53 protein-coding genes, 1 pseudogene and 1 riboswitch (2 of these 55 cut by a window edge) are annotated in these 56,674 nt (G+C 63.6%); of the genes and pseudogenes, 22 read left to right on the top strand and 32 right to left on the bottom strand.

Annotated elements, in window-relative coordinates; all coding sequences use genetic code 11:
• The 3 genes from EJ070_RS22460 to EJ070_RS22450 form a co-directional block, all read left to right on the top strand.
• Positions 1-2,353, top strand: the 3' portion of a protein-coding gene (locus tag EJ070_RS22460) for an FAD-dependent oxidoreductase (protein WP_126093310.1). Its footprint begins 218 nt before the window's first position; the window shows 2,353 of its 2,571 coding nt (coding positions 219-2,571); its start codon lies beyond the left edge, outside the window; it ends in the stop codon at positions 2,351-2,353.
• Between the two features lie 81 nt (positions 2,354-2,434).
• The gene (locus tag EJ070_RS22455) at positions 2,435-3,946 is read left to right on the top strand and encodes a glycosyltransferase family 39 protein (RefSeq protein ID WP_126093309.1); all 1,512 of its coding nucleotides are present in this window, start codon (positions 2,435-2,437) and stop codon (positions 3,944-3,946) included.
• Positions 3,947-3,960: 14 nt separating this feature from the next.
• Complete coding sequence (locus EJ070_RS22450) at positions 3,961-5,307, top strand: Xaa-Pro peptidase family protein (protein ID WP_126093308.1); 1,347 nt, start codon at positions 3,961-3,963, stop codon at positions 5,305-5,307.
• A 110-nt stretch (positions 5,308-5,417) separates the two neighbouring features.
• Here the strand turns inward: EJ070_RS22450 and EJ070_RS22445 are convergent, their stop codons facing one another.
• Entirely contained in the window at positions 5,418-6,218 is an 801-nt protein-coding gene (locus EJ070_RS22445; RefSeq protein WP_126093307.1) for a PhnD/SsuA/transferrin family substrate-binding protein, read from the bottom strand.
• A gap of 77 nt (positions 6,219-6,295) precedes the next feature.
• Positions 6,296-7,306, bottom strand: a complete 1,011-nt coding sequence (locus EJ070_RS22440) for a fatty acid desaturase (RefSeq protein ID WP_126093306.1) — start codon at positions 7,304-7,306, stop codon at positions 6,296-6,298.
• A 228-nt stretch (positions 7,307-7,534) separates the two neighbouring features.
• Here EJ070_RS22440 and EJ070_RS22435 point away from each other — a divergent pair, with 228 nt between their 5' ends.
• Both EJ070_RS22435 and bmt read left to right on the top strand, forming a co-directional pair.
• Entirely contained in the window at positions 7,535-8,392 is an 858-nt protein-coding gene (locus EJ070_RS22435; protein ID WP_126093305.1) for a helix-turn-helix transcriptional regulator, read from the top strand.
• 118 nt (positions 8,393-8,510) lie between these two features.
• Positions 8,511-9,533, top strand: a complete 1,023-nt coding sequence (gene bmt / locus EJ070_RS22430) for a betaine--homocysteine S-methyltransferase (RefSeq protein WP_189350683.1) — start codon at positions 8,511-8,513, stop codon at positions 9,531-9,533.
• Positions 9,534-9,546: 13 nt separating this feature from the next.
• On the opposite strand, the gene EJ070_RS22425 is transcribed toward bmt, so the two are convergent.
• The 4 genes from EJ070_RS22425 to EJ070_RS22410 form a co-directional block, all read right to left on the bottom strand.
• Positions 9,547-9,825, bottom strand: a complete 279-nt coding sequence (locus tag EJ070_RS22425; RefSeq protein ID WP_126093303.1) for a hypothetical protein — start codon at positions 9,823-9,825, stop codon at positions 9,547-9,549.
• Positions 9,826-9,967: 142 nt separating this feature from the next.
• On the bottom strand, positions 9,968-12,100 hold the full coding sequence (locus EJ070_RS22420) for a VWA domain-containing protein (RefSeq protein WP_126093302.1): 2,133 nt from the start codon (positions 12,098-12,100) through the stop codon (positions 9,968-9,970).
• Between the two features lie 2 nt (positions 12,101-12,102).
• Positions 12,103-12,666 (bottom strand): RNA polymerase sigma factor, encoded by a 564-nt coding sequence (locus tag EJ070_RS22415; protein WP_126093301.1) that lies wholly within the window; start codon positions 12,664-12,666, stop codon positions 12,103-12,105.
• A 138-nt stretch (positions 12,667-12,804) separates the two neighbouring features.
• On the bottom strand, positions 12,805-13,536 hold the full coding sequence (locus tag EJ070_RS22410; protein WP_126093300.1) for a dienelactone hydrolase family protein: 732 nt from the start codon (positions 13,534-13,536) through the stop codon (positions 12,805-12,807).
• A gap of 48 nt (positions 13,537-13,584) precedes the next feature.
• Between EJ070_RS22410 and EJ070_RS22405 the strand changes: the two genes are divergently transcribed.
• Positions 13,585-14,019: a hypothetical protein gene (locus EJ070_RS22405; protein ID WP_126093299.1), complete on the top strand. Its 435-nt coding sequence runs from the start codon at positions 13,585-13,587 to the stop codon at positions 14,017-14,019.
• A 50-nt stretch (positions 14,020-14,069) separates the two neighbouring features.
• Here EJ070_RS22405 and EJ070_RS22400 read toward each other — a convergent pair whose 3' ends face one another.
• A complete protein-coding gene (locus tag EJ070_RS22400) occupies positions 14,070-14,756 on the bottom strand; it encodes a 4Fe-4S dicluster domain-containing protein (RefSeq protein WP_126093298.1) in 687 nt (228 codons plus the stop codon).
• 89 nt (positions 14,757-14,845) lie between these two features.
• Positions 14,846-16,420 carry a trimethylamine methyltransferase family protein gene (locus tag EJ070_RS22395; protein WP_126093297.1) on the bottom strand — a complete coding sequence of 525 codons (1,575 nt, stop codon included), beginning with the start codon at positions 16,418-16,420 and terminating at the stop codon, positions 14,846-14,848.
• Between the two features lie 272 nt (positions 16,421-16,692).
• Here EJ070_RS22395 and EJ070_RS22385 point away from each other — a divergent pair, with 272 nt between their 5' ends.
• Positions 16,693-17,391 carry a B12-binding domain-containing protein gene (locus EJ070_RS22385; RefSeq protein ID WP_040969813.1) on the top strand — a complete coding sequence of 233 codons (699 nt, stop codon included), beginning with the start codon at positions 16,693-16,695 and terminating at the stop codon, positions 17,389-17,391.
• An 87-nt stretch (positions 17,392-17,478) separates the two neighbouring features.
• On the opposite strand, the gene EJ070_RS22380 is transcribed toward EJ070_RS22385, so the two are convergent.
• Positions 17,479-17,613 (bottom strand): entericidin A/B family lipoprotein, encoded by a 135-nt coding sequence (locus EJ070_RS22380; protein ID WP_036258641.1) that lies wholly within the window; start codon positions 17,611-17,613, stop codon positions 17,479-17,481.
• Between the two features lie 51 nt (positions 17,614-17,664).
• Here EJ070_RS22380 and EJ070_RS22375 point away from each other — a divergent pair, with 51 nt between their 5' ends.
• The gene (locus EJ070_RS22375; RefSeq protein ID WP_126093296.1) at positions 17,665-18,294 is read left to right on the top strand and encodes a DUF1638 domain-containing protein; all 630 of its coding nucleotides are present in this window, start codon (positions 17,665-17,667) and stop codon (positions 18,292-18,294) included.
• Positions 18,295-18,300: 6 nt separating this feature from the next.
• Here EJ070_RS22375 and EJ070_RS22370 read toward each other — a convergent pair whose 3' ends face one another.
• Positions 18,301-19,215 carry an NAD(P)-dependent oxidoreductase gene (locus EJ070_RS22370; protein ID WP_126093295.1) on the bottom strand — a complete coding sequence of 305 codons (915 nt, stop codon included), beginning with the start codon at positions 19,213-19,215 and terminating at the stop codon, positions 18,301-18,303.
• A 121-nt stretch (positions 19,216-19,336) separates the two neighbouring features.
• On the opposite strand from EJ070_RS22370, the gene EJ070_RS22365 reads away from it, so the two are divergent.
• The 10 genes and pseudogenes from EJ070_RS22365 (at position 19,337) to EJ070_RS22320 (ending at position 28,061) form a co-directional block, all read left to right on the top strand.
• Complete coding sequence (locus EJ070_RS22365; RefSeq protein ID WP_126093294.1) at positions 19,337-19,912, top strand: DUF4893 domain-containing protein; 576 nt, start codon at positions 19,337-19,339, stop codon at positions 19,910-19,912.
• Positions 19,913-20,004: 92 nt separating this feature from the next.
• Complete coding sequence (locus EJ070_RS22360; RefSeq protein ID WP_126093293.1) at positions 20,005-20,787, top strand: formyl transferase; 783 nt, start codon at positions 20,005-20,007, stop codon at positions 20,785-20,787.
• Positions 20,788-20,843: 56 nt separating this feature from the next.
• Complete coding sequence (locus tag EJ070_RS22355) at positions 20,844-21,110, top strand: DUF1778 domain-containing protein (RefSeq protein WP_126093292.1); 267 nt, start codon at positions 20,844-20,846, stop codon at positions 21,108-21,110.
• Positions 21,111-21,284: 174 nt separating this feature from the next.
• The gene (locus EJ070_RS22350; protein ID WP_040969819.1) at positions 21,285-21,587 is read left to right on the top strand and encodes a virulence factor; all 303 of its coding nucleotides are present in this window, start codon (positions 21,285-21,287) and stop codon (positions 21,585-21,587) included.
• Positions 21,580-22,170: a methylenetetrahydrofolate reductase C-terminal domain-containing protein gene (locus tag EJ070_RS22345; RefSeq protein WP_126093291.1), complete on the top strand. Its 591-nt coding sequence runs from the start codon at positions 21,580-21,582 to the stop codon at positions 22,168-22,170. The genes EJ070_RS22350 and EJ070_RS22345 overlap by 8 nt, the downstream gene beginning before the upstream one ends.
• Complete coding sequence (locus tag EJ070_RS22340) at positions 22,167-23,258, top strand: methylenetetrahydrofolate reductase (RefSeq protein ID WP_126093290.1); 1,092 nt, start codon at positions 22,167-22,169, stop codon at positions 23,256-23,258. Before EJ070_RS22345 ends, EJ070_RS22340 begins: the two co-directional genes overlap by 4 nt.
• A gap of 80 nt (positions 23,259-23,338) precedes the next feature.
• Complete coding sequence (locus tag EJ070_RS22335) at positions 23,339-24,313, top strand: methyltetrahydrofolate cobalamin methyltransferase (RefSeq protein ID WP_126093289.1); 975 nt, start codon at positions 23,339-23,341, stop codon at positions 24,311-24,313.
• Positions 24,252-26,425: pseudogene (locus EJ070_RS22330) on the top strand (ASKHA domain-containing protein). Before EJ070_RS22335 ends, EJ070_RS22330 begins: the two are co-directional and overlap by 62 nt.
• Before the next feature lie 238 nt (positions 26,426-26,663).
• Positions 26,664-26,849 carry a hypothetical protein gene (locus tag EJ070_RS36365; RefSeq protein ID WP_127299399.1) on the top strand — a complete coding sequence of 62 codons (186 nt, stop codon included), beginning with the start codon at positions 26,664-26,666 and terminating at the stop codon, positions 26,847-26,849.
• A gap of 246 nt (positions 26,850-27,095) precedes the next feature.
• Positions 27,096-28,061 (top strand): alpha/beta hydrolase, encoded by a 966-nt coding sequence (locus EJ070_RS22320; RefSeq protein WP_126093286.1) that lies wholly within the window; start codon positions 27,096-27,098, stop codon positions 28,059-28,061.
• A gap of 1 nt (position 28,062) precedes the next feature.
• Here EJ070_RS22320 and EJ070_RS22315 read toward each other — a convergent pair whose 3' ends face one another.
• Positions 28,063-28,962, bottom strand: coding sequence for a LysR substrate-binding domain-containing protein (locus EJ070_RS22315; RefSeq protein WP_126093285.1), 900 nt, complete (start codon positions 28,960-28,962; stop codon positions 28,063-28,065).
• 220 nt (positions 28,963-29,182) lie between these two features.
• Here EJ070_RS22315 and EJ070_RS22310 point away from each other — a divergent pair, with 220 nt between their 5' ends.
• The 3 genes from EJ070_RS22310 (at position 29,183) to EJ070_RS22300 (ending at position 31,114) form a co-directional block, all read left to right on the top strand.
• Entirely contained in the window at positions 29,183-29,368 is a 186-nt protein-coding gene (locus EJ070_RS22310) for a hypothetical protein (RefSeq protein ID WP_126093284.1), read from the top strand.
• Between the two features lie 334 nt (positions 29,369-29,702).
• Positions 29,703-29,837, top strand: coding sequence for a hypothetical protein (locus EJ070_RS37475; RefSeq protein WP_095791071.1), 135 nt, complete (start codon positions 29,703-29,705; stop codon positions 29,835-29,837).
• 338 nt (positions 29,838-30,175) lie between these two features.
• Positions 30,176-31,114 carry a GlxA family transcriptional regulator gene (locus EJ070_RS22300; RefSeq protein WP_348627521.1) on the top strand — a complete coding sequence of 313 codons (939 nt, stop codon included), beginning with the start codon at positions 30,176-30,178 and terminating at the stop codon, positions 31,112-31,114.
• 5 nt (positions 31,115-31,119) lie between these two features.
• On the opposite strand, the gene EJ070_RS22295 is transcribed toward EJ070_RS22300, so the two are convergent.
• The 21 genes from EJ070_RS22295 to EJ070_RS22190 all read right to left on the bottom strand — a co-directional run bounded on the left by EJ070_RS22295 (position 31,120) and on the right by EJ070_RS22190 (position 55,292).
• Positions 31,120-31,926, bottom strand: a complete 807-nt coding sequence (locus tag EJ070_RS22295; protein WP_126093282.1) for an ABC transporter ATP-binding protein — start codon at positions 31,924-31,926, stop codon at positions 31,120-31,122.
• Positions 31,923-32,699: an ABC transporter permease gene (locus EJ070_RS22290; protein WP_189350002.1), complete on the bottom strand. Its 777-nt coding sequence runs from the start codon at positions 32,697-32,699 to the stop codon at positions 31,923-31,925. The genes EJ070_RS22295 and EJ070_RS22290 overlap by 4 nt, the downstream gene beginning before the upstream one ends.
• Before the next feature lie 169 nt (positions 32,700-32,868).
• Positions 32,869-33,819, bottom strand: coding sequence for an ABC transporter substrate-binding protein (locus EJ070_RS22285; protein WP_126093281.1), 951 nt, complete (start codon positions 33,817-33,819; stop codon positions 32,869-32,871).
• A gap of 170 nt (positions 33,820-33,989) precedes the next feature.
• Positions 33,990-34,334, bottom strand: coding sequence for a peptidase inhibitor family I36 protein (locus EJ070_RS22280; RefSeq protein WP_126093280.1), 345 nt, complete (start codon positions 34,332-34,334; stop codon positions 33,990-33,992).
• Between the two features lie 167 nt (positions 34,335-34,501).
• Positions 34,502-35,350 carry a DUF1194 domain-containing protein gene (locus tag EJ070_RS22275; RefSeq protein ID WP_126093279.1) on the bottom strand — a complete coding sequence of 283 codons (849 nt, stop codon included), beginning with the start codon at positions 35,348-35,350 and terminating at the stop codon, positions 34,502-34,504.
• Positions 35,351-35,430: 80 nt separating this feature from the next.
• Positions 35,431-36,372, bottom strand: a complete 942-nt coding sequence (locus tag EJ070_RS22270) for a phosphoribosylaminoimidazolesuccinocarboxamide synthase (protein ID WP_126093278.1) — start codon at positions 36,370-36,372, stop codon at positions 35,431-35,433.
• A gap of 238 nt (positions 36,373-36,610) precedes the next feature.
• Entirely contained in the window at positions 36,611-39,172 is a 2,562-nt protein-coding gene (locus EJ070_RS22265) for an FAD-dependent oxidoreductase (protein ID WP_126093277.1), read from the bottom strand.
• Positions 39,173-39,299: 127 nt separating this feature from the next.
• Entirely contained in the window at positions 39,300-40,097 is a 798-nt protein-coding gene (locus tag EJ070_RS22260; RefSeq protein ID WP_126093276.1) for a hydroxymethylpyrimidine/phosphomethylpyrimidine kinase, read from the bottom strand.
• On the bottom strand, positions 40,088-40,693 hold the full coding sequence (locus tag EJ070_RS22255; RefSeq protein ID WP_126093275.1) for a thiamine phosphate synthase: 606 nt from the start codon (positions 40,691-40,693) through the stop codon (positions 40,088-40,090). The genes EJ070_RS22260 and EJ070_RS22255 overlap by 10 nt, the downstream gene beginning before the upstream one ends.
• Positions 40,690-41,463 carry a thiazole synthase gene (locus EJ070_RS22250; protein ID WP_126093274.1) on the bottom strand — a complete coding sequence of 258 codons (774 nt, stop codon included), beginning with the start codon at positions 41,461-41,463 and terminating at the stop codon, positions 40,690-40,692. The genes EJ070_RS22255 and EJ070_RS22250 overlap by 4 nt, the downstream gene beginning before the upstream one ends.
• 3 nt (positions 41,464-41,466) lie before the next feature.
• On the bottom strand, positions 41,467-41,664 hold the full coding sequence (gene thiS / locus EJ070_RS22245; RefSeq protein WP_041003173.1) for a sulfur carrier protein ThiS: 198 nt from the start codon (positions 41,662-41,664) through the stop codon (positions 41,467-41,469).
• Positions 41,633-42,655, bottom strand: coding sequence for a glycine oxidase ThiO (gene thiO / locus EJ070_RS22240; RefSeq protein WP_126093273.1), 1,023 nt, complete (start codon positions 42,653-42,655; stop codon positions 41,633-41,635). The genes thiS and thiO overlap by 32 nt, the downstream gene beginning before the upstream one ends.
• A gap of 3 nt (positions 42,656-42,658) precedes the next feature.
• On the bottom strand, positions 42,659-44,503 hold the full coding sequence (thiC, locus tag EJ070_RS22235; RefSeq protein WP_126093272.1) for a phosphomethylpyrimidine synthase ThiC: 1,845 nt from the start codon (positions 44,501-44,503) through the stop codon (positions 42,659-42,661).
• A gap of 103 nt (positions 44,504-44,606) precedes the next feature.
• A riboswitch (TPP riboswitch) is annotated at positions 44,607-44,723 on the bottom strand.
• A gap of 149 nt (positions 44,724-44,872) precedes the next feature.
• Positions 44,873-46,105 (bottom strand): hypothetical protein, encoded by a 1,233-nt coding sequence (locus EJ070_RS22230; RefSeq protein WP_126093271.1) that lies wholly within the window; start codon positions 46,103-46,105, stop codon positions 44,873-44,875.
• A gap of 8 nt (positions 46,106-46,113) precedes the next feature.
• Positions 46,114-47,586, bottom strand: coding sequence for an aspartate aminotransferase family protein (locus EJ070_RS22225; protein WP_126093270.1), 1,473 nt, complete (start codon positions 47,584-47,586; stop codon positions 46,114-46,116).
• Positions 47,587-47,610: 24 nt separating this feature from the next.
• Entirely contained in the window at positions 47,611-48,618 is a 1,008-nt protein-coding gene (locus tag EJ070_RS22220) for an NAD(P)-dependent oxidoreductase (protein ID WP_126093269.1), read from the bottom strand.
• Positions 48,615-49,064 (bottom strand): EamA family transporter, encoded by a 450-nt coding sequence (locus EJ070_RS22215; RefSeq protein ID WP_126093268.1) that lies wholly within the window; start codon positions 49,062-49,064, stop codon positions 48,615-48,617. Before EJ070_RS22215 ends, EJ070_RS22220 begins: the two co-directional genes overlap by 4 nt.
• 122 nt (positions 49,065-49,186) lie before the next feature.
• A complete protein-coding gene (locus tag EJ070_RS22210) occupies positions 49,187-50,539 on the bottom strand; it encodes an FAD-binding oxidoreductase (RefSeq protein ID WP_126093267.1) in 1,353 nt (450 codons plus the stop codon).
• A 2-nt stretch (positions 50,540-50,541) separates the two neighbouring features.
• Positions 50,542-51,981 carry a UbiA family prenyltransferase gene (locus tag EJ070_RS22205; RefSeq protein ID WP_126093266.1) on the bottom strand — a complete coding sequence of 480 codons (1,440 nt, stop codon included), beginning with the start codon at positions 51,979-51,981 and terminating at the stop codon, positions 50,542-50,544.
• A gap of 198 nt (positions 51,982-52,179) precedes the next feature.
• Positions 52,180-52,443 (bottom strand): hypothetical protein, encoded by a 264-nt coding sequence (locus tag EJ070_RS22200; protein WP_126093265.1) that lies wholly within the window; start codon positions 52,441-52,443, stop codon positions 52,180-52,182.
• 362 nt (positions 52,444-52,805) lie between these two features.
• Positions 52,806-55,292, bottom strand: a complete 2,487-nt coding sequence (locus tag EJ070_RS22190; RefSeq protein WP_126093263.1) for a mechanosensitive ion channel family protein — start codon at positions 55,290-55,292, stop codon at positions 52,806-52,808.
• A gap of 205 nt (positions 55,293-55,497) precedes the next feature.
• Here EJ070_RS22190 and EJ070_RS22185 point away from each other — a divergent pair, with 205 nt between their 5' ends.
• Positions 55,498-56,674: the 5' portion of a sarcosine oxidase subunit beta gene (locus tag EJ070_RS22185; protein WP_126093262.1), read on the top strand. It continues 83 nt past the right edge of the window; 1,177 of the gene's 1,260 nt are visible here — the first part of the coding sequence; the start codon lies at positions 55,498-55,500; its stop codon lies off the right edge, out of view.

Raw genomic sequence — 56,674 nt, 5'->3', positions numbered from 1 at the left:
GATCGAGGAGCTTTCCGGCCAGTCCTGCTCGCTGCACCTCACCGGCGGCGTGATGATGGCCGATACGCCGGAGCGCATGGACTTCCTGCGGCTCGCCCATGCCAAGGGTCGCTATCTCGGCATGGACACCGAGCTGATCACGCCTTCGGAAGCGAAGGCGATGTTCCCGCTGATGGACGAGAAGAACTTCGTCGGCGCCATGTGGGATCCGGTCGAGGGCCATCTCGATCCCTCGGGCACGACGATTGCCTACTCCAAGGCGGCGAAAAAACTCGGCGCCGAGATCGTGCTGCGCAACCGCGTCGTCGAGCTGACGCAGGAAGTCGACGGCACCTGGAACGTCGTCACCGAACAGGGCACGGTCCACGCCGAGCATGTCGTCAATTGCGGCGGCCTGTGGGCGCGCGAGATCGGCCGCATGGTCGGCGTCGAGCTTCCGGTGCTGGCGATGGAGCACATGTACCTGCTTACCGAGCCGATGCCGGAGGTCGAGGAATTCAACAAGTCGACCGGCCGCGAGATGATCGGCGTGCTCGACTTCAAGGGCGAGATCTACACTCGCCAGGAGCGCAACGGCATCCTGCTCGGCACCTATGAGAAGGCCTGCAAGCCGTGGTCGCCGGTGAACACGCCCTGGGATTTCGGCCATGAATTGCTGCAGCCCGACATCGATCGTATCGCGCCGTCGCTGGAAATCGGCTTCAAGCATTTCCCCGGCATCGAGAAGGCCGGCATCAAGCAGATCATCAACGGCCCCTTCACCTTCGCGCTCGACGGCAATCCGCTGGTCGGCCCGGTGCAGGGTCTGACCAATTTCTGGTGCGCCTGCGCCGTGATGGCCGGCTTCAGCCAGGGCGGCGGCGTCGGCCTCGCTCTGTCCAACTGGATGGTGCATGGCGATCCGGGCTTCGATGTCTGGGGCATGGACGTCGCGCGCTTCGGCGAATGGGCGAGCCTGCGCTACACCAACGCCAAGGTGCGCGAGAATTACTCACGCCGCTTCTCGATCCGCTTCCCGAACGAGGAACTGCCCGCCGCTAGGCCCGCGCAGACGACGCCGCTCTACGACACCATGCTCGCCAACAACGCGGTCATGGGCGACTCATGGGGCCTGGAGACCCCGCTCTGGTTCGCGCCGAAGGGCACCGAGCCGAAGGACATCGTTTCCTTCCATCGTTCGAACGATTTCGGTCCGATCGGCGAGGAGGTGCGCGCCACGCGCGAGAAGGTCGGCGTCACCGAGATCGCCAACTTCGCCAAATACGAGGTCTCGGGGCCGGGTGCTGAGGATTTTCTCAATCGGCTGATGACCAACCGCATGCCGAAGGTAGGCCGCATCGTGCTGACCCCTATGGTCAACGAATTCGGCAAGCTGATCGGCGACTTCACCATCGCCAAGACCGGTGAGGACCGCTTCATGATCTGGGGCTCGTCGGCGGCGCAGAAATATCACATGCGCTGGTTCGAAAAGCACCTGCCGAAGGATGGGGCGGTCCGCATCCACCGCTTCGACCAGACGCTTGTCGGCCTGTCGATCGCCGGGCCGAAATCCCGCGACCTGTTGCAGAAGCTTGTCGATGTCGACGTCTCGACCAAGGCCTTCCGTTTCATGGACTTCCGCGAGATGGCGGTCGGCGGCGCGCCCTGCATGGTCAACCGCATCACCTATACCGGCGACCTCGGCTACGAGATCTGGATGGCGCCGGCCTATCAGCGCCTCGTCTATCACGCGATCAAGGAAGCCGGCGAGGAATTCGGCCTCGTCGATTTCGGCATGCGCGCGCTGCTGTCGATGCGCCTGGAGAAGAACTTTCCGACCTGGTTCCGCGAACTGCGCCCGATCTACGGTCCCTTCGAAGGCTCGATGGACCGCTTCATCAAGCTGGAGAAGAACGACTTCATCGGCCGCGAGGCTTCCGCCAAGGAGCAGGCGCAAGGGCCGAAGCTGCGCCGCGTCTCCTTCATCGTCGATGCTGCGGATGCCGACGTGATGGGCGACGAGCCGATCTGGGCCAAGGTCGGCAAGGACTACGGCACGGTGGAAAAGCCGCATGGCTATGGCGCGCCGCGCTTCGACACGACGGGCAAGGAAGTGCGCGGCTCCAAGGCCGCCGAGGGCGCTTCGGCCGTGCGCGGCATCGTAGATGGCGAGTGGCGCGTCGTCGGCTGGGTGACGTCGGGCGGCTATGCGCATTATGTGCAGAAGTCGATGGCGCAGGGCTATGTTCCGGCGGCCCTCGCGGAAGACGAAAGCGCCGGCCTGTTCGAAATCGAGATCCTCGGGCACCGCCGCCCGGCCCGCATCAATGTCGAGCCGCCCTTCGACCCGAGCGGCGAAAAGATGCGCACATAAGGGCCATTCCCGCTTTCGGATCGCGTTGGTGGCCGGCTATAACAACCGGCCACCGGCGCATCAGATGAGAAGACGACCCCTTTGCGGCAGCTAGAGAAATGGACCGACTGGCTCTGCGATGAACGAGCCGGCCCTTTCAGCGCCGCGATCGCCTTTGCGCTCATATACTGCCTTGTCCAGATCGCGGCGATGACGCTCTTGTCCCACTTCGTGGGCACCGGCGTCGGCGTCGACGACGCCGAACAGTTGATGGCGATGCAGTTCCTCACGGCCGGCTATGGCAGCTCGCAGCCACCCTTATACACTTGGCTCGGCATTCTCACCGCGTCTTTGGTCGGAACCAACATCCTCGCGCTCAAGATCGTCAAATACGCCCTGCTGGCCGGCGGATTGGCCGCCTGCTTCGCCGCGGTGCGCCGCGTCGGCTACTCGAACCGCGCCGCCGCCGCCGCCATGTTCGGCCTGCTGCTTTTTCCGCAGATCGTGTGGGAGATGCAGCATGCCCTCACCCACTCCGCCGCGATTTTTTGCTTTTCGTCGCTGCTGCTCCTGGCGGTGGTCGAGCTGCAGAAGCGGCGGTCGACAGCCGCCTATGTGCTGCTCGGCCTGGCGGCTGCTGCGGCAATGCTGTCGAAATACAATATGGTGATCTTTCTAGCCGCGCTGTTCCTTGCGGCGCTGTCGCTTCGCGAGACGCGTGAGGCGATCTTCGACCGTCGTTTCCTGATCAGCGTGGTTGTGGCCATCCTTGCCTGCCTGCCGACATTTTATTGGAGCCTCACGCATCTGGGAGACCTGCTGGCGCACGGCGAGGGTTTTGGCATCGGCGAGGGCGGCAGCGCGGCAAAGACGTTGTCTCGCGGCATCCTTGGCTTGGGTAAGGCTATTTTGAACTTCGCCGGGCTGCCGATCTCGGTCTTTGCCGTCGCGTTCTTCCTGGCGCGCAAGAAATCCGCACCATCGCCCGAGACGGCATCGTGGCCGGAAAAGCTGGTCTGGCGAGCGATTGCCTTCGCCTTGTTGATCACGCTCGTGGTGGTGCTCGCAGGAGGGATCACCCAGTTTCGCGATCGCTGGATGCTTCCCGTGTTCGTGCTTCTGCCGGCTGCCCTGGCCATGCGCCTCGACGCCATGGGGGAAAGAGGCAGAAAGACGCAAGCCACGATCGTCTTCGTCGGCGCCGTGATCGCCATCCTGGTGATGCCGGTAAGCTGGTACATGCACGTCCATGGTGGCGACAACCGCGGCAGCATCGTACGGATGGACTATGCTTCGCTCCATCGTCAGCTGACGGCCGACGGGCCGGTCGGCACAGTGGTCTCGAGCTGGTTCTGGATCGGCAATCTCCGCCTGGTCGATCCCGATCTCGTCGTGCTCGACGACGAGATCCCCGATTTCGCCAAGTCGATCCGCGAGCCTGCTATGCTTGTCCTAGCGGACGACGAAGAGCCTGCTTCGGTCATTTTCGACAGGATCACCAAGGCCGGCTATGTGATGGACACCCTCCATCGGCGTATCGTGGTGCCGCAGCTCTCCGGAGGCTTGCCACGCCAGGTGACCATAACGAGATTGCACAAGATGACGACGCAATAGCGTCGGGGAACCGCATGGACAAACTACGCTTCGGCCGCCACCGCAAGATCATGCCGTTCGAACCGGGCTCGGTCGAAGCGCTGCGCGAAGCTTCCCGCGACAAGGCTGCCGCGCTGAACCAGCACGTGCTGGGCTACGGCGCGATAGCCGAAGCCGAATGGGCGGCGGCAGGCATCGCCGCTCCCGACTTGCCGGCCATGCGGCAATACCGGCTCGAGCGTATCCGCACCGAGCTCAAGCGCCGCGGCCATGCCGGCGCACTCCTCTACGACCCGGTCAACATCCGCTACGCGACCGATTCGACCAACATGCAGCCCTGGGTCGCGCACAACCCGACCCGCCACTGTTTCGTCGCCACCGAAGGCCCGGTGGTGCTGTTCGACTATTTCTCCTGCGAGCACCTGTCCGACCATGCCGGCGTCGTCGACGAGGTGCGGCCGGCAGTGTCGTGGATGTATCTCTATAGCGGCGAGTTGACCGATCGGAAGGTCCGCCGCTGGGCCGCCGGCATCGCCGAGCTCGTTGCCGAGCACGGTGGCGGCAACCGGCGCATCGCCATCGACCACATCAATGCGGAAGGTGTCGAGGAGCTTGCCCGCCGGGGCATCACGGTCGGCAATGGCGAGGCGGTGATGGAGAATGCGCGCCTGATAAAGTCGCCTGACGAGATCCTTGCCATGCGCCGCGCCATCGTCGCCTGCGAGGCGGCGATGGGCGAGATGCAAGCGGCGCTGAAGCCGGGCATTTCCGAGAACGAGCTGTGGGCGGAACTGCATCGCGGCAACATCGCGCGCGGCGGCGAATGGATCGAGACGCGGCTTCTGTCGTCCGGCCCGCGCACCAATCCCTGGTTCCAGGAATGCTCGTCGCGCATCGTCGAGGACGGCGACCTCGTCGCCTTCGACACCGACCTCATCGGCCCTTACGGCTTCTGCGCCGACCTCTCGCGCACCTGGCTCTGCGGCAACGGCAGGCCGTCGAACGAGCAGCGCGACCTGTTCCGCATTTCCGCCGACCAGATCGCCCATAACACCGACCTGATGCGGCCGGGCATCTCCTTCCGCGATCTCGTCGAGCGTTCGGCGGTCCCGCCCGGAGACTGTTTCCCGACGCGCTACGGCGTGCTCTATCACGGCGTCGGACTGGCTGACGAATACCCGACCTTGCCGCATGCCAGCGATTGGACTGACGACACGCCCGACGGCGTGCTTGAGCCGGGCATGGTGCTGTGTGTGGAAAGCTATATCGGCCGGCTGGGCGGGCACGAAGGCGTCAAGATCGAGGATCAGATCCTGATCACCGAAACCGGCAATGAAAAGCTTTCGGCCTATCCGCTGGACGAGCGACTGCTCGGCGGTTGAGCCGTATTAAAGCATGTCTCCTGAAAGTGGCAACCGGTTTCGGGACAAAGACATGCGTAAAATCGGAAACGTAAAGCGCACAGAGCAAATCTGAAAGATCGCGACGCGCTTTAGCCGACCGAGGCGACAGCCTCGCGCATGGACGCAATGACATCCGCCGGCGTTGTGCTTGCGGTGATGAAAGGCAAGCCCTTCCGCCTTGTCGTCCAGCCGACGACCTTCACACGCCGCGCCGCCGGTTCGAAACGCTGCGCCAATGCCCAGCTCTGGCAATCGATGGCGGCGATATCGGCCCGGCCCTCGGCTACGGCGACGATCGACGACCGGTGGCCGCCGCTTTCACTGCGCGATGCGAAGATGTCGAGACTTTCGCCGATCGCCTCCAGGTCATGCGTCAGCCCCAGCAGCCCGGACATCGAATCCGGGTTGTTGAAAATGAAGCGCTTGCCGCGCATGAGATCGATGGGAATGACGGCCTTGCCATCCTCGGGCGAGGCAACCGACGGCCCGCCTTCGCCAAGCATCACCAGCGCGCTGGAATAGAGCTCGCCCTGCCCGCCCTCGAAAGCATCATAGTTAGGCTGGGCAATCACTTGCACGTGCTCGGCCAGGCCGAGTTCCATCGGCCCCCAGCAGGTCTGCCCGAAAAGCAGCGCCGGGCTCAGCCAAAGCTGGTGAAAATCGAACTCGTCCGGGGGCAATGTCGCCGGGTCGGGTGCAATCAGCTTTCCGGCGCCGTCGCGGATGCCGCCCGGCACCGGCGGCAGGTCGCGGTTGCTGCGCGCCATTATCTCCGGCGCATCGATGCCCCTCTGCCGGAAGGCATCGCGGAGCCGCATCCATTGCGCGTCGATTTCGCCACGCACCTCGGGCCAGTCATACATCGGCAAGGCCGCAACCAACTTACTCATGACGAAAAGCTTTCAAAAACAGGCGGCCCATCGGCGCCTGCGGCCCGCGGCGGAAAAGCGGTCGCGGAAACTCGCGATCACTCCTTGGGCGGCTCCGCCGGCACCGGAGCCGTTCCAAGGCCGCTCACATTGCGCGCCCTGATGCGCGGCTTGAAGGCGCGGCCGGGTTCCGGCGCGCGGCGCAGCACCGGATGCACCACCGGCTCCTTGGCCTTGAAGGCAAAGGATTTGAGCAACGCGAAATAATTCGGATAGACATAGCCGTTGTTCATCCGCAGCCATTCCTCGCGGCGATCGCGAAACATCTTCGGCAGTCTGTACCAGGCGACCGTCGGGCTCTTGTGGTGCACCAGATGCAGGTTGTTGTTAAGGAACAGGAACGACAGCGGCGACCGCTCGACGATGATCGTGCGGCCCTCCGGGTGCTCCGACCACTGATGCTCGGCATAGGTGCGGACGGAGATCAGCGACTGGCCAAGCCAAACCGGCACCAGAATGTAGAGCCAGAGCGGGATGCCGAAGCCGAACGTCACGATCGGCACCACGACGGCAACGCCGATGGCATGCAGCAGCCAGGCCCTGCGGATCACCTTGTCGCCGGCGGCCATTTGCCTGGCGTCATCGATGAAGAAGCCGATCGACGACAGCCACGGGCCGAGAATGAAGCGGCCGATCATGGTGTTGTTGAGCTTGAGCAGGAACTTCATCGCCGGCGGCAGTTCCTCATGCATCCAAAGCGCCTTGTAGTAGCTTTCCGGATCGTCCAGCGGATCGGTCAGCCGCTCGTCGGCATGATGGCGAAGATGGATCGTTTTGAAGCGGCGGAACGGCCAGACAAAGCCGATCGGAAGAAAGATGAAGGCTTCGTTGATCCTGGCGTTGCGGGTCGGGTGACCATGCGAAACTTCGTGCATGAGCGAGGATTGCAGGGCCAATATGAAGCCCAGGGCGACGAGGGCAACCAGCGGATGGGTCGGCCAGAGCAGGAAGCCGGTGGCGAGCCAGGCGCCATAGCAGAAGAGTGTGAGGAATACGGTCGGCCATTCCACGGCCGGTGTGCTGCTGCGTCTCTTGTTCATGCCAGTCATGCTATCGACCACTGCCCTCCAGTCGCCGGAACCAGTTTGATTCCTGACAACATTGTGTCAGGAGCCCGCGGTTGCATCAACGCGACAAAGCGCACAAACTGTTGCGAATGCGCATTTTTGGCTGCATATGTTATACATTGTAAACAGAATTGGGGATTCATTTACGCCTGAGCCGCGATCAGATCGGCCACGGCGCAAATTTTTCCTCCCTGGTACAGGAGCAGCATGATGGACAAGCGGGATCTGTCGACGATCTTTCGGGAACGTCTGAAATTGCTCTTGACACGCTCGGATCTGAACCAGTCGGCCTTCGCGACCGCCGTCGGCATCGACCGTTCGGCGCTCTCGCAACTGCTATCCGGGGCCTCGACCCGCCTGCCCCGTGCCGAGACGCTTCTCAACATCGCCGCAGAATTCAAGGTGTCGCTCGACTGGCTGTTGGGGCTCAGCCAGGATGAAGGCGTCACCGGCGAGATCCGCGAGAGCCTGGAGATCGAGGAGGCGCCCGACGGCTTCGACCGCACGCTGCTCGCCAAATGGCACGCCGAGGCGGCCGGGACGAAGATCCGCTATGTGCCGGCCGGCATTCCCGACCTGCTGCGCACCGAGGCGCTGGTCGAATACGAGGCCGGCATCACCAACAAGAGCCGCGAGGCGCAGGCCGGCGAAACGCAATACCGCATCGACTACACCAGGCGGCCCGAAACCGACATGGAAGTCTGCATGCCGCGCCATACGCTGGAGATATTCGCGCGCGGCCTGGGTGTCTGGGACCGTTTCCCGGAAACCGAGCGCCGCAGGCAATTGCTGCACATGGCAACCTTGCTGGATGACCTTTACCCGACCTTCCGGCTGTTCCTCTATGACGGCCGCATGCGCTATTCGATCCCCTACACGATCTTCGGACCCTATCGCGCCGCGATCTATGTCGGCGACATGTACCTGGTGCTCAATGCCACCCAGCCGGTCCGCACCTTGACCAGCCATTTCGACAACCTGATCCGCGCCGCCGACGTCAACGCGCATGAGGCGGCAAGCTTCACGCAGAAGCTGGCCGGCATGTCCTTCCCATCAGGCTCTGTCTGAACGCCGGCATTCTCGTGTGGCGCGCCAAGGCGGACACTCTCTCTGCCGCAAATTCATTGACTAGATATAAAGACTTCTTTATATCCTTATCCGAATTCCGAACATGAAAGCCAAAGCGATGACCGCGACCAATCCGATCGAAGCACTGATTGCTGAAAAGGGCGTGCTGCTGGCCGATGGCGCGACCGGCACCAATCTGTTCGCGATGGGCCTCGAGGCTGGCGAAGCGCCCGAGCTGCTCAATGAGACAGCGCCCGAAACCATCGTCAGCCTGCACCAGAATTTCGTCGATGCCGGCGCCGACATCATCCTGACCAATTCCTTCGGCGGCACCCGCCACCGGCTGAAGCTGCATCATGCGCAGGACCGTGTTTACGAGCTTAACAAGCGCGCCGCCGAGATCGCCCGTTCCGTCGCCGACAGGGCAGGCCGCAAGGTGATCGTCGCCGGCTCCGTCGGTCCGACGGGGGAGCTGCTGGTGCCGCTCGGCGCCATGACCTACGAAGATGCCGTCGATGCCTTTGCCGAGCAGATCGAAGGCCTCAAGGCCGGCGGCGCCGAAGTCGCCTGGATCGAGACCATGTCGGCGCCGGACGAGATCCGCGCCGCGGCGGAAGCCGCGATCCGCGTCGGCCTGCCCTATACCTACACCGGTTCCTTCGACACCGCCGGCCGCACCATGATGGGGCTGTTGCCGAAGGACATCCATGGCGTCGCCGACGGTCTGTCGCAGGCCCCGCTCGGCGTCGGCGCCAATTGCGGCGTCGGCGCGGCCGACATCCTGGCCTCGCTGCTCGACATGACCGAGGCGAAACCGGAGGCCACCGTGATCGTCAAGGGCAATTGCGGCATTCCGGAATTCCGCGGCAGCGAGATCCACTATTCCGGCACGCCCGAGTTGATGGCCGACTATGTCAGGCTGGCCGTCGATGCCGGCGCAAAAATCGTCGGCGGCTGCTGCGGCACCTCGTTCGCTCATCTTGCCGCCATGCGCAAGGCGCTCGACGCTCACACCAAGTCATCGCGCCCGACCGTCGAGACGATCGTCGAGCGCATCGGCCCGATGCGCAACAAGCTTGCTTCGGCCGGTTCGGCCGAGGCCGGCGAAGGCCGCCGCGAGCGGCGGCGCAGCCGCGCCTGAAAACCGCCCTGCTTCAGTCGCTGTTTTCGGCGTAGCGCGACAGCGCCGTATTGAGGTCGGTAGCGGCGCCGCCTCCGCTGTCGACACCCATCGTCATCAAGGCGCTGGACGCGCGCGGGTCGCTGATCTGCTCCAGCATCACGCGGAAGCGGTCGTTGTTCAGCGCGGAGAGCGCCGTGTTGCGGGCTGCGTCGACATCGCTTCTGATGCGCGAGGATTCCGCCGACGGGCCGGATGGTTCTCGAGCCTGGAGGTTGCCCGCCGCCGATGTGACGTTCCCGGTAATATGCAATTCCAGCCCCTCGAAGTCCTCTATCAGCTTTGACTAACAGAATCTCATTGCGACGAGGTTCCGGAAAAGCCGCGCAATTTAACGATCGGCGCGAAGGCCGGCGGGGTGTTTCTCTGCCGGCGTTCCCGATCTTCACGACACCCTATTTGTTACCCCCCAGTGACGACGCCAGGCGCACCAGCGACAGGAATTCGGCTCTGTAGCCGAACGGATCGGCGCCGCGGGCGGCGTTGGCGATCTCCAGGATCCGGTCGTAGCCGAAATTCGCCGTCTGATCCTCGTCGCGCAGCTTCTGTCCGAAGGCGGCCACCGCGACAGAGAAGCGCTGGTCGCTTCCTGCCTCGTCGAAGGACGGCACCTCATTGGCCGCGGTCACCGGCGTGGTGATCAGCTTGGAGACGTCTTCGTTCGGCAGCTTGTAGCGGATCTTGACGAAGGCATATTCGTCCGCATTGGCAATGCCGCCATTGTCGACTTTCGCCTGGCCGTAGCGGAGCGGATCGACCTGTTCCGCGCCGCTGCCCTTGGGCGTGATCTCGTAGATCGCCGTCACCGAATGGCCGGAGCCGATCTCGCCGGCATCGACGCGGTCGTTGTTGAAGTCCTCGCGCTTCAAGGCGCGCGTCTCATAGCCGACCAGGCGGTATTCCGAGACCTTGGCCGGGTTGAACTCGACCTGGATCTTGACGTCCTTGGCGATGGTGAACAGCGTCGAGGATGCGTCCTCGACCAGCACCTTCTCGGCTTCGGCCAGCGTGTCGATATAGGCGGCCGTGCCGTTGCCGTTCTGGGCGATGGTCTGCATCATCTGGTCGTTCAGATTGCCGCGTCCAAAACCGAACACTGACAGGAAGACGCCGGTCTTGCGCTCCTTCTCGATCAGCTGCTTGAGGTCGTCGTCATCGGTCTGGCCGACATTGAAGTCGCCGTCGGTGGCGAGCATCACCCGGTTGATGCCGTCCTTGACGAAGGACTGCTCGGCAAGCTTGTAGGCCTCCCGGATGCCCGCCTCGCCGGCCGTCGAGCCGCCGGGCTCGAGATTGTCGATGGCCGAAAGGATCTTCTGCTTTTCCGCCGCCTTGGTCGGCATCAGCACCGTGCCGGCATTGCCGGCATAGGTGACGATCGAGACGGTGTCGTCGGCCTTGAGCTTGCTGACCAGCAGCCGGAAGGCTGATTTGAGCAGCGGCAGCTTGTCCGGCTCGTCCATCGAGCCCGACACGTCGATCAGGAACACCAGATTGGCCTTGGGCTGCTCGGCCGGCTTCAGGTCGAAGCCCTTGATGGCGACATGCATGAGCTTGGTGTGCTCGTTCCACGGCGTCGGCATGACGGTGACGGTCGAGTTGAACGGCGTCGCGGCCGAGTCCGGCCCCTTCCAGTCATAGGGGAAGTAGTTGATCATTTCCTCGACCCGGACCGTATCGGGGTCAGGCAGAGTGCCTTCTTTCAGCGAGCGCCGCACGAAGGAATAGGAGGCGGTGTCGACGTCGATCGAGAAGGTCGAGACCGGATCCTGCGCCGTTTCGTGCACCGGATTGGTCTTGAAGGTCTCGATACGGTCGCGGTTTTCCTCCTGCGGCTGCATCTGGTCGGCCGGCATCGGCGCGGGCTGCGCCATCAGCTTGGAATCGGCGACCGCGCCGGCAGGCGCCTGTGCGGACCGCATCGCGGCCACGGGCGGTTGAGCGTTCGCGCGTCCGCCGGACGCAAGTTGGCCGCTTTCTGCCGGCGCCGGAGCGGGCAACGCGTCGGGCGCCATCTCCTGCTTGACCAGGCTGTCGACTTCCGTGGCCGGCTTCGGTGCCGCCGGCGCGATCTGCGCCTCATCCTTGAGGCGATCCTCGCTATCGGCGTCGGTCTTCTTCTCCTTGGCGGGCACGGCCGCCAGCGGTTCGTTGGTCGCCAGCCCATTGCTCGCAGGCTTCTGCGCCACCGGCTTGTCGGCCACCGTCTCGGTCACCTTACCTTCGTTGCCGCCGATGACTGGTGGCTGCTCCCTCAACATCTCAAAAGCGGCATAGCCGGCGATAGGCAGCGCAACCAGCGCGGTGATGGCCGGCGTGGCAATGAGTTTCCGTTGCATGATCTCTCTCCAGAGCATTTGTGCTCGCTCCGTGAGACGAAGACCTGCAGATGTTCCTTGGGTGGCCGTCGAAATATTTTCCATGTCGAAGGCGCGCATCGCGGCAGCCAAAGCGCGAGTTTTCGCTTCGCCGTCGGGCGCTGGCACTGCGAGGTCGCGCAGCCTTTCGAGTTCGTTGTCGTCGACCATGGTCACACTTCCCCGACTGAACGCATGAGCACCTTCAGCCGTTTCTTCGCTTCATGGATGTGCCAGGAAACCGTCGTCTCCGAGATCGCCATCACCTCGGCCGCAGCCGCGTGATTGAGGCCTTCGCCGTAGACCAGCAGCACCGCGTCGCGCTGCTTGTCCGGCAGCATCCGCACCGCCGCCCACAGCGCCTCGGCCGGGTCCTGGCCTTCCGCCGAGCCCTCTCCCGAAATCAGTGCATAAGTGCCGTAAGCCTCGGTCTTGGCGGTGTCGCGCGCCCGCTTGCGCATCATGTCGCGCGCCGCGTTCAGCGTCATGGCGTAGAGCCAGGTCGTGAAAGCGCCGCTGCCCTGATAATCGCGGATCGCCCGGCCGAGCCGCACGCAGACGTCCTGGGCGATGTCCTCGGCGTCGGCCTTCCGGCCGCACCAGCGATAGGCGGCGCGATAGACGAAGCCATAGTGCCTTTCGAGCAGTTTGCCGAAAGCCCCCCTGTCTCCGCCCCTCGCCCGCCCGATCAGTTCGGCATCGGAGGCTTCGCTGTCGTCCAGCATCATCGCCGTCATTTGCCCGTTGGACGAAGGCTAATGGCGATTCCTTGGGGTTATGGAAGAATTTTTTGCGGCGCGACCTGCCTTCTCCCCGTGAACGGGAAGAAGGTGCCCGAAGGCGGATGAGGGCAGCACTGCCGGTGTAAGAGGCGCTCAGCCCAGTGTTTCGCCAAAGAATGTCGTCAGCCGCTTCCAGTGCCTCTCCGCGCCGGCCTCGTCATAGACACTGTGGTCCTTGATGCACCAGCCATGGCCGACACCGACATAGTTCTCGATGACGTGGTCGACTTCGGCCACCCTGAGCGCCTCCGCCAGCCGCGCCGACTGTTCCGGCGGGAAGCTGCGGTCGACGCCGGCGGTGCCGACATAGATGCGCGCCTTGATCGAGGCTGCCTTGCGGTATGGGCTGTCGGGCGCATCGCTTGCGAGATTGCCGCCGTGGAAGCTCGCCGCCGCGACGATGCGGTCGGGATAGGCCGCCGCCGCGTTAAGCGCCCGCGCGCCGCCCATGCAATAGCCGACGACGCCCACCGGCCCATTGATGCCTTGGGAGATGAGCGCGCCGAGGAAGGCAGCGCTGTCGCGAATTGTCATCTCCTGCGTGGTGCCGGTCACCAGCGCCATCAACTTGGTCTTGGTTTCCTCCACCGTGAAGGCGGTCTTGGCATCGAACGGACCGTAGGGTGCTTTGCGATAAAAGAGGTCAGGCACTAAGACTGCATAGCCCTGCCCGGCAAGCCGCTCCGCCACCTCATCGAGTGCCGGGCGCGGCCCGAACGCATCCATGTAGAGGATGACACCGGCGCCGGCCTTGGTGGATGGTCGGAAAAGGCTCGCTTTTGCCTTGCCGTCTCCGGTGGTGATTTCAATGTCGCGCTTCGCCATGGCCCGTTCCGTTTTTGATGCCGGGCGATACATATCCGTGTCGCAAGCATGGGCAAGTCGATGGCGGGTCGGTTGCGTTCACAAATGCGTATCGGGCTTGCCTTAGGCTTGCCCTGTCCGCAATGTCGGCAGCCTTGCCAGCCTGGGCTGGTCTGCGGCGAGCAGCACGTTTCAACTTGGCCGGAGGACGAAGCCCGTATGTGGCCGACGGCACTACTTGCTTTTCTCGTCGGTGTTTTCGGCGCCAATGGCGTCCCGCATTTCGTGAGCGGGATAACCGGCGGCTCCTATCCACGCGTCTTCGGCAACTCAGCTATCCCCAACGTGATCGCCGGCTGGGCAAGCTTCGTCGTGGCAACCCTCTTTGCATATCAGATCGACAGCGCAAACCATCCCGTTGTCACACTGGTCTCGGGTTTCATCGGGGCCCTGCTGATGGGGCTCTTTCATGCAGCAGGGCTGGCTTTCGGCCGGAAACCCTGAGATCTGACGGATCACGCACAGTCTGTGGAAGGTCTTGTCAGGTCGCGCAGTTAGCGTGCGAAGGCTGCCATATGAAAGGCTTGCACCTCGGGCGGATAGCGAAAGCTCGCGCCGTAGGGACAGGCGTTGCGGTCGAGGCAGCCGCCGCTCCGGCAGGGCTCACCGCGAGGGCCGCGCACATGGCCGAGGCAGGCATCATGGGCAAAGCCCTGCCCGGAATAGGCGTCGACCGGACAGGATTTCATGCAGGGTTTTTCGGCGCATGTGTCGCAAAGATGAATCGTTTTGTGAGGTTCAGGGAGGAAAATCTCGGCCGCGAACAGCAGCGCCCCGCGATAGGCATGCCAGAGCCCGTATTTGGGATGCATGAGGATACCGAGCGGCGAAGGCTTCAAGCCCTCCGCCCGCATCGCCCATTGCTGGAACGGCAGATAGGGCCGATCGGAGGGCGACACGGCGCGGGCATCGAATTCTTGCGCGACCGCGCCGATCACTTCGCGCGACCACGTGTCTAGGGGATTGGCGATGGGTTGCGATTGCCCCTCGAGCCAGCGCTGGAAATGCGGCCAGGGTGCCGCGCCCGCCTGCCCGACCAGGAGGACGGACTTGGCGGGCGCACCGGAAAGTCCGGCAGGCGCGGCTTCGTCGCTTGCGAAGCGGAAGCCACCGCGAGGGATCAGGCCATGGGCGGCAAGCGCGGCCGCGACCCCTTCAATCGTGCCGGGCGAAAAAATCATCCCTTCCGGTCCGGGTCGGAGAACGCGCTCCGCCAGACTTCCTTGTGAATGATGTTGGCGACTTTAGCCCCGCCTGACTCGGGCTCCTTTCAAGTGAAGGCGTCGGGCATCGAGCCCTTCTTCCTGGCGATGAAGTCCTTCAGCGCCTCGTCGATCGCCGGATCGAGATGGGGCGCCTCGTAGCTTTCCAGCCAGCGGCGGGCGAGCTCGTTGGCGCGCTGCGGCGCCGTCTTCTGGCCTTCGGCCAGCCACTGCTCATAGGAATTGTTATCGGCGACGTTGGAGCGGTAGAAGGCGGTCTGGAAATTCGCCTGGGTGTGGTCGCAGCCGAGATAATGGCTTCCCGGGCCGACCTGGCGGATGGCATCCATCGCCTGGCCGTTTTCCGACAGGTCGACACCTTCCGAAAACTTCTGCTGCATGCCGAGCTGGTCGATGTCCATCATGAACTTTTCGTAGCAGGAGGCGAGGCCGCCCTCGAGCCAGCCGGCCGAATGCAGCACGAAATTGGTGCCGGCAAGGATCGTCGAGTTCAGCGTGTTGGCGCTCTCATAGGCCGCCTGCGCATCGGGAATCTTGGAGGCGCAGAGCGAGCCGCCGGTGCGGAACGGCAGGCCGAGACGGCGGGCGAGCTGTGCGGCGCCATAGGAGACCAGCGACGGCTCCGGCGTGCCGAAGGTCGGCGCGCCCGACTGCATCGAGATGGACGAGGCGAAGGTACCGAACAGCACCGGCGCGCCGGGGCGGATGAGCTGCGTGAACGAGGCGCCGGCGAGCACCTCGGCCAGCACCTGCGTCAGCGTGCCGGCGACCGTCACCGGGCTCATCGCGCCGGCCAGGATGAAAGGCGTGACGATGCAGGCCTGGTTGTGGCGCGAGTAGACCTTCAGCGCCCCGAGCATGGTCTCGTCGAACACCATCGGCGAGTTGGCGTTGATCAGGCTGGTCAGCACCGTGTTGTTCTCGACGAAGTCGTCGCCGAACACGATCTTGGCCATGGCAACGGTGTCTTCCGCCCGCTCTGGCGCGGTGACCGAGCCCATGAACGGTTTGTCCGAATAGCGGATGTGCGAATAGACCATATCGAGATGCCGCTTGTTGACCGGCACGTCGACCGGCTCGCACACCGTGCCGCCCGAATGGTGGATCGACGGCGCCATATAGGCGAGCTTCACGAAATTCTGGAAATCCTCGAGCGTCGCGTAGCGGCGGTTGCCGTCGAGGTCGCGCACGAAGGGCGGGCCGTAGACCGGCGCGAACACCGTCGCATTGCCGCCGATCTGCACCGAGCGCTCGGGATTGCGCGCATGCTGGGTGTAGATGGAGGGCGCGGTCTTGAGCAGCGAGCGGCAGAGGCCTTTGGGGAAATGCACGCGCTCGCCCTTCACGTCGGCGCCAGCCTCTTTCCAGAGCGCGAGCGCCTCGGCGTCGTCGCGGAAAATGATGCCGATCTCTTCCAGCACCGTGTCGGTGTTCTTCTCGATCAGCGCCAGGCCTTCCTCGTCGAGGACCTCGTAGACGTTGATCTTGCGCTTGATGTAGGTGAGCTGCGTGCCCGGACCGCCGCCCGAACGGGCCGCCCGGCGTGCCGCCGCGCCGCCGCTGGCGCCGCGTCCGCGTCTTCCGCCCGACGCTTCCTGCTCCACTGACGCGTTATCGCTCATGATCGTTCTTCCTATGGATTTGGCCTGGATTGGCTCGCGGCCCTGTTTGTCGCCGCTTCTTGCCGGATCGTAGCCATGCACCCTATTCGAAACGGCCAGCCAGCGCCAACGCCTGTCGCAAAATCGACAAGAAAAGCGCCAACTTTTCAGTCGCTTTCCTTTTGCGGGAAGTCGCAAATCAGCTATGGCTACCTTGCCCTCGCGGGTTAGGTATTGGCGCATCGATTTTAGGCTGCAGCAAGCATTCCGAGCAGCAAGGAGCCCGAGAAAAAATGTCCGACGACGAGATCATCCTTTCCGAGCTTTCCGACGAGGAGCTCGTGCAGCAGATGCACGACGACCTCTATGACGGGCTGAAGGAAGAGATCGAGGAAGGCACCAACATCCTTCTCGAGCGCGGCTGGCAGCCCTACACGGTGCTCACTGAAGCGCTGGTCGAAGGCATGCGCATTGTCGGCGAGGATTTCCGCGACGGCATCCTATTCGTGCCGGAAGTGCTGCTGTCGGCCAACGCCATGAAGGCCGGCATGGCCATCCTGCGCCCGCTGCTCGCCGCCACCGGCGCGCCGAAGCAAGGCAAGATGGTGATCGGCACCGTCAAGGGCGACATCCACGACATCGGCAAGAACCTTGTCGGCATGATGATGGAAGGCGCCGGCTTCGACGTCATCGACCTCGGCATCAACAATGCGGTCGAGAAATATCTCGACGCGATCGAACAGCATCAGCCCGACATCATCGGCATGTCGGCGCTGCTCACCACCACCATGCCCTACATGAAGGTCGTCATCGACACGATGAAGGAAAAGGGCATCCGCGACGACTATGTCGTGCTGGTCGGCGGCGCGCCGCTCAACGAGGAATTCGGCAAGGCCGTCGGCGCCGACGCCTATTGCCGCGACGCGGCGGTGGCGGTCGAGACCGCCAAGGACTTCATGAAGCGCAAGCACAACGTCCGCGCTTCGGCCTGATCCCAAGGCACCCGGCATGGACCGACAAGAAAAGCCGCGCCTTGCAGCGCGGCTTTTTCGTTCCCAGATGATGAACGAGGCTGCCGATCAGTTGACCGTGTCTTTGACCGCCCTTGCCGTCGATTTGACATCCTTGCCGACGCCCCGAATGGTGTTGGCGCAGGCCGTAAGTGCAAGCGCGCAGGCAAGGATGGCCATCGGCGCGATGCGTAGCAGTTTCATGGACGGTGTCTCCTTCGACAGATATTAGCCCCGCAGCGAAAGCCGGCCGACTTGGTCAAAACGCAAAAAACGAAACCGAATCAAACAGACAGGCTGCTCGTCATCGCCTGCGGGATGATCGCGCGCGAAGTTTTGGCCGTCAAGCAACAGCTAAAGCTCGACCATCTCGAGCTGACCTGCCTGCCGGCCGAGTTCCACTTCTATCCGGACCGCATCGCACCGGCGATGGACAAGGCGATCGCGAAGGCCAAGGCGGACGGCTACAAGCACATCTTCGTCGGCTATGCCGACTGCGGCACCGGCGGCCTGCTCGACCGCGTGATCGAGAAGCATGGCGTGGAGCGCATGGCAGGCCCGCACTGCTTCGCCTTCTACCAGGGCATGAACGCCTATGCGAAGGTCGCCGACGACGACATGATGTCGTTCTACATGACCGACTTCCTCTGCCGCCAGTTCGATGCCTTCTTCATCAAGCCGCTCGGCCTCGACCGACACCCCGAACTGATCAAGGACTATTTCGGCAATTACGAGAAGCTGATCTATCTCGCCCAGACCGACGATCCGGAGCTGGACAAGGTTGCCGAGAAAGCCGCCGCCCTGCTCGGCCTCGCCTATGAGCGCCGCTCGACCGGCTATGGCGACCTGACCAATGAGTTGGCGCGGGCGGCCGCACACGCCTGACCGCCCTCACGCCTCCGCATCGAGCGCCGTCAGCACATCGGCAAAACTCGTCTTGCAGACGAAGCCGAGCCGTTGCCCTGCCCGCGACGGATCGTAGACGCGGTCGATCGACGAGAACATCGTCCAGCCTTTCCTCGCATAGAGCCTGGGATAGTCCGGGAAATAGCGCGCGACGACAGCCGGCGCATCGGCGATCAGCTCGGCGCAATCATCTGGCCGGAACGGCGTCGGCGCCGAGATGATGAAGATATCGAAGCCGAGGCTCGGCGCCTTCTCCAACGTCGCGACATGCGCCTCGGCCGCGTCCTCCACAGTCAGCCGCCGAAACAGCAGCTCGTTCGCCTTGGTGTTGGCGTCGGATTGCTCGATCGCATGCGCCATGTCGTCGGCTTCGGGAAAGAAGCGGGCCGTGCGCAGCACCACCACCGGCAACCCGTGCTGAAGGTGGTAGAGGCGGCAGAGATGCTCGGCCGAGAGTTTGCTCACGCCGTAGATGTTGCGAGGCTCGGGCGACATGTCTTCCGTCAGCCAGGCCGCCTTGCGCGCACCGCCCTGGAAGCCTTCGCGGATCGCCTGGGAAATCATCAGCGAAGTCGTGGAGGTGAAAACGAAACGCTGGACACCGGACGCCACCGCTGCGTCCAGCAGGTTGAGCGTGCCCTGCACATTCGTCGCGATGAAATCGGTATTCTGGTAGCGCTCGATGTCCGGCTTGTGCAGGGCACCACTATGGATGATGGCCTCTATGCCGTTCTCGCTGACTGTCCGCAGCACGAGATCGCGATCAGCGATCGAGCCAACTACCTGAGTCTCTGCCGACGGAACGGGGTCGAGACCGATCACCTCATGGCCAAGGCGGCGCAGGCGCGGCGCAAGCGCGCTGCCCAGCCAGCCGGACGATCCTGTGAGCAAGACACGCATCGATCACACCGTCATTTCCGCCGGCTGCTGTTAAGCATGGATGACAGCGGTGCGCGAACGGATAAGTTGTGCGCCAGACTGAGAAACCGCTGTTCCAGCCACCGATTCGGGAAACCCATTCATGACCCCTCGCCTGCTGCTCGCCGCTCTTGGCCTCATCGGCCTCGTCCTGCCGGCCTATGCCGACGGCGAGGTGCAGAAGCTGATCACCGCCGCCGACAAGGCGCGGCTCGACAAATATGGCGACACGCGCAAGGCCGCCCTCGAGGAGGCGAAGGCCGGCAATCCGACCGAGGTCAAACAGCTCGATGCGCTGCTCGCCAAGCCGCTGGTCGCCTTCTCCGACAAGGACCTGACCGGCAACTGGAAATGCCGCACCATCAAGGCGGGCGGTATCAGCCCGCTCGTCATCTATGGCTGGTTCAAGTGCAAGGTGACCGACGATGGCTCGGGTTGGCGGCTGCAGAAGATCAGCGGCTCGCAGCGGACCATGGGCCGCTTCTTCGACGACGGCGAGAAGCGCGCCATCTACCTCGGCTCGTTCTCGGTCAATGACGACAAGGCCAAGCCCTATGGCAGCGGCCCCGAGAGCGACCAGGTCGGCTATGCCTTCCGCAGCAGCGCCACCGAATGGCGCATCGAATTCCCCGCGCCCTATTACGAATCGAAGCTCGACATCATGGAGTTCAAACGCTGAGCAGAGCCTGCATGTCTGGCTGAGGTCGCGTCACACCAAGGATTAACCCGCCCCGCATAGCATCCGCCCGGTTTTCAGAACGGGTGCTTGCCATGGCAGCGTCGGAATCCAGTCTACGACCGATCGTGGTCGTCACCGAGGGCGGCCCGCATATCTGGGCCATCGTCAACGCGCTTGCCGATCGCGTCGGCCCTGTCAGCGTCGTCCTCGAAGCGCCCGAATCCAAAAAGCGATTGCTGCTCGGCCGCGCACACCGCCAGGGTTGGATCTCGGCCGTCGGCCAGCTTGGCACGATGGTGCTGACCAGGCTCGGCAAGCGGTTCTTCGTCGGCCATGCGGCGCGCATGATCACCGAGGAGAAGCTCGAGACGGAGCCTCGCCCCGGCCAAACGATCATCCATGTGCCGTCCGCCAACGGGCCTGAATGCCTTGAGGCGATCGGGAAGATCAAGCCGGGCGTCGTGCTGCTCGCCGGCTGCAGGCTGCTGTCGAAAGATACCCTCGCGAAGATGCCCTGCCCGGTCCTCAATTATCACGCCGGCATCGCCCCGAAATATCGCGGCATGAATGGCGGTTACTGGGCGCTGGCCTGGGGCGATCAAGAGAATTTCGGCACCACCGTGCATCTGGTCGATGCCGGCGTCGACACCGGCGGCGTGCTGAAGCAGGCGCGCGGCAAGCCGAAACACGGCGACACCATCGCCAGCTACGCGCTGCGGCAGGTCGCATTCTCGCGCGACATCTGCGTCGAGGCGGTCAGCGACGCGCTGGCCGAAAAGCTCGATACGATCGACCCCAACCTGCCGTCGAAGCAGTGGTTTCACCCCACGATCTGGTTTTATCTCTGGACCGGCCTGACGAAGCGCGTTTGGTAGGCTCGTTCAATCGGTCGCCCTGTATGTTACCGTCCTACAGGAAGTGAGTTCTGCCGATGTCCATCATGGCCCCTATCAATATTCTCGTCACCTCTGACGAACGTAAGATTCTTGAAGCTGCTGCCAGTCAAGCGCACACCAATCTCAGTGACTTCATCCGGCGCAAGGCCATTGAGGCAGCCGAAATGCAGGTGCTGGGCGGGCATGTTGTGACGATCCCGGCTGCCGATTGGGAAAAGTTCGAGGAGTGGGCAAAGTCCCCACCGACCGATCTCCCCGAACTGCGAAAGCTCGCTGAGTCACGGCCTGTGTGGCAGGACTGACATCTCCCCGGCCCCTTGCCATCGATGACGGAGACGCCGTCTCCCAATCCGGGCTCGCGTCCTTTCGTTTGCGACCTCCAGCAGCGTCGCTTTTGAAGGCGCGCGCGTCGTCCCATAACAAGCGGCCCAAGGGCGCATGCGGCAATGCTCCAAACATCGAGGAGTTGAGAATTCATGGCCGATCTGATCGTCGTCTATTGGCGCGACATCCCCGCGCAGGTCATCGTCAAGAAGGGCCGGCAGAACGCCAAGCGCGAACTGCCGCTGCGCTTCACCGAGGCGATCGACATGTGCGCCATGCGCACCGGCGCCGGCGGCACAGACGACTACCTGGCCGAATGGCGCAAGGCCGATCCGGTTCCGGTCGGCGACGACATCGAAGCCGAGGTCGAGAAGGCTTACCAGGACCTCGACGCGAAATATGACCGTGAGCGGCTGGTCGCTCTGGTCAAGGCTGGCGGGAAAGAAAATGTCTGAGAAACAGCCGGCGGTCACCCAGGCCACTCTGGTCAAGAAGGCAGCGCCGAAGTCCGATTACAAGCCTGCCGACGTGTCGCCGCAGCGGCGGGTCCAGCGAACTTTTGCCGTGAGATTGTGGTCGATCCGGCACTCGCGATTGCTGGAATGGTTCTACAGCAGGTTCGCCGACGTCTTCCTGCTTTTGCATCCTTTGTGGAAAGGCATCGGCTATGGCCGCGTCGAGGCCCCGGTGAAGTTCGTCGAAAAGCGCGTCAAGGGCTTCATGTTTGACTGCCGCATGTGCGGCCAGTGCGTCCTCTCCTCCACTGGCATGTCGTGCCCAATGAACTGCCCGAAGCAGCTTCGCAACGGCCCCTGCGGCGGCGTGCGCGCCAATGGCAATTGCGAGGTCGAGCCGGACATGCCCTGCGTCTGGGTCAAGGCCTGGGAAGGCTCCCGCAACATGGTGCACGGCGACAAGATCCTCGACGTGCAGAAGCCGGTCGACCAGTCGCTGCGCGAAACCTCGGCCTGGCTCAGGGTGACGGCGCAGGCCGCGGCAGCTCGTGAAACGAACCAGAACCCCGGAGCTTCGGCATGATCGCCCGCCAGCGCGACGAGAACCCGGCCGGCATCCACCTGCCGCTCGATCCCCTGCCCGGCCACACTTCGCGCGGCCGGCTGGAGCGCGTGCTGCGCCGCGGCGAGTTCGCGGTGACGACCGAGCTCAACCCGCCCGACAGCGCCGACCCCGAAGACGTCTACAACCGCGCCAAGATCTTCGACGGCTGGGTCGACGCCATCAACGCGGTCGACGCGTCCGGCGCCAACTGCCACATGTCGTCGGTCGGCATCTGCGCGCTGCTCACCCGCATGGGCTATGCCCCGATCATGCAGATCGCCTGCCGCGACAAGAACCGCATCGCCATCCAGGGCGATGTGCTGGGCGGTGCTGCGATGGGCGTCGCCAACATGCTGTGCCTCACAGGCGACGGCGTCCAGGCCGGCGATCAGCCAGGCGCCAAGCCGGTGTTCGATCTCGATTCAATGTCGCTGCTCGAAACCATCCGCATCATGCGCGACAATGGCAGGTTCCTGTCCGGCCGCAAGCTGACGACACCGCCGCAGGTCTTCCTCGGTGCCGCGGTCAACCCCTTCGCGCCGCCTTACGATTTCCGCCCGATCCATCTCGGCAAGAAGATCGCCGCGGGCGCGCAGTTCGTGCAGACGCAATATTGCTTCGACGTGCCGATGTTCAAAGCCTTCATGCAGAGCGCGCGGGACTTGGGGCATACGGAAAAGGTCTTCATCCTGTGCGGCGTCGGGCCGCTCGCTTCCGCCAAGACGGCGAAATGGATCCGCTCCAATGTGCCGGGCATCCATATCCCCGACGCGGTGATCAAGCGGCTCGAAGGCGCGCAGGACCAGAAGAAGGAAGGGAAGCAGCTCTGCATCGACATCATCAACGAGGTGAAGGAAATTCCGGGCGTCGCCGGCGTCCATGTGATGGCCTACCGCCAGGAAGAGTATGTCGCCGAGATCGTCGATGAATCGGGCGTGCTGAAGGGCCGCCAGCCCTGGAAGCGCGAAATCCGCCGCGACGACCAGCTGGTTGCCGAGCGGCTCGACCACATATTGCACGACGAGATTACCGAAACCCAGGTGGATATGGTGAAGACCGCGCATTGACGGCGCGGCCGACACACATACGCTTGAACGAAATCAGATAACGATATAAAGAACTCTTTATATCCCGACGGAGAGATCGCATGACCCGCACCATCGTCGCCTCAGCCACCCGAGAAATCGTCATCGGCTTCGACCAGCCCTTCTGCGTGATCGGTGAGCGCATCAACCCGACCGGCCGCAAGAAGCTCGCCGCCGAAATGGTGGCCGGCAACTTCGAGACCGTCATCAAGGACGCGCTGGAGCAGGCCGCCTGCGGCGCCACCATGCTCGACGTCAATGCCGGCGTCACCTCGGTCAATCCGAATGAGACGGAGCCGGGCCTCTTGGTTCAGACACTGGAGATCGTCCAGGGACTGGTCGATCTGCCGCTGTCAATCGACAGTTCCGTCACCGCGGCGATCGAGGCTGGACTGAAGGTCGCCAAGGGCCGTCCGCTGGTCAACTCAGTAACCGGCGAGGAAGAAAAGCTCGAGGCGATCCTGCCGCTGGTCAAGAAATACAACGTCCCGGTGGTCGCCATCTCGAACGACGAGACTGGCATCTCGATGGACCCGGACGTCCGTTTCGCCGTCGCCAAGAAGATCGTCGAGCGCTGCGCCGACCACGGCATCCCCTCTCATGACGTTGTCGTCGACCCGCTGGTGATGCCGATCGGCGCGCTGGGCGATGCCGGCCGTCAGGTGTTCGCGCTGCTTCGCCGCCTGCGCGAGGAGCTCAAGGTCAACACCACCTGCGGCCTCTCCAACATCTCCTTCGGCCTGCCGCACCGCCACGGCATCAACGCCGCCTTCATCCCGATGGTGATCGGCGCCGGCATGACCAGCGCCATCATGAACCCGGTCCGTCCGCAGGAAATGGAAGCCGTGCGCGGCGCCAACGTGCTGAACGGCACGGATGAGAACTGCACCAACTGGATCAGGACCTACAAGGACTACAAGCCTGCCGAAGGCGGCCATGCGGTTGCCGCTCCAGTGGCGGTCACCGCCCCTGGCGATGGCGCTGCCGCAGGCGGTCGTCGCCGCGGCGGCCGTGAAGCCCGCATGGCGAGGGCATAAGGTAGAGATTGTGACTTTTTCGACAGAGGGAGGTATTCGCATATGAACCCTCCCCCGAACATAACCGATCCGCTCGTGCTGTTCATGCCGTCAGGCAAGCGCGGGCGGTTCCCGGTCGGCACGCCGGTGTTGGATGCCGCGCGCCAGCTCGGCGTTTATGTCGAGAGCGTGTGCGGCGGTCGCGCAACCTGCGGGCGCTGCCAGATCGAGGTGCAGGAAGGCAGTTTCGCCAAGCACAAGATCGTCTCGTCCAACGAACACATCTCGCCCAAGGGCGCCAAGGAGGAGCGCTACGAGCGCGTGCGCGGCCTGCCCGAGCACCGCCGCCTTTCCTGCTCGGCGCAGATCCTCGGCGACCTCGTCATCGACGTGCCGCAGGACACGGTCATCAACGCCCAGACCATCCGCAAGGACGCCGACACCAGGGTCATCGCCCGCGATACGGCGATCCGCATGTGCTATGTCGAGATCGAAGAGCCCGACATGCACAAGCCGCTCGGCGATCTCGACCGGCTCAAGATCGCCTTGATGAAGGACTGGGGCCTCAAGAACCTCGAATTCGATTTCTATCTCCTGCCGCAGGTGCAGGGCATCCTGCGCAAGGGCAACTGGACCGCCACCGCCGCCATCCACAAGGATGCCGACAGCGACATCGCGCGCGTCATCGCGCTCTGGCCCGGCCTGAAGAACGAGGCCTACGGCCTCGCCTGCGATATCGGCTCGACCACCATTGCCATGCATCTGGTGTCGCTGCTGTCGGGCCGTGTTGCGGCCTCTTCCGGCACATCCAATCCGCAGATCCGCTTCGGCGAGGATCTGATGAGCCGCGTCTCCTATGTGATGATGAATCCGGACGGCCGCGAAGGCATGACGGTCGCGGTGCGCGAGGCCATTTCAGGCCTCGTCGACAAGGTCTGCGCGGAAGGCAATGTCCACCGCAACGACATCCTCGACGCGGTGTTCGTCGGCAACCCGATCATGCACCATCTGTTCCTCGGCATCGATCCGACCGAGCTCGGCGGCGCGCCTTTCGCGCTCGCCGTTTCCGGCGCCGTGCGCATCAAGGCCTCCGACCTCGGCCTGAAGCTGAACCAGGGCGCGCGCCTCTACATGCTGCCCTGCATCGCCGGCCATGTCGGCGCCGACGCCGCCGCGGTCACGCTGTCGGAAGGCCCGCACCGCCAGGACGAGATGATGCTGATCGTCGACGTCGGCACCAATGCCGAGATCGTGCTCGGCAACAGGACGCGCGTGGTCGCGGCCTCTTCCCCGACCGGCCCGGCCTTCGAGGGCGCGGAGATCTCCGGCGGCCAGCGCGCCGCGCCAGGCGCCATCGAGCGCGTCCGCATCGATCCCGACACGCTTGAGCCCCGCTACCGCGTTATCGGCTCGGAACTGTGGTCCGATCAGCCGGGCTTTGCCGAAAGCGTGCAGGCGACCGGCGTCACCGGCATTTGCGGCTCCGGCATCATCGAAGTGATCGCCGAGATGTATCTGACGGGCATCATTTCGGAAGACGGCGTCGTCGACGGCTCGCTCGCGGCGCGCTCACCGCGCATCGTCCCCAACGGGCGCACCTTCTCCTACGTGCTGAAGGATGGCGAGCCGAAGATCACCATCACCCAGAACGACGTGCGCGCCATCCAGCTTGCCAAGGCAGCCCTTTATGCCGGCACCAAGCTGTTGATGGAAAAGCAGCACACCGACCATGTCGACCGCATCCATTTCGCCGGCGCCTTCGGCTCCTTCATCGACCCGAAATACGCCATGGTGCTGGGCCTGATCCCCGACTGCGACCTCGACAAGGTGTCGGCCGTCGGCAACGCCGCCGGCGCCGGCGCGCGCATGGCGCTGCTCAACCGGGGCTACCGCCGCGAGATCGAGGAAACCGTGAGCAGGATCGAGAAGATCGAGACGGCGCTGGAGTCCAAGTTCCAGGAGCACTTCGTCTATGCCATGGCGCTGCCGAACAAGGTGGACCCGTTCCCGAAGCTCGCAGCCGTGGTGAAGCTGCCGCCGCGCAAGGCAACGAGCGAGGACGGCGCCGTGGGTGATGCCACCCCGCGCAGGCGCTCGCGCGAGGAGCGCGCGGCACGGCGCGGCCTCGGATAGGCCTGCTTCTTACCGGTACGCCTTCGATTTCATTTGCATGCAAATGTTTCCGGATCCGCCCGATCCGGAAACCGAAACGCTGCTTTTGCGAAATCCTTTCGATACATGCCTGGCGCATTCAGCGGCCATCGAACGGTGGCCGGGATCGTGCATGTCGCCCAAAAGTGCTCAGCGGTTTTGGGAAAGGACATGCAGCAAAAATGAGTTGTCGGCCGCCGCTCTTCAAAGGGAGATGAAAATGTCGATGTTCGATAACCTCAGCCGCTTTGGCGTTACCATCAGGCAGGCCCATGCACGGAACAAGGCGATCCGCGCGCTCGACGACCTGCCGGCGCATGCCCGGAAGGATATTGGCTGGCCGGCCTCGCCGCCGAGCGACCCGCAGGCGGCTCTTCACAAGCTGCTGCTTGGCACGCCGCGCTGATGACCTTCGCCGACAAATGCAAGCTGCTCGGCAAACGCCGGGGCCGGCAAGCGGCCTCGGCGACCGGCGACAACAAGCTGCGCGCCGCGCTGCTGCCGGGGCGTCGGTGACGCGCCTGCTATCGAATCAGGGCGTCGCATCACGTCGATGTGCGCCCGGCGAACCTTGACATTTTTAGCTGAGATCCAATCTTCGGATAGTGGGGAGAATTCTCTTAGTCGGCTCTGCCGAAGTCCGTGTATCCGCATGCCTAGTTTGAAAAGCCACGTCGTCTCGTTCATTCTTAGGCACAGCCGCAAGAAGGCCTTTTCCAGTCCCGAGAATCTGCAGCGCTGGATTGCCTACGCCCGCAAGACCGAAGACTATCATCCGCCCGCCTTGCTGAAAGCGCGGCTCGACATCGCCGAGACCAGTGTCGGTGGTTTTCCCGTTTATGAGATCGCGCCGACGGCCGGCGAAAGCCGGCGCATCCTTTATCTGCATGGCGGCGCCTTCGTCTTTCAGATGACATCCTATCACTGGGTGCTGATTGCCGAGATGGCGGAGCGGCTGGGCTTCGGCGTCACCGTGCCGATCTATCCGATCGCGCCGGAGCACAACTTCCATGACATGTTCGGCATGGTGGGCGACGTCTATCGGCGCATGCTCGAAGAGACCGATGCCGGGGATATCGTCTTCATGGGCGATTCCGCCGGCGGCAACATGGCCGTGGTGCTCACCATGATGGGCGCCGAGAAAGGCCTCCCAGCACCATCGCGCCACGTGCTGATCTCGCCCGGCCTCGATATGTCGCTGTCCAATCCGGAGGTGTTCGAGGCGGAGCGCCGCGATCCGTGGCTCGGCATTTCCGGCGGGCTCGAGGCGATCCGGCTCTACAGCGCCGGCATCGACCGCTCCGACTGGCGCATCAGCCCGCTCTATGGCGATCTCTCGGTGCTGCCGAAGACGCTGCTGCTCACCGGCTCGCATGACCTGCTCAGCCCCGATAATCTGATCTTCGCCGAACGGGCGCGCGCCGCAGGCGTCGAGGTCGACGTGGTCTATGAGGAAGGCATGTTCCATGTCTGGCCGCTGATCGAGATGCCGGAGGCGCGACGCGCGCGCGACAGCATCGTCGACTTCCTCACCGGCGAACCGACACCGCAGCGCGCCCGCGCACCGCGCCTGACCGGAACTGCCTACGCGGCGCGGCCTGCGCCGGCGGCCGAATAGCTCAGAACCTGCCGGTTTCGCGGAACAGTTCGAACGTCGCGCGGATGTGATCGGCAACGGCCTTCACCGGCGCGCTGGCGTCGGGCGCCACCACCATGGCGAGATTGTAGGTGCCGATATCTGGCATGCCGTCCTTCTGGCCCAGCTCGACCATATCGTCGCCGAGGAAGGATTTTGGCAGTGGCGCCACGGCGAGGTCGGCCATGATCGCGGCGCGCTGGCCGGCCGTGTGGGCGCTCATATAGGCGACGCGGTAGTTGCGGCCCTCGCGCCCGAGCGCTTCCAGGGCGCCGGCCCGCCAGGCGCAGCCCTCTTCCCACAGCGACACCGGCAGCGGTTCGCGCAGATGCGCGCAGCCACCCTTGGCGCCCGCCCAGACGATCGGCTCGGTCAAAAGCACCTCGGCGCCGAGCGCGCTGGTCTTGTAGGAATTGGTGAGCAGCGTGATGTCGAGCGCCCGGTCGTCCATGCGGCGGCGCAGATTGCTGCTCTGATCGATGGTGACGTCGACGGCGATCGACGGATGCGACTGCGCGAAGCGCTTCAAGACATGCGGCAGCACGCGCTCGCCATAATCATCCGGGGAGCCGAGCCGCACCACGCCCACGATGTCGGGAATGATGAACTTCGACACCACCTCGCGGTTGATCGACAGAAGCCGCCGGGCATAGCCGAGCAGCATCTCGCCATCCGTGGTCAGCGTCACCGAACGCGCGTCGCGCGCGAAGACGGAGCGGCCGAGAATGTCTTCCAGCTTCTTGATCTGCATGGAGACGGCCGAGGGCGTGCGGAACACCGCATTGGCGGCGGTGGTGAAGCTGCCGGTCTCTGCGATCGCCACGAAGGTGCGCAGCACATCGAGATCGAGCAGCGGCAGAGGATGGTTGAGCGGGGCGTTCATCGGAGCTTACCTTCAATTTTTCTGATGCAAACGATCATCCCATTTCGTTTGATTGAACATCACTTCAGGCGCATAGTCAACTCGATCGATGCAGGATGCTGCCAAAAGCAGCCATGAAACAACCCCGACACGGACCTGCAATCGACATGAAATGAAGCTGAAGCAGACCTGACGTAACGCATTGCCGGGTGCCTCCCTGCCCGAATCGAGGAGAATGAAAATGTCTATCCTGTCGTCTATCGGTCGGCTCGCGACCGAATTCAGCGCCGCCCGCGCCCGCTACCAGACCGAACGCGCAATCCATTCGCTGCCGATCGAGCTGCAGAAGGATATCGGCTGGCCGGAAGCCGCCGATGCCAAAACCGGTGTGCGCCTCGGCGTCGGAACCTGGGCCGGAGCGAAGTAACAAAGTGTGCATTCAGTGCTGAAGGCCTGCCGCATCAGCCCGGCAGGCCTTTTTGTTTGCACTCAAACGAATTTTCCAGCCATGCGGCCGCTGCATGACGCATATGAACCACTCGCATAACACGGCGCCGTTCTACTTAATGCCTTGTAAACAATCGTAAATTTCGGGCAGTTTGCCCAAATATGTCGCAATCCATGTCGCTTTTCATATCAAGCGCTTCGTTTTTGCGATTTAGTTTTTGCTGAACCAAGCCTATATCACCTCTCAGCAAAAACGAGCTGCCCCACTCCATCAAGCGAAGGCGACCCGTCTGAGCAACCAAATGGAGATGATGATGAAGCTCTTTGCCCGCCTGTTCACCCGCCGCGAAATGAACCTGACGACCGCTCTCGAGCGTCAGCGTCTTGCCAAGACCATGCCCGGCCAGACCGGCGCTATGGCCGCTGCCCGCCTCGGCTTCGTTGCCTGAGCACTCGTTCGACGGGACGGCCGCGCGCCGTTACCCGACTTGATCACAACGCCGCCGGGCCTCGCCAAGGCGGCGTTTTCATTTTGACGGCGCGGTTCGTTGGATACCTGAGGTGGTATCTCCAGGCTCGCGCCATCGGCGATTGCCCATTTGCGACCCGTGTCGCAAATTTAATCTTCACTTAGCCGCCTACCCGATTGACAAGAATGCTTTTTCCTGATGTCGCTATGCTATTAGCGACATTCTGTTCGCGTCATGGCCGCGTGAGGTCTCCCGTGAATGCCGTAAAGCTCCCGATCAAGAGATCGTTTGTATTCTTCCTCGTCCCCGACTTCACCATGATCGCCTTCGCGACGGCGCTCGACCCGTTGCGCTCGGCCAACCGGATGCTCGGCTACGATGCCTATAGCTGGCGCCTGGCCAGCATCGACGGCAAGCCGGTGCGCGCCTCGAACGGCGTCGAATGCGCCGTCAACACCTCGCTCGAGGAAGAGCGCAAGAAGATGGCCGGGCCAGACAGGCCGAACATGGCGATCGTCTGCAGCGGCATCAATGTCGAGCGCTACCACAACAAGTCGGCCTTCGCCTGGCTGCGCGAGGAATACAATCGCGGCGTCGCCGTCGGCGGGCTGTGCACTGGCGCGCATATCCTGGCTGCTGCCGGGCTTTTGTCCAACAAACGCTGCGCTATCCACTGGGAGAACCTGCCGGGCTTCTCGGAGGCCTTCCCCAAGGCCAATGTCTTTGCCGACCTCTTCGAGGTCGACCAGAACGTCTATACCTGCGCCGGCGGCACCGCCGCGCTCGACATGATGTTGAAGCTGATCGGCGACGACTTCGACGAAAGCCTCGTCAACCGTGTCTGCGAGCAGGTGCTGACCGACCGCGTGCGCAGCCCGACCGATCGCCAGCGCCTGCCGCTGCGGGCGCGTCTGGGCGTCCAGAACTCCAAGGTGCTGACCATCATCGAATTGATGGAGGCGAATCTCGCCGAGCCGCTGTCGCTGATCGAGATCGCCGATCACGTCGATCTGTCGCGCCGGCAGATCGAGCGTCTGTTCCGCACCGAGATGGGCCGATCCCCCGCCCGCTATTATCTCGAGATCCGGCTCGACCGCGCCAGGCATCTGCTCATCCAGTCGTCGATGCCTGTGGTCGAGGTGGCCGTGGCCTGCGGCTTCGTCTCGGCCTCGCACTTCTCCAAATGCTACCGCGAGCTCTATGCCCGCTCGCCGCAGCAGGAGCGCGTCGACCGCAAGCAGTTGCTGGCCGCCTGAACCAGTCAGGTGGCGGCTGCCTGGGCGGACTGCGTCTGCGCAGTCCGCATCGCCTCGATGCGGATGTCCTCGGTGAGTTGCGCTTTCAGCGTGGAAAATTCCGGGCTGGTCTTCAGCGTGTAGTGGCGCGGATGCGGCAGGTCGACCGGCACGTCCGATTTGATGCGGCCAGGCCGCGCGCTCATCACGACCACCCGCGAAGCCATGAAGATTGCCTCCTCGATATCGTGGGTGACGAACAGCACCGTCTTCTTGCGCCGCTCCCAGATGCCGAGCAGCAATTCCTGCATCAGACCGCGCGTCTGGTTGTCCAGCGCGCCGAACGGCTCGTCGAGCAACAGGATCGCCGGGTCGTTGGCCAGCGCGCGCGCGATCGCCGTGCGCTGCTGCATGCCGCCCGAAAGCTGCTTCGGCCAATGGTTTTCGAACCCCTTCAGACCGACGAGGTCGACATAGGAGGCGACGATCTCGTTGCGTTCGCGTTCCGGCATGCCCCGCTCGCGTAAGCCGAAGGCAATGTTTTCGGCAACCGTCAGCCAGGGAAACAGCGTATAGGACTGAAAGACCATGCCGCGATCCGGGCCGGGCCTGGTGACGGCCTTGCCGTCGAGCAGCACATGGCCGGTGCTCGGCGCCTCCAGCCCGGCCACGATGCGGAGCAACGTCGATTTCCCGCAGCCGGACGGGCCGAGGATGGTGATGAAATCATTGGCCGCAACCGAAAGGTCGACGGGCTGCAAAGCCTGCACCGGATTGCCGCCACGCACCCCGGCGAAGGTTCGCGAAACGCCTTCGATGAGAAGCTTGCTCACGCCAGGCTCCACGGATAGAGCCAGCGATTGAGCGCCTTGAAGGCGAAGTCGGACAACAGTCCGATCAACCCGATCACGATGATGCCGAAGATGATCTGCCCTGTCGCCAGCCGCGACTGGCTGTTGATGATCATGTAACCGATGCCGGATGACGAGCCGATCAGCTCGGCGACAATGACATAGGTCCACGCCCAGCCGAGCACCAGCCGCAGCGTCTCGGCGATTTCCGGCGCATTGGCCGGCATGATCACCCGTTTGACGATGCCGTTGTCGGTTGCCCCCAGCGTGTAGGCCGCCTCGACCAGGTCTCGCCTGGTGCTGCCGACCTTGACCGCGACGATCAGGATGATCTGGAACACCGAGCCGACGAAGATCACCAGGAGCTTCTCCAGTTCACCGATGCCGGCCCACAGGATGAGCAGCGGGATGAACGCCGAAGCCGGCAGGTAGCGGGCGAAGGACACAAACGGCTCGAGGAACGCCTCGATCGGCTTCCAGGCGCCCATCGCGATGCCGATCGGCACCGCGACGATCGAAGCCAGCACGAAGCCGCCGAAGACGCGCCAGATGGTGATCAGGATGTCGAGCCAGAAGCGGTCCTCGACCAAAAGCCGCCAACCGTCGCCAAGCATCGACGGCGGATCGGCGAGAAAGATCCGGTTCACATGGCCGCCCAGCGTGATCCACGCCCAGAACGCCACGAAGAGCACAAAGAAGGCGATGCCGAGCACGGTTCGGGTGCCCGGCGGAACGGGATGCAAGGGACGCAGCATCAGGCACTGTCCTTAAAGCATGTCTCCCGAAAGCGGGAACCGGTTTCGGGACAAAGACATGCGTAAAATCAAGAAACCTAAAGCGCAGGGAGCGAATCTGAAAGATCGCGACGCGCTTTAAGGAGAAGGAACGGCGGCTTGTCGCCGCCGTCGATCGAGGGATGCGCGATCAGTTGGCCAGCGCGCTGGTGTCGGCGAGCGTCGTCACGTCCGGCGCTTCCTTGATCAGGCCCATCTGCAGCAGCAGCTCCGCCGCGGTCTTGGAGAAGTCCTGGAAGTCCTTCGTGAAGAACTGCTTGTTCTCTTCCCGGTCGGCCCATTTCAGGTACTTGGCCGAGTCCTCGAACTCCTTGGCCGACTGCTTCACGTCGGCGCCCATGATCTCGTAGGATTTTTGCGGATCCTTCTTGATCATGTCGAGCGCGTCGAAATAGCTGTCGGCCAGCGCCTTGGCGGCATCGGGATTGGCCTTGAGGAAGTCCGGCGTGCAGCCGACGGTGTCCAGCACCATCGGATAGTCGAGCGTGGTCGCTAGGATATGCCCTTGGTCGGTCTTGTCGCGCACTGCGGAAATGAAGGGCTCATAGGTGACTGCGGCGTCGTTCTGTCCGGCAAGGAAGGCTTGCGCTGCCGCGTCAGGCTCCAGGTTGACGACCGTCACGTCCTTGGTCGACATGCCGTTCTTGTTGAGCACCCAGGCGAGCAGGAAATAGGGCGACGTGCCGGGAGCAGACGACGCGACGTTCTTGCCCTTGAGGTCGGCGACCGTCTTGATGTTGTTGCGCACGACGATGCCGTCGGCGCCGTAGGACTTGTCGAGCTGGAATATCTGCTTGGTGGTGACGCCGCTGGCGTTCCACACCATCCAGGTCTCGACAGTGGTTGCAGCGCATTGCAGATCGCCGCTGGCAATCGCCAGCGGCCGGCTCGCCTGCGGCACCTTCTTCAGCGTGACGTCGAGCCCATGTTTCTCGAAGAGGCCGGCCTGCTTGGCTAAAGTCAGCGGCGCAAATCCGGTCCATCCGCTGATACCGATGGTGAGCGACGTGGCAGCGGCAGCCGGCGCCGACATCCCGACGACCGCCGTCAAAGCCACCGCGAGAATGCTGGTCCTGTTCATCATGGTTCCCCTTTTTGTCTGGTGAGAGGAGATTGTCTCACAGAGCGCAAAAGGCTTGTCAATGAAGCAGGACCGGTCATGGACCATGGTCCAAGTCAGCGCACCGGGAGCCTCCTCAAGCGTACTTGAACTGACCGGTTGTGGCAGATCATCCGGGACGACGTCGGTGTTCAGTATTGGTCGCAATAGCACTCGGCCGACGAGATGCGGTCGTTCCAGCCGGAATCTCCGAAACCGCGAACCCTGCGATTGAGTTCGATCGAGCGACCGCGCCTGCCTGAATTCTCATAGGCAACGAGCGTGCAGCCACGGCGCACGAGCACCGAGGAGACACGATCGTTCCAGAACTGGCCGCCGCGGAAATTGACGGCGTCGTCAGGCCCCATCTCCAGCGAGCGTCCCCGGAAATTGATGTCCTCGAACAGCACGCAGGCCGCCTCGCCGTAGAATTGGGCGCTGGCGCTCCCGGCGCAAAGCAGAGATGCAAATACGGTCGGAATGAGCAGGCGTTTCATTATGATGCTTCCTTGTTCAGCCACTTCGAGCGATGCCGCCGGCCCCAGGCACTTTGCCATCGTGCCGCGCGCAGAAGCAAGCTCGCGCCTGATCGTCCAGCCGCCACCTTAGCGCTGGTATAACGCTCCAGACGGAAAACCGCTGCGCACTTTTCCTGGAATTGCTTTTAGCGGCTGTCCAGCATCCAGCCGCGATTGCGCCACATCTTTTCCCCGGCCAAGCAATCGGCTGCCGGCCGGTCGTCGGCGAGCACCACCGGCGGATGATCCGCCTCTTCCGCCGCCCATCGCTGCGATGCCGGACCGGCAAGCTCCAGCACCAGCTTGCGGCGGATCGCTTCCGGGAACTGCGTCCAATCGTTGACCGGAATCATGAAGGCGCCCGGCCCGCCGATGACGCAGTCGCTGTAGTAGCGGTCGAGATTGGCGACATCGAAGGCACCGCTGAAACCGCCGCGCGTCATCAGCGGCAGTCCATTGATGGTGATACCCTGTTTCACCACCTCGTCCCGCGTGATGTCGACCGGCGCGCCCTGGTTGTTGGGTCCGTCGCCCGAAACATCGATGACGCGCTTGGTGCCCTGAAAACCGCTTTCGGCGAAAAGGTCGCTGCCGAATTCAAGCGCGCCGGAGATCGAGGTTCGCCGCGCGCTGTCCGGCGGACTGGCATTGAGCTGCGCAACCACCCTCTCTGCATCGGCGCGATTGGCGATCACAGTCCACGGCACGACGACCCGCTGCCATCTGGTGCCGGCCCATTCGACATAGGTGACGGCGATCTTGCCATAAGCGCCGTCGGCAATGGCCTTCAGCACGTTGTCATGCGTGAGCGCCGCGGCATAGCCATGGCGCTGGATCTCGAGTTCGGCCGGCGACATGGAGAGTGAAACATCGACCGCCAGCACCAGTTCGACATCGACCGGCTCGGCGGGAGAAGCTGCTGATGTCAGCCAAAGCGCCAGCGCCAGCGCGGCGCTGCCTGAGAAGATATGCCTTGCGCGGGCATAAGCAGACATAGGGGGAGGGTAAGCGAAAATAGCCGCGTGCAAAAGCCGGGAATTCCCGGGCATCGCATTCCCGCCAGCCCAAGGCCCTCTTAAAAATACCGCGCGAGATTCGAACGGATGCGTTCCAGCACGGTGTCTCCGGAGACGTCGGGCACGAATTTTGCGCTGGTGATTGCCTCGTAGGCCTGGATATAGACCTCCGAGGCCTGATTGACGATCTCGTCCGGGATCCTTGGGATCGGTTCCTTGTAGGGGTCGCACCGCGCCAATACCCACGACCGGATGAAGTCCTTGTCGAAACTCTGCGGCCGCACGCCGCCTTCGAACGCCTCATTGTAACTCGCTGCGATCCAGTAACGGCTGCTGTCGGGCGTGTGGATTTCGTCCGCAAGGACGATGGCGCCGTCCGGCGCCGTGCCGAATTCGTACTTGGTGTCGGCCAGAATCAGGCCGCGTTCGGCGGCGCGCTGCTGGCCGCGGGCGAACAACTGCAGCGAATAGCGCGATACGGTGTCCCACTGCGCCTGCGTGAGAAGCCGCTGTTCGATAATCTCGGCTTCAGACAGTGGCTCATCGTGGCCGCCGCCTGCAGCCTTGCTGGTCGGAGTGATGATCGCCTCGGGCAGCTTTTCATTGTCGCGCAGCCCATCCGGAAAGCTGTGTCCGTAGAAGCTCCGTTCGCCTTTCCTGTACTTGGTCAGGATCGAGGTGCTGGTGGTTCCCGCCAGATAGCCGCGCACGACGATCTCGACCGGCAGCATATCGAGCCTTGCGCCGACGACGACATTGGGGTCGGGATACTCCAGCACGTGGTTGGGGCAGATGTCGGCGGTTTCCTCGAACCAATAGCGCGCTGTCTGGGTGAGGACCTGTCCCTTGAATGGGATCGAGGCCAGAATCGTATCGAACGCGCTCAAACGATCGGTGGCGATGATGATGCGGCGCCCGTCCGGCAGATCGTAGTTTTCGCGCACCTTGCCGTGATAGTGATTGGGAAGTTCGGGAATGAAGGCGTCGGACAGGATGCGCATATGGCGTGTTGCTTTCGCAGGCTTGTGATGGGGACACATAAGCTGTCGGCCTCGCACGTATCAAGCCGGTACCCAAGCCGTCTTCACATCGCCTCCGGGCACGGCAGGCGAATGATACAGCATCCGACTGTCACCCGCGTTGGCCCAACTTCAACCGCATGTGCGACGATCATCCGGTACAGAGAAAAAAGCCCGGCCGAAGCCGGGCTTTCGCATTCATCTTTTTGCGCCTGCGGCCTCAGCTCCTCGGCTTCAGGTTTTCTGGATCGTAGAGCGGTTTGTAGCCGACGCCGGCCACTTCGACCGGATAGGTCTCGCTGAAATACTCCACCTGCAGCTTGCGGCCCTCCTGGGCATAGGCCCAGGGCAGGTACGCAAGCGCGATGTTCTTGCCGATCGTCGGGCCGTAGGCGACCGAAGTGGTGAAAGAGCGGCGGCCGAGCTCGTCAACCAGCGTCTCGCCGGTCGCGGGGTCCTGCACCGGCATCGTGCCGACCGGATAGCGTGCGACACCCTTGGCATCGGTGTTCTCGGTCATCACCAACGTGCAGAGTATCGCCGGCTGATGGTGGCGGGCGCGATATTCGAGGTGTTTCGCCTTGCCGCAAAAATCGTTCTCCTTGACCTTCGGGCGGGCAAGATCGGCTTCGAGCAGATTGTACTCGGTCAGGAGGTCGGCATTCTGCAGCCTGAGGCTCTTTTCCATGCGGCGGGTGTTGGCATAGGTCTCGACGCCGAACGGCATGACGCCGGTCGAGCGCAGCGCGTCCCAGACGGCCAGCCCGTCCTCGTAACGCATATGCAGCTCCCAGCCCTGCTCGCCGACATAGGAGATGCGGAAGGCAGTGACATCCTTGCCGGCGATGCGGATCGGCTTGATTGCGGCGAACGGGAAATTCTCCGGCGAAAGCCCCTGTGGGTCCTCGACCACTTTCTGCAAGGTGGCGCGGGCATTCGGCCCCCAGATGCCGATCGTGACGTACTTCTCCGTGACGTCGGTGACGGTGACATCAAAACCTTTGTCCCGCGCGGTGCGCTGCATGTAGCGGAAGTCGCGCGGACCGGCGTCCGCACCGTCGATCACCCGGCAGCGGTCGGCCATACGGATCACCGTGAAGTCGGCGCGCACCATGCCTTCCTCGTCGAGGAAGTGGGTATAGATGCCCTTGCCGATATTGTTGTCGCCGCCGATCTTGGCCGCGCACAGCCATTCCAGCAGCGCGACATGGTCAGGGCCTTCGACATCGTACATCGAGAAGTGCGAGAGGTTGACGATGCCGCAATCCTCGCTCATCGCCAGATGCTCGGCATTGGAGACGCGCCAGAAATGGCGGTTGTCCCATTCGTTTTCGCGCACCGGCACGCGGTTGCCGTATTTTTCGAGCAGGTGCTCGTTGGCGGCATAGCCGTGGGCGCGCTCCCAGCCGCCCAGCTCCATGAAATAGCCGCCGAGCTCCTTCTCGCGCTCCCAGAAAGGCGAGCGACGGATGTTGCGGCCCTTGGAGAAGGGCTCGCGCGGATGCACAGCCGGATTGTAGACCTTCATCGCGGTCTCGGTGCAGCGATCCCAGATGAACTGCTCCTGCATCTGGTGCGGGTAGAAGCGCGCATAGTCGATGGCGTGGTGGTCGATCGAGGTGCGGCCGTCGGTCATCCAGTCGGCGATCAGCTTGCCCATGCCCGGGCCGTCCTTGACCCATATGGCGACGGCATACCAAAGCCCCCTCACCTTCTGGCTTTCGCCCATGGACGGGCCGCCATCGGTCGTCACCTGCAGCAACCCGTTGAAGGAATGGCCCTCATTGTAGCCGAGCTCGCCGAGGATCGGCGTCAGCTCCATGGCGCGCTCCAGCGGCGCCATGATCTGCTCCATGTCGAGGTCGCGCTGCGAGGGCGAGAGCCGCGCCTGGTCCTTCTCGAGCAGGTCGCGCGGGTGGCAGAGACGCGGATTGGTCTCTTCGTAGTAGCCCCATTCGATCTGTCCGCCTTCGGCGGTCTTGGGGTCGCCGGTGTCGCGCATATAGGCGGAGTTGCCCTGGTCGCGCAGCAGCGGCCAGCCGATCTCCTTGCCGGTGCCGGCGAACTCGTTGTAGGGGCCGAAGAAGGTCAGCGGATGGTCGATCGGCATGACCGGCAGATCCTCGCCGACCAATGCCGCGGTGAGCCGTCCCCAAATACCGGTGCAGACGACGACATAGTCGGCCTCGATCGTGCCGCGCTCGGTCACCACGCCCTTGATGCGTCCATTCTCGACGATCAGCTCCTTGGCGGAGGTGTTGGCGAAGGCCTGGAGCTTGCCGGAGGCTACACCCTGGTCGACCAGCTTGCCGGCGACCGTCTGCGAGCGCGGGATGACGAGGCCGGCATCCGGATCCCACAACCCGCCCTGCACCAGATGCTCCTCGATCAGCGGGAACTTCTGCTTGATCTCGGCCGGCTCGATCAGGCGGGCGCGTGTGCCGAAGGACTTGGCCGAGGCGATCTTGCGCTTGATCTCTTCCATGCGGCCATCGTCGCCGACGCGCGCGACTTCCAGGCCGCCGATGCGGGCGTAGTGGCCCATCTTTTCGTAGAAATCGATGGAATAGAGCGTCGTCCAGCAGGACAGGAAGTCGTGGCTGGTCGTGTAGCAGAAGTCGGAGGCATGCGCCGTCGAGCCGATATCGGTCGGGATGCCCGACTTGTCGATGCCGACGATGTCGTCCCAGCCGCGCTCGATCAGGTGATGGGCGACCGACGCGCCGACGATACCGCCCAGACCGACGATGACGACCTTCGCCTTTTTCGGAAACTCTGCCATTGCCCGCGACTCCAAAGTGGTAAAGCCGGCGGACTATAGGGCCGAGCGGTAGGGTGATTGAAGCCTGTTTGCGACATTAGGAAAAGGCCGAGCGACCCTGACAGCCGAACGCGCCTCGTCCGGGGTGTCACCGGTGAGGATTTCCTGATGTGCCGGAGCCGAATTCGCGCTCGATACCTCGCAAAAGCTTCCCGAAGACAAACCGCTTGCCTTCGCGCACGCTGTCCTCGAGCGGTTTCGCGCCGGCCAGATGCGCGGCGATCGCGCTCGCCAGCATGCAGCCGGTCCCGCGCATCGATCCGGCAAGCCTGGGCATGTCGAAGCGGATAGGTTCTTGCCCGCCGCTCAACAGAATATCCGTTGATCTGGGTCCCGCCGCATGGCCGCCCTTGATGAGCACCGCCTGGGACCCGTCCGCAAGCAATCGCCTTCCCTGCCGCAGCGCATCTTCGTCGTCCGCGGCCAAATCCGAACCGGTCAGGATCGCCAGCTCGATGAGGTTCGGCGTGACCAGACGGCAAAGCGGCATGAGATCGCGTTTCAGGACCCCGATCGCTCCCGGTTCCAGCAATTGCCTGCCCGACGTGGAAGCCAGCACCGGATCGAGGACCGTCGGTATCCGCGGATTTTCGCCGAGCACGGTGGCAACCGCCGCGATAACGCGTCCCGTTGAAAGCATTCCGATCTTTATCGCCGACACTTTATTGGCCCGCAGCGCCGCGCGCATCTGATCGGCGACCAGGCCGGGCTGCATATGGTGGACCGCCGTAACGGATTGGTGTGTCTGCACCGTTACCGCGGTGACGGCAACGCAACTGCGCAAGCCGATCGAAGAGATCGTCTCGATATCGCGCGCAATCCCGGCGCCGCCGCTGGAATCCGATCCGCCGACGACGAGCACATGCGGGTCCCGGTTCAGCGCCATTGCTCCGTCTTGTCGATCCATTCCCTGGTACGCGCCTCGGGGTCCGGATTCAGCGTTATGTCCGTCACCACCGCCGCGCTGTCGGCGCCGGCCCCGAAAACGCCATCGAGCCGTTCGGGATTGAGGCCGCCGATGGCGACCAGCGGAATGGGTGCGACGGCGTCCTTCCAGGCGCGAAGCCTCTCGAGCCCCTGCGGCGCCCATTTCATTGTCTTCAGGATGGTCGGATAGACGGGACCCAGCGCGACGTAGTCGGGCCTGGCTGCCATAGCCGTCTGCAGTTCGGCATGATCATGGGTGCTCAGCCCGAGCCTGATGCCGGCCGCCCGTATCTCCGAGAGGTCGGCGGCCTGCAGGTCCTCCTGGCCGAGGTGGACGAAGTCGCAGCCCTCTTCGATCGCCAGCCGCCAATGATCGTTGACAATGAGCTGGCAATGGTGTCGCGCGCACAAGGCTTTTGCCTTGCGGATTTCCGCGCGCAGCCTGCCCTCGTCCATGTCCTTGATGCGGAGTTGCACCAGCCTGACGCCGAGCGGCACAAGCCGTTCGATCCAGGCGGCGCTGTCGACGATCAAGTAGAAGGGATCGAGCTTCATGAGAAAACCGCCCTGCCGATTGTAGGAGTCGATGGCACGGCGACGTCGCGCGGCTCGAGCAGTCCTGAACCATACGCTTCCCGGCCGGCATCGACCGCCTTGCCGAAAGCGCGCGCCATGCCCACCGGGTCGGCCGCCTTGGCAACCGCGGTGTTGAGGAGCACGGCGTCAAAACCGAGTTCCATAACGGTTGCCGCGTGCGACGGTCGTCCGAGACCAGCATCGACGATCAATGGCACGTCGGGGAAATGCCCGCGCAGCGAGCGCAGCGCCATGATGTTGACCGGCCCGAGCGCCGAGCCGATCGGCGCGCACCACGGCATCAGAACCTTGCAGCCTGCCTCGAGCAGCCGCTCGGCGACGATAAGGTCGTCGGTGGTATAGGGGAAAACGCTGAACCCGTCTTCGCAAAGGATGCGCGCGGCTTCGACCAGACCGAAGACGTCGGGCTGCAGCGTGTCGTGGTTGCCGATCACTTCGAGCTTGATCCAGGACGTGCCGAAGACTTCGCGCGCCATCTTCGCGGTCGTCACGGCTTCCTTCACGGAGTGGCAGCCGGCGGTGTTGGGCAGCACCCTCACGCCGAGCGAACGGATCAGCGACCAGAATTTCTCGCCGGCCTTGCCGCCGGCCATTTCCCGGCGCAGCGAGACGGTCACCACCGAGGTGCCTGACGCCTTGACCGCATCGGCCAGGATCGCCGGCGAAGGATATTGGGCGGTGCCCAGCAGCAGGCGCGAGGCAAGTTTTGTCCCGAGAAGATCGAACATCGGCTAGCCTCCCTGCATGGGTGACAGGATTTCGATCCGGTCGCCCTCGCTCAACCGGAATTCCGCCCGTCCGGCCGCGGGAACAACATCGCCGTTCAGCGCGGTGGCGAGCCAGCCGCCCTCATAGTCAAGCTCCTTCAAAAGGGCGTCGAGCGTTGTCGCCTCGACCTCAAGCGCTTCGCCATTGACGATCAGCTTCATTTTCAGACTCCAGGCCGGCAGATGAATTGTCGGCAGATGAATTGAAGAGAAGGCCGGCAGCCTGCTCGGCCATGGCCGGTGAGAGCAGGAAACCGTGCCGGTAGAGACCGTTGATCGTGATCGCGCCGTCCTTCCGACGCTTCACCCGCGGCAGATTGTCGGGATAGGCAGGGCGTACACCCACTCCTGTCTCGACGATTTCGGCCTCACCGAACGCCGGATGGAGTGCGTAGGCAGCATTGAGAAGCTCCATCAGCGAACGGGCGGTGATCGGCCCGTCATGGTCGCTTTCGATCATGGTCGCGCCGACCATGAAGTGATGATCGGCCCGCGGCACGACGTAGATCGGATGACGCGGATGGAGCAGACGCACCGGCCGGGCGAGCGAGACCTCACGCGTGTGGAGGAGCAGCATTTCGCCGCGCACGCCGCGCAAGTCGTCGTCGGCTCGCGCGATGCCCGTGCAGTCGATCACCTGATCGAAGTCGGAAAGGGCAACCTCGCCCGCCTCGAAAAGGAAGACGACGCCCATGGCGCGCAGTTTGCCGGCGAGGGCTTCGAGAACCCGACGGGGATCGAGATGGGCTTCGCCGGCAAAGAACAGGCCCTGGCGGAAGCGACCGGCAAGATCGGGTTCGAGGGCGGCAATCGCCTTTTCGTCGAGCGGCTCACAATTGCGCGTGCGAGCCGAAAAACGGGCAAGCTCGAAGGCGTCGCGCGCGTGAGCGACGACGAGAGTGCCGGCCCTTGTCACGAGCCCGGGCAGCGTCCTTTCCCACCAGTCGGCCGAAACCTTGCCGAGCGTGACAACCGCCTCCTCGGCGCTTTCGCGTTCGCACCAGGGGGCGAGCATGCCGCCAGCGAGCCAGGAGGCGTTGCCGCCTATCTGGCTGCGAATTTCAGCAACCGTGACCGACGCACCCCGCGCGGCCAATTCGTGGGCGACGGTGAGGCCTGCCACACCGGCGCCTTTGACAAGGACGCGGCGCATGGCTCAGTGCGTCTCCCGATCTTTCTGCGCCAAAGCCTGATTTTCCGCCTCGGGCGGTTCGACCGGCATATAGAGATCGCCGCCTGCGCGATATTTCTCCGCCATCGCCGCCATCCCCTCCTTCTGCGCTTCCGCGCGAATGTCGTGGGAGATGCGCATGGAGCAGAATTTCGGCCCGCACATGGAGCAGAAATGCGCCAGCTTGTGCGCTTCCTTGGGCAAGGTCTCGTCGTGCATCGAGCGCGCGGTTTCGGGATCGAGCGACAGGTTGAACTGGTCTTCCCAGCGGAACTCGAACCGTGCCCGCGAAAGCGCGTCGTCGCGGATCTTCGCCGCGGGATGCCCCTTGGCAAGATCCGCGGCGTGCGCGGCTATCTTGTAAGTGATCACGCCGGTCTTGACGTCGTTGCGATCCGGCAGGCCGAGATGTTCCTTCGGCGTCACATAGCAGAGCATGGCCGTGCCGAACCAGCCGATCATGGCGGCACCGATGCCGGAGGTGATGTGGTCGTAGCCCGGCGCTATGTCCGTCGTCAGCGGCCCGAGAGTGTAGAACGGCGCCTCGCCGCAGACGGCAAGTTGCTTGTCCATGTTCTGCTTGATCTTGTGCATGGGAACATGGCCGGGGCCTTCGATCATCACCTGGCAGTCTTTCGCCCAGGCGATCTTCGTCAATTCGCCAAGCGTCTCCAGCTCGGCGAATTGGGCTTGGTCATTGGCATCGGCGATCGAGCCGGGGCGAAGGCCGTCGCCGAGCGAGAAGGAGACGTCATAGGCTCTGGCGATGTCGCAGATCTCCTCGAAATGCTCATAGAGGAAGCTTTCGCGATGATGGTGAAGGCACCATTTCGCCATGATCGAGCCGCCCCTGCTGACAATACCGGTAACCCGGCCGACGGTGAGCGGGATGTAGTGCAGCCGCACGCCGGCATGAATGGTGAAGTAGTCGACGCCCTGCTCGGCCTGCTCGATCAGCGTGTCGCGATAGACTTCCCAACTCAGATCCTCGGCGATGCCGCCCACCTTCTCCAGCGCCTGGTAGAGCGGCACCGTGCCGATCGGCACCGGCGAATTGCGCACGATCCATTCGCGGATGTTGTGGATGTTGCGGCCGGTCGACAGGTCCATGACCGTGTCGGCGCCCCAGCGGATCGCCCAGACCATCTTTTCGACCTCCTCGGCCATCGACGAGGTGACTGCGGAATTGCCGATATTGGCGTTGATCTTCACCAGGAAATTGCGGCCGATGATCATCGGCTCGCTCTCGGGATGGTTGATGTTGGCGGGGATGATGGCGCGGCCCCGCGCCACCTCGTCGCGCACGAATTCCGGCGTGACGAAATCCGGTATCGACGCGCCGAACGCTTCCCCATCCTGTTGCAGCTTGCCCCGCAGCATCTCGCGGCCAAGGTTCTCGCGGATGGCCACAAATTCCATCTCGGGCGTGACGATCCCGGCGCGCGCATAGGCGAGCTGCGTCACCGCCTTGCCGGCCCTTGCCCTCAGCGGACGATTGCGGACGGGAAATTCCGGCGTCAGGCGCTCTCCTGTCGCAAATCCGTTGTCCTCCGGCCTGACATGGCGGCCGTCATAGGACTCGACATCGCCGCGTGCCACGATCCAGTCCTCCCGAAGCCTGGCAAGACCCTTTTCGATGTCCGTTTCAATCGCCGGGTCGGTATAGGGGCCGGACGGATCGTAGACGGTCACTGGCGCCTCGCCGGCGGTCGGGTGAACGGCGATCTCGCGCATCGGCACCCTGATCTGCGGATGGAGGACGCCGGACTTGTGGATCTTCCGCGACGCCGGCAGCGGCCCGGTCGATACGGTCGGGGTCAAGGCATTCATTTGAGGCTCCTTTGCTCGTTGCATTGGAGACCCAGTTCTGTGCCGGAAGGATGTAAAGCCGCCTTGGTCAACCTGTGCGAACAGGTCTTCGGGCATGAACTCCCGCAAAGCGCTTGCACCGTCCCTACGCCAGTATGAACTGGATCAGGTTCAACGGGTCACTGCGCCGCAGAAGCCAGCAGTATCTCAGCCCCTTGCCGGGACTCCCCTGGTGAATGGCCTAGGTTGAACGGGCCGGCGCCATCTTGTCAAGCGTGGTTGGCCGGCAATCGCGAGTCATTGCCGTCGTGGACGCAAGGTTGGAGATCGTGCGGCCCGCCGGCAAGCCGTGCGAATGAAGCACGCGCGCAAGGCTCGAAACCGGATTCATCAATTGTCTTCGGGAACGACTTCCAGCGCCGCGCGACCGCCCCGACTGGCCGATGCCCACAGTGCCATCAGCGGCGCGGCCAGCAGCAGGAAGGGCGGCAGAAGATTGGGGAAATAGATGCGCGTATCGTGGATCGGGAAGACCGCGAACTTGGCGAGCACGCCGAGCACGAGCGCCGCAAGCAGGATGCCGGCGCGCCGGTCGAGCCGGAAGCCGGCGCGGTCGAGCCCGTACCAGCCGGCTAAAGCCAGCACCGAGACGCCGACCCAGTTGTTGACGTTGATGGCGCGCACCACCGAGGCGGCGAAGGCCCTGAGATAGGCCGCCGCCGAGAATGGCGGTTCGAAACCGTCCATATTGTAGTGCTGCTCGATGCTGGAGAACCACAGATGCGGCCACCAGCCGGGGTGCTGGGCCCAGTGCGAGATGGCGAAATAGGCGACGAAAGAGACAGCGAAACCAGCCAGCGCCCCCCACGCCTTCTGCCGGAATGCGACAAGCAGCACGGCGAAGATGGCGAGGAAGACGATGTTGTCCGGCCGCGCCATGAAGGCGAGGAAAAGCAGAATCGCCGTCGCCGCCTCGCGCTTGCGCACATAGGCGAACAGCCCGCCGAGGAACAGCGCCGAGCAGAGAAGGTCAGGCGTCGAAGCCCGCGCGGCGTCGCCGAAATCGGACATGATCAGGACGGCGCCGACGACGGGCGCCAGCGCCAGCGCGCCTTCCGCGCGCAGCCAGGTGAGCGTGATCGCGCCGAACAGCAGCACCGAGAACACCTGCACCAGCCGCATCGCCTCGACCGGCGACACGACATGGCTGAGGCTGGACAGGATCTCGGCGTAGAGGAACTTGATCCGGTACATGCCGAGCAGCGAATGGAAGTCGGCGGCATTCTCCGTCATGTGGCTGCGAAAGCCGCCGCCATCATCGGTCAGCGTCTTGTAGTCGCCGGCCGACACGCCGGCTTTCACCGTGCTGTAGGCATAGTCGTGCAGCGCCTGCGGATCGGGATAGGCGTCTTCCTCGGCGATCGCCAGATAGGGCAGCATGTCCCAATTGGCGTCGGGCATGAACCAGGCCGTGAAAGCGGTGAGCAGGATATAGAGCGAGAAGGTCGCCGCGCCGATCGGCGCGGCCCATCTTGCATAGGCTCCCTCGCCCCAGGCAAGACCGGCGCCGGTCAGCCGGTCGAGCGGATTGGCGGGAGCGACGGGTGATGGCCTGGTCAGCATCGTCTGTCTCAGAGGACCTGGCTTTTGACGAAGTCCTTCACGATCGCCACGATGCCGCGCGACAGGAGGTTGTCGAAGGCATCGACGAAGCGGTCGACATGCTCGCGCTGGCAGATCAGCGGCGGCTCAAGCCGGATGACGTTGCGATTGTACTCGGTGAAGGCGACGAGCACGTCATAGTCGCGCAGGAGCAGCGAGCCGACGAAGCCCGACAGCGAGCCCTTCAGCTTGTCGTCGAGCACGCTCACCACCGGACGCAGCATCATCGGCAGGGTCTGCGAGAAATCGTGGAACTCGAGTCCGACCATAAGACCCTTGCCGCGCACGTCCTTGATGATCTTTGGATATTTCTCCTTCAGCGCCTGCAGCCGCTGCAGAAGGTAATCGCCGGTCGAGGCGGCGTTGTCGATGAGGCCCTCGTCATAGAGGACGTTCAGCGCCTCGATCGCGGTGACGCAAGCCTCGCCCATGCCGCCGAAGGTCGCCATGGCATGGATCATCGCCGTCTTCGGCGTGCCATAGGCCTTCATGTAGACGTCCCGCTTGGCGATCATGGCGCCGACCGCCGCCTTGCCGCCGCCGAGCGATTTCGCCAGCGCAGTCACGTCCGGCACGACGCCGTAATGCTCGAAGGCATAGAAGCGGCCGCTGCGGCCATAGCCGCACTGCACCTCGTCGGCGACCCACAGCACGCCATGCTGGTCGCAAAGCGCGCGCAGCTTCTGCCAATATTGCGCCTCTGCCTGGATGATGCCGCCGCCGCCCTGGATGGTTTCCAGCACGATGACGCCGATCCCGGGATCGCTTTTGAACAGGCGCTCGACCGCGTCGATGTCGGCGAAGGGAACACGCACGACATTGTCGGCCACCTTGAAGTCTGCACGGTAGAGCTGACCGTCGGTGATCGCCAGCACGCCCTTGGTCTTGCCGTGGAAAGAATTCTCGGCATAGACGACCTTCGGCCGCTTAGGCCCCGCGGCGCGCTCGGCGAGCTTCACCGCCGCTTCCATCGCCTCCGAGCCGGACGAGCCCAGGAACACCATGTCGAGCTCGCCGGGCGAGCACTTGGCGATGTTGTGCGCGAGCGCTGCCGCATATTGCGACATGAAGGCGATGGCGATCTCCTGGCGCTTCTCCTCCTGGAATTTGCGACGGGCTTCCAGGATGCGCGGATGGTTGTGGCCGAAGGCCAGCGAGCCGAAGCCGCCGAAGAAGTCGAGGATCTTGCGGCCGTTCTGGTCGATGTAGAACATGCCTTCAGCGCGCTCGATCTTGACCTTATGGAAGCCGAGCAGCTTCATGAAATGCAGCTGGCCCGGGTTGAGGTGCGCCTTGAACAGGTCCGTGATGCGGGCGACGTCCATCGCCTTGGCCTGCTCGACGCTGATCAGATCCGGCTTGGCGATGGTCGAGGGCGACAGCGCCGGCGCTTCGACCAGCGCGCGTGTCCCCGTGTGTTCCGGCTTGGCCATGACGGTCATCTCGAAAATCTCCCCTTCGCCGTCTTATTCGGCAGGAACGTGTTCGGTGGCGACGGCGTGGCCGTCCTTTTTGGCGCGATATTCGCTGTAGGCGGCGATCAGCATGTCCTCGTCGCGGTATTGCGGCACCCAGCCGAGCTGACGCTCGGCCTTGGACACGTCGAGCACGCATTCCTCGTCGGCGATCAGATACTGTTCCGGATCCATGATCGGCATGTTCATGAGATCGAGCAGGTCGAGCGTGCGCTTGACCGCCCAGCCCGGCGTCGGCAGCAGAATCGACTTGGAGCCGGCATGGCGGATCAGGTCGCCGAGCAGCTTCCTGACCGGCGGCGGATTGAGCGAGCCGAGATTGTAGGCCTCGTTCGGCACGCCGGCTTTCCAGGCCGCGCGGGCGGCTTCTGCGCAATCGAACACCGAGATGAACTGGTAAGGGTTCCGGCCCGAACCGATCATCGGCACGGGAAAATTCCAGTCGACCAGCTTGAAGAGCTTTTCCAGGATGCCGAGACGCCCAGGGCCGATGATCAGCCGCGGCCGGAACAGCGAGATCGACATGCCGCGCTTGCGCCATTCGGCGGCGAGCTCCTCGGTCTTGAGCTTCGACAGCCCATATTCGCCAAGCGGCGCGACCGGATGATCCTCCGTCATCGGCAGCACCACCGTGTGGCCGTAGATCATGTCGGTCGTGTAGTGGACCAGCTTCGAGGCGCCGGCCTTGTCCATCGCCTGGATGATGTGCTCGGTGCCGTGGAAATTCACTGGGAAGAAGAAGTCGTGCCGCTTGGCGCGCACCTGGATCGGCGACAGCATCTTGGCCGACAAATTGTAGACCATGTCGTCGGCCCTGAGGCCCAGTGCCGCGACCGATGCCGGATCGGTCACATCGCAGGTGATGAAGCGCACCGAACGATAGTGCGGCAGGTCGCTCTTGACGATGTCGGCGACGACGACGTTCTCGCCGTCCGCGGCAAGCTTGGGAGCAAGATGACGGCCGACGAAGCCGTCGCCGCCAAAAATCACATGTCTCATCGAACGATCTCGTTTGTGCCGATCTTGTCGGGGGTGATGGAAGCGGCCTGGTCCTCATGCCCGCGACCGCCCAGATCGCGACCACTTTGAGCGATCAAGATTGTGCCGACGCAGATGCAGGCGATGCCGGCGATGCGCCAGCCATTGAGGTCCTCGCGGAACACGAAATAGGCAAAGACGGCGACCGCGACATAGGCGAGGCTGAGGAACGGATAGGCGAAGCTGAGCTCGACCTTCGACAGCACGTAAAGGTGCGAGGCCATCGAGATGACGAAAGTGCAGAGGCCGAGGAAGACCCACGGGCTGAACACGACCTGCAGCAGCTTGACGAGCGGATTGGCGCCGTCGAACGAAATCGGCCCCAGCGACATCATGCCCTGCTTCAGCATCAGCTGCGCAGCGGCATTGGTCATGACGGTAAAAAGAATAAAGACGATGTATTTCATTGTTGCCACCCCGCCCTGAGCGGTCCTACTGCAAACCTGCAAATATTTGGTGAAATCACATGTCTATTTTGAGTAAACCTCGATCTTAACGCTTCATTTACCAAGATCTACTCAAATTCGATCTATTCCGCAGCTTCCGCGGCACCTCGTCGAGCATCCAGTTTTTTTGCTGTCCGCGCCCAGAAACCCGATAGGAAAGCGGGATCGCGAAGCGCCTCCAGCCGCTGCCATTGCGGGAAGGACGCAGCGAAGGTTTCGGGCTCCATGCGCGCATCCTTGTAGGGATTGACGGCGCCGCCGGCCTCGACCGTGATGCGGTCGAGTTCGGCGAGCAGCCGCAGCGTCTTTTCACCCCTGTTGGGGAAATCGAGCGTCAGCGTGTAGCCCGGCCGGGGAAACGACAGCAGCGCCGGCGAACGGACGTCACCAAACCGCTTCAGCACCGTCAGGAAGGAGCCTTGCCCGGCCCGCCGCGCCGCCTCGAGCAGGGCCGGCACGGCGCGCCGGGCGACGACCTCCGGCACCACGCTCTGGTGCTGGAAAAGCCCCCGCGGTCCATACAGGCGGTTCCAGTCGCGAACCCCGTCGAGCGGAAAGAAGAAGCCCTGGTAGCCCGCCTGGCGCGCATCGGACGAACAGCCTTTCTTCCACCGATAGGCAGCGTTGAAGGCGGTCAGGAACGGCCGGTTGAGCACGTTGAAGGGCGGCCGCACGGGCACCGAAAGCCGGCTGCCCGCCAGCGCCGCGGCATGCGATCCATGTTCGGCATGGTTGCCGGTCAACAGCAGCCCGCGTCCCCGCCCGTGGCCGCCGGCAAGCTGATCGATCCAGGCAACGGCATATTCGTTGGCGCGGTCGGCCGCATCGGCAAGATCGAAGAATTCGCCGAGGTCGCGAAACCGGGTCACCTTCTCGACGATGTCGAGCGACGGCACGCGCATCAGCCGGATCGAGGCCGACAGGATCAATCCGGTCAAGCCCATGCCGCCGATCGTCGCCATGAACAGATGGGCATTGTCGGTGTCGGAGCAGCGATAGGTCCGGCCGTCGGACCGCAGCAAGGTGAACGATTCGACATGGCAGCCGAACGTGCCGCGCCGGTGGTGGTTCTTGCCGTGGACATCGTTGGCGATGGCGCCGCCGATCGTCACGAACTGCGTGCCTGGAACCACGGCCGGAAAGAAGCCGTAGGGCGCGGCATGCGCGATGATGTCGCAAAGCAGCACACCGGCATCGGCCTCGATCACGCCGGTCTCGGCGTTGAAAGAACGGATACGGTCCAGCGGCCGCATGTCGACGACCATGCCGGCGTCGTTCTGGCAGCTGTCGCCATAGGAGCGGCCATTGCCGTAGCCGATGAGCGAGCCGGGCTTTGCCGCGCCGCTCTTCAACAGCGCAACGGCTTCGTCGGCCGGCATCGCCCGGCGCGCCGGCGGCGTCGTCAGCCCAAAGCTGCCGAAGCGTTCGCCACCCATCCTCACCAGCCCCAGCCTCCGACCATCAGAAGCGCCGCGCCGATGGCAACGACGATCTGGCTGCGCCAGTCGCTGATGATGAAGACGACCGGGTCGTCATGCATCTCGTCGCGGCGCGCGAGGATCCAGACGCGCATGGTGAGGTAGAGCACGATCGGCGCGAGCGGCCAGACCAGCCAGGGATGCGGATAGAGCTCGCGCACCGAGACGCTGTCCATATAGAGCGCCAGCACCAGCGCCGAGGAGAAGGCCGAGGCCATGCCCGCCTGGGCGACGATCTCCTGGTCCTCGGTGCGGTAACCGCGGCCGGCGATCCGCTCGCCGGCGGGGATGGCGGTCGTGCGCAATTCGACGAAGCGCTTCACCAGCGCCAGCGACAGGAAGAAGAAGATCGAAAAGGCGAGCAGCCAGAAGGAAACGTCGACGCCGGTAGCGGCCGCGCCCGCCAAAACGCGGATCGTGTAGAGGCCGGCGAGCGTCAGGACATCGACCAGCAGCATGCGCTTGAACGACAGCGAATAGGCCGTGGTGACCAAGATGTAGCCGCCGAGCACGCCGAGGAACTCGATCGGCAGCAGGCAGCCGGCGGCGATGCCGATCGCTAGCAGCGCAATGATGGCGCCGAGGCCGAACGGGATCGACAGCGCGCCGCTGGCGAATGGCCGGTTGCGCTTGGTCGGATGCTTGCGGTCGAGCGCAAGGTCGAAGAAGTCGTTGACGATGTAGATGGCGGACGCCACGGCGCTGAACGAAACAAATGCCAGGAGGCACTCCCAGATCATGCCGAAGTTGAAATACTCATGCGACAGCACCATCGGCACCGCGATCAGCGAATTCTTCAGCCACTGATGGACCCTCAGCATCTTGACGTAGGTCTTCAGCGTCCGCTTCGGCGCCGGCATGGTCTCCGCGCCGTGCGCCGCCTGCCAGCGCTGGGCGCTGCGGTCCGGCGCCACGACGATCACGTTGCGGGCGGCGTCGAACACCTTGAGATCGTGGTGGCTGTTGCCGGCATAGTCGAAGCCGGCATCGCCATAGGCGGCGGCCAGCGACGCCCGCTTCCTGCCCGACGTCAAATTGTGCGGCCCGTCCGTCGCCAGCACGCGATCGAAGATGCCGAGATGGGCGGCGATCGCCTCGGCGAACTTGCGCGGCGTGCCGGTCGCCAGCACGATCTTGCGGCCTTCCTCGTGTTCGGCCCGAAGACGTGCCAGCAATTCAGCCCGGTAGGGCAGCGAAGCCGGATCGATGTCGATGCGCTTGGCTATTTCCTGCTTGACCCGCGCGGGCCCGCCAGCCAGCCAGAGCGGCACCAGAAAGAGATAGAGCGGGTTCTTCTTGAGGAGGATGAACAGGCCTTCCCACAGAAGGTCCGTTGCAATCAGCGTGCCATCGAGATCGACCGCAAGCGGGATTGCGTTCCTGTCCGACCGCGCGTCCATTGTCCTGCCCTGCTAACCCCGCGCCGCGTGTCGGCGTCCTTGCAGCGGATATAACGGGAGATGGCGGAGCGAACGTTAAAACGCCCGGTTGCAACGCGCTGGACGAACAGTATTTCCGGCGTCATCGTTAAGCAGCGGCTACCGGAAACGATAAAAGGCCGGACGTCCGTCCGGCCTTTGCCGATCATGTTGCAGGTTTTACTTGATACGGGCAACGCCGCCCGAGATCTCGACGGTTTCGGAACCGGTCAGCGCTTCGAGGTCGCCATTGGGCAGGGTGACGAAGCAGCCATTCGGGCAGAACTCCACCGTCTCGCCGGCGGCCAGCGCCAGCTCGGTCTTGCCGCCGCCTTCGGTGACGATCAACGTCCGCGTTTGAGCGTCCTTGTTGACCGCGCTGGCGGCAAAAGCCGAACCGCCCATAGCCAGGAAAGCGATAGCGGTAACGACAGACTTCCACATTGCAATTTCCGGTGTTTCCACACCGCCTCTGTTGCACTTCGCAAGGCATTCTCGCCCTTTGCGTGAGAGCTTATATGAGATGCAAGCTGAACCGCAACTGAATGCCGCATTCATGCCACAATTGGTTTTGGCAGCCGGATGCAGCGCCCCCGAAGGTGTATCGAGATTCGGGGGCAGGCCGTGTCGAAAATGGTGGTTTCCGAGAACCGGCCTACGCCGGCCGTAGCCTTCATAGAGCGGAGACCCTTATGAGGGCTTCGGCCGGCGAAGGCCGGAGCGGAGCGTACTTGAAAGTACGTGAGCACCGGAAGCGCAGGTAAGCACCATTTGCAGGCCGGTCTCACCCCGAATCTCGATGCACCCTAGCCCGGATCGGGCTTGCGCCCTTTGCGCTTCATCTTGGCGAGCCGTGCCTGCTCGGCCGCTGCTTCCGCCTCCAGTCGCTCGCGCTCGGCAAATTCCACCTCGATCTTGTCGTCGTCGATCGGCCAGGACTCCTGCTTCTTGGTCTCGACCACGGCGCGCGGCGTCGACGGGATCTCGATATGCTCGTCCTCGAAGATATCGAGGATCGCGAAGCGGATGTCGTTCTGGACGATGCTGCCGTTCATCACGTCGGCCACGAACACCCGGATTTCGAACTCGAGTGCGGCCGCCCCAAAATTGCCGAAGAGCACGAAGGGCTCCGGATTCTTGAGCACCATGGGATGTCCGCGCGCGATATCGAGCAGAAGCGCGTGGACGCGCTTGACGTCGCTGCCATAGGCGACGCCGACCTTGATATCGACGCGGCCGAGCTTGTTGCGATGCGTCCAGTTGCCGACGGCATTGTTGATGAGGTTGGAGTTGGGCAGAATCACCGACTGCCGCTGGAACGTCTCGATCTCGGTGGCACGCACGCTGATCTTCCTGACCGTGCCGCTGATGTCGCCGGCAACGATCCAGTCGCCCACCTTGAACGGACGTTCGGCAAGCAGGATCAGGCCGGAGACGAAATTCGAGACCACGTTCTGCAGGCCGAAGCCGATACCGAGAGAGAGCGCACCGGCGACCAGCGCCAGATTGGAAAGATCGATGCCCGCCGCCGATATGCCGACGAGCCCCGCGAGCGCGACGCCGGCATAGCCCACGGCCAGCCGGATCGAGTTGCGCACCCCGGTGTCGACCTTGCCGCGCGCCATGACCGACCCGTCGAGCCAGCCCTGGAACCAGCGCGTCAGGAAATAGCCGATGGCGAAGACTACGATGCCGGTGAGGATGCCCAGCACCGAGATGGTGACGGAACCGATCGTGACGCCCGTGGCCAGCTTGTAGGCCCAAGCCTCGATATCGCCGGGCTGGAAGCCCCACATCAAAAGGATCAGCGGCAGGAACACCAGCACGATCATCAGGTTGATGGCGATGCTGACCACCAGGCCGAGTTGGTCGAGCGCGGTGTCCTCATAGCTGGAATTGGCCAACAGCCAGCGCCCGACCGAAGTGTCGGCGAAGCCGCCCTCCTCGCCGATCGCCCGCGCCGACAGGAAGCCGATATAGGCGGTGACCAGAGTGGTGCCGGTGACCACGACCTGCACCGACACGAAAAGCGCAAGGCCGATATAGCCGAGCAGCGCCGCCGCGATGGTGGACAGGCCGAGCCCGATGGCAACGAAGCGAAGCCATGCCGGCCACGGCCGCCGCGAACCGTCTTCTGCCCTGAAAGGCCTCAGCGATCCCATCAGGATCAGGATGACGCCGACGATAATGGTGGCGACGAAGCTTCGAGCAATCGTCAGCGAGAGCGGCGAGCCCATCTTTTCGTTGACGACCGACAGGAAGTAATTGAAGCCAAGAACCACGGCCATGGCGGTGGCCAGCCGCACCAGCCAGCGCGCCGGACCGGTTGCGACTGGAATCAGCCGCCAGTTCGGCAGTCGCGGCTCCAGTGCCGCGTTGGTCAGCCGGTTGACGCAAAACACCATCGCGACCACGGCCAGCAACGCATTGAGGAATGTGCCGATGTCGCCGCGCAGCACGTTATAATAGTTGAAGAAGAACACCGCCGAGGCGAAGAACACGGCGAGCGCCGCTGTCGGCAGCAGCGTCGACCAGAACGCCACGGACAGCCGGCTGAGGTATGAAGGGTCCTCCACGGATGGATTGGGCTCGAAAACGCGGCCGAACAGCCGCCGGCCGCCGATGAGGAGGACTGCCGCCAGCGCCAGCGCCATCAGCGTCGCGGCAAGAATCGCCTGGAATTTGAACTTGAGCGCGAAGGTCAGCCAGGACGCCACGGCCTTGTAGAGGCCGGTGAACTGGTCATGCGCGTCGGAAAAGCCCTGCGGGCTCAGCGCATCGGTCAATTCGTAGCGTTTCGTCAGAACGCTGCGGAAAAGCTCGCTGCGCATGGTGGCGATCCTGTCGACCAGGCCGCTGACGCGGATCGAAAGGTTCTGCGCGCTGGCGACCACAGCATTGATCTCGGCCTTCTCTGCCGTAAGGGCAGCGCGTTCGTTGGCGACGATCGCGGGCTCTTGCTGTCCCTGAGCCGGCGCCGGCCCCAGAACCTCGATACGATTGTTGATGTCGTTGAGGCGCGAACGAAACGCCAGCGCGCTGTTCAGCGCCGCGCGCGATATATCCTCGAGCTGCAGGCGGATATCGACGAGGCCGGCATCGTCTTCGCCAGGATCGCCTATCTTCTTCTCCAAACCGTCGGCCTTGGCCGTCAGGTCCTGGATGGTCTTGGTCTGGTCGGCGATGAGCTGAGCCGAGCCATGGCCGATTGCCTGCGCCAACGCATCGAGCGACGGCTGCGCCGCGACGGCGACCATGGCGACCAGGATCAGGCGTAGCAGTCGGAAGATCATGACGTGACAGGCGACTCGCGACCGAAAAATCCCCTAAAATCCCGCCCTTGATAAAGACCGGTATATCTGGCGGCAAGCCGTCTCCATCAGTGCCCGACGACGCGGATCGGAGTCGGCCTGTCGAAAAGCGATGGCGCAATCTTGGCTTTGCGCTTCCCGCCTGCTCTATAGTCTGCCGCCTCGCACCAAAAGGACGATAGGAAGAATGGCGGAATACTCAGCCTTTTCGCTGCTCAAGAACGCGCTGACCGGCAACAAGGACTGGAAGCCGGCCTGGCGCAAGCCGGCCCCCAAGGCGTCCTATGACGTGATCGTCATCGGCGGCGGCGGCCACGGCCTTTCAACAGCCTATTATCTTGCCAAGGAACACGGCATCACCAATGTCGCGGTGCTGGAAAAGGGCTGGCTGGGCTCCGGCAATGTCGGCCGCAACACCACCGCGGTGCGCTCCAACTATCTCTTGCCGCAGAACACCCGCTTCTACGAACATTCGATGAAGCTGTGGGAGAACCTGTCGCACGACCTCAACTACAACGTCATGTTCTCGCAGCGCGGCTGCCTCAACCTCGCGCATACGCCGGCCCAGCTCGACGACTACGCCCGGCGCGGCAATGCCATGCGCCATCTCGGCGTCGACGCGGAGCTGATGAGCATCGACCAGATCAAGCGGCTTGTCCCGGCGCTGGACGTCTCGGGTTCGGCGCGCTTCCCCGTGCTTGGCGGACTGATGCAGCCGCGTGCCGGCACCGCCCGCCACGACGCTGTCGCCTGGGGCTATGCGCGCGGCGCCGACCGGCGCGGCGTCGACATCATCGAGAATTGCGAGGTCACCGGCTTCCTGCGCGACGGCGACCGCGTCACCGGCGTGACGACCACGCGCGGCGAGGTCCGCGCCAGGAAGGTGGCGCTTGCGGTTGCCGGCAGCACCGGCAGCGTCATGCGGCTTGCCGGCATTTCGCATATGCCGATCGAAAGCCACGTTCTGCAGGCCTTCGTCTCGGAATCGCTGAAGCCGGTCGTCGACACCGTTCTCACCTTCGGCATGGGCCACTTCTACATCTCGCAGTCCGACAAGGGCGGCCTCGTCTATGGCGGCGACCTCGACGGCTACAACAGCTATGCCCAGCGCGGCAGCCTGCCGATCGTCGACGAGGTGATGAGCGAGATGCTGGCGCTGTTCCCGGGCCTGGCGCGGGTGCGCATGCTGCGCTCCTGGGGCGGGCTTTGCGACATGACGATGGACGGCTCGCCGATCATCACCACCGGCCCGCTGCCCGGCATGTATCTCAATTGCGGCTGGTGCTATGGCGGCTTCAAGGCAACGCCCGCGTCAGGCTGGTGCTTCGCCTGGACTATCGCCAAGGACGAGCCGCACGAGTTCA

The organism is Mesorhizobium sp. M1E.F.Ca.ET.045.02.1.1 (genome assembly GCF_003952485.1).
GTDB lineage: Bacteria > Pseudomonadota > Alphaproteobacteria > Rhizobiales > Rhizobiaceae > Mesorhizobium.
The sequence above is the reverse complement of the archived record's forward strand: the minus strand, read 5'-3'. Positions and strand labels throughout refer to the sequence as shown.

Coding starts and splice junctions, on each gene's coding strand:
- EJ070_RS22340 (WP_126093290.1), top strand. CDS start 22,167: ATGATCGCCCGCCAGCGCGACGAGAACCCGGCCGGCATCCACCTGCCG.
- EJ070_RS22345 (WP_126093291.1), top strand. CDS start 21,580: ATGTCTGAGAAACAGCCGGCGGTCACCCAGGCCACTCTGGTCAAGAAG.
- EJ070_RS22320 (WP_126093286.1), top strand. CDS start 27,096: ATGCCTAGTTTGAAAAGCCACGTCGTCTCGTTCATTCTTAGGCACAGC.
- EJ070_RS22365 (WP_126093294.1), top strand. CDS start 19,337: ATGACCCCTCGCCTGCTGCTCGCCGCTCTTGGCCTCATCGGCCTCGTC.
- EJ070_RS22315 (WP_126093285.1), bottom strand. CDS start 28,962: ATGAACGCCCCGCTCAACCATCCTCTGCCGCTGCTCGATCTCGATGTG.
- thiC (WP_126093272.1), bottom strand. CDS start 44,503: ATGAATGCCTTGACCCCGACCGTATCGACCGGGCCGCTGCCGGCGTCG.
- EJ070_RS22420 (WP_126093302.1), bottom strand. CDS start 12,100: ATGGTCGACGACAACGAACTCGAAAGGCTGCGCGACCTCGCAGTGCCA.
- EJ070_RS22300 (WP_348627521.1), top strand. CDS start 30,176: ATGATCGCCTTCGCGACGGCGCTCGACCCGTTGCGCTCGGCCAACCGG.
- EJ070_RS36365 (WP_127299399.1), top strand. CDS start 26,664: ATGTCGATGTTCGATAACCTCAGCCGCTTTGGCGTTACCATCAGGCAG.
- EJ070_RS22440 (WP_126093306.1), bottom strand. CDS start 7,306: ATGACTGGCATGAACAAGAGACGCAGCAGCACACCGGCCGTGGAATGG.
- EJ070_RS22385 (WP_040969813.1), top strand. CDS start 16,693: ATGTCCGACGACGAGATCATCCTTTCCGAGCTTTCCGACGAGGAGCTC.
- EJ070_RS22435 (WP_126093305.1), top strand. CDS start 7,535: ATGGACAAGCGGGATCTGTCGACGATCTTTCGGGAACGTCTGAAATTG.
- EJ070_RS37475 (WP_095791071.1), top strand. CDS start 29,703: ATGAAGCTCTTTGCCCGCCTGTTCACCCGCCGCGAAATGAACCTGACG.
- EJ070_RS22225 (WP_126093270.1), bottom strand. CDS start 47,586: ATGACCGTCATGGCCAAGCCGGAACACACGGGGACACGCGCGCTGGTC.
- EJ070_RS22290 (WP_189350002.1), bottom strand. CDS start 32,699: ATGCTGCGTCCCTTGCATCCCGTTCCGCCGGGCACCCGAACCGTGCTC.
- EJ070_RS22350 (WP_040969819.1), top strand. CDS start 21,285: ATGGCCGATCTGATCGTCGTCTATTGGCGCGACATCCCCGCGCAGGTC.
- EJ070_RS22360 (WP_126093293.1), top strand. CDS start 20,005: ATGGCAGCGTCGGAATCCAGTCTACGACCGATCGTGGTCGTCACCGAG.
- EJ070_RS22190 (WP_126093263.1), bottom strand. CDS start 55,292: ATGATCTTCCGACTGCTACGCCTGATCCTGGTCGCCATGGTCGCCGTC.
- EJ070_RS22210 (WP_126093267.1), bottom strand. CDS start 50,539: ATGGGTGGCGAACGCTTCGGCAGCTTTGGGCTGACGACGCCGCCGGCG.
- EJ070_RS22395 (WP_126093297.1), bottom strand. CDS start 16,420: ATGAGCGATAACGCGTCAGTGGAGCAGGAAGCGTCGGGCGGAAGACGC.
- EJ070_RS22310 (WP_126093284.1), top strand. CDS start 29,183: ATGTCTATCCTGTCGTCTATCGGTCGGCTCGCGACCGAATTCAGCGCC.
- EJ070_RS22200 (WP_126093265.1), bottom strand. CDS start 52,443: ATGTGGAAGTCTGTCGTTACCGCTATCGCTTTCCTGGCTATGGGCGGT.
- EJ070_RS22215 (WP_126093268.1), bottom strand. CDS start 49,064: ATGAAATACATCGTCTTTATTCTTTTTACCGTCATGACCAATGCCGCT.
- EJ070_RS22445 (WP_126093307.1), bottom strand. CDS start 6,218: ATGAGTAAGTTGGTTGCGGCCTTGCCGATGTATGACTGGCCCGAGGTG.
- EJ070_RS22410 (WP_126093300.1), bottom strand. CDS start 13,536: ATGGCGAAGCGCGACATTGAAATCACCACCGGAGACGGCAAGGCAAAA.
- EJ070_RS22370 (WP_126093295.1), bottom strand. CDS start 19,215: ATGCGTGTCTTGCTCACAGGATCGTCCGGCTGGCTGGGCAGCGCGCTT.
- EJ070_RS22250 (WP_126093274.1), bottom strand. CDS start 41,463: ATGTTCGATCTTCTCGGGACAAAACTTGCCTCGCGCCTGCTGCTGGGC.
- EJ070_RS22380 (WP_036258641.1), bottom strand. CDS start 17,613: ATGAAACTGCTACGCATCGCGCCGATGGCCATCCTTGCCTGCGCGCTT.
- EJ070_RS22205 (WP_126093266.1), bottom strand. CDS start 51,981: ATGGACGCGCGGTCGGACAGGAACGCAATCCCGCTTGCGGTCGATCTC.
- EJ070_RS22270 (WP_126093278.1), bottom strand. CDS start 36,372: ATGCGCATCCTGTCCGACGCCTTCATTCCCGAACTTCCCAATCACTAT.
- thiO (WP_126093273.1), bottom strand. CDS start 42,655: ATGCGCCGCGTCCTTGTCAAAGGCGCCGGTGTGGCAGGCCTCACCGTC.
- EJ070_RS22275 (WP_126093279.1), bottom strand. CDS start 35,350: ATGTCTGCTTATGCCCGCGCAAGGCATATCTTCTCAGGCAGCGCCGCG.
- EJ070_RS22400 (WP_126093298.1), bottom strand. CDS start 14,756: ATGATTTTTTCGCCCGGCACGATTGAAGGGGTCGCGGCCGCGCTTGCC.
- EJ070_RS22415 (WP_126093301.1), bottom strand. CDS start 12,666: ATGACGGCGATGATGCTGGACGACAGCGAAGCCTCCGATGCCGAACTG.
- EJ070_RS22285 (WP_126093281.1), bottom strand. CDS start 33,819: ATGAACAGGACCAGCATTCTCGCGGTGGCTTTGACGGCGGTCGTCGGG.
- EJ070_RS22260 (WP_126093276.1), bottom strand. CDS start 40,097: ATGGCGCTGAACCGGGACCCGCATGTGCTCGTCGTCGGCGGATCGGAT.
- EJ070_RS22405 (WP_126093299.1), top strand. CDS start 13,585: ATGGGCAAGTCGATGGCGGGTCGGTTGCGTTCACAAATGCGTATCGGG.
- EJ070_RS22255 (WP_126093275.1), bottom strand. CDS start 40,693: ATGAAGCTCGATCCCTTCTACTTGATCGTCGACAGCGCCGCCTGGATC.
- EJ070_RS22280 (WP_126093280.1), bottom strand. CDS start 34,334: ATGAAACGCCTGCTCATTCCGACCGTATTTGCATCTCTGCTTTGCGCC.
- EJ070_RS22265 (WP_126093277.1), bottom strand. CDS start 39,172: ATGGCAGAGTTTCCGAAAAAGGCGAAGGTCGTCATCGTCGGTCTGGGC.
- EJ070_RS22220 (WP_126093269.1), bottom strand. CDS start 48,618: ATGAGACATGTGATTTTTGGCGGCGACGGCTTCGTCGGCCGTCATCTT.
- EJ070_RS22450 (WP_126093308.1), top strand. CDS start 3,961: ATGGACAAACTACGCTTCGGCCGCCACCGCAAGATCATGCCGTTCGAA.
- EJ070_RS22355 (WP_126093292.1), top strand. CDS start 20,844: ATGTCCATCATGGCCCCTATCAATATTCTCGTCACCTCTGACGAACGT.
- thiS (WP_041003173.1), bottom strand. CDS start 41,664: ATGAAGCTGATCGTCAATGGCGAAGCGCTTGAGGTCGAGGCGACAACG.
- bmt (WP_189350683.1), top strand. CDS start 8,511: ATGACCGCGACCAATCCGATCGAAGCACTGATTGCTGAAAAGGGCGTG.
- EJ070_RS22335 (WP_126093289.1), top strand. CDS start 23,339: ATGACCCGCACCATCGTCGCCTCAGCCACCCGAGAAATCGTCATCGGC.
- EJ070_RS22230 (WP_126093271.1), bottom strand. CDS start 46,105: ATGCTGACCAGGCCATCACCCGTCGCTCCCGCCAATCCGCTCGACCGG.